Source organism: Flavivirga amylovorans (genome assembly GCF_030540875.1).
GTDB lineage: Bacteria > Bacteroidota > Bacteroidia > Flavobacteriales > Flavobacteriaceae > Flavivirga > Flavivirga amylovorans.
In genome coordinates, this window is record NZ_JAUOEM010000008.1 from 1 (window position 1) to 57,671 (window position 57,671).

Here is a 57,671-nt window from a genome sequence, read left to right on the forward strand (position 1 = left end):
ATAAGATACAAAAAACACATGTGAAAACCTAAGTAAAAAACTAAAAACCAGTCGGTTAATCCTAGTGAGTTTAGAAATATAAAAACAAAAAGGTCGGAAGATTTTTTCTTCCGACCACTACTATCCTTTCAGACAGCCTTCTCAACTTTAACTTTAACCTTGATTAATAATATTTAAAACCTTACTATGCCTTAACAGGCTTATTTATTTTTGGAAATAGCATTTTAATATTTTGGACTTTTCTTACTCGATTAAGATAAAGTCTAATATCACTGGTACGTGCAATAGATTCTCTTAATTCTTTAGCATCAATTAATACAGTCTCATTTTCTTTTACAGTTTTAACTGCATTATCTTTAACCGTAGTTACTTCCTCTCCATTTACAGATACCGATATTACTTTGTTTTCTTCTATCTTATTAACATCGCTTTGAGCTATCCCGAAAGAGAAAGAAAGTAATAAAGTTAATAGTATGTATGTATTTGTTTTCATTCTGTTTATCATCGTTTGCATATTCCAAATATATGCTCATACCAAATCTCGAACACAAAAAATTAGTCATAAACCAACGTATATTCGATTAGTAGTGGAGCTACAAATTTTTATCGATAAACAGACTAACAGTCTATTTAGCAAGACGAAATACATGAAAAATGCATTTCATCGATTTATTTTTTTCTTTCAAAGGAAAAACAAGCTTTTATTTTTGTCAAATTTTGAATCAATCGACAAAAAGTTTAGGCTACTTCATAATTGATATAATGACTTTTTCGTTCTATTTTTTAAATGATACCTATTATATTTGCTCAAAATTTAAATATCAATGACAGAATTACAACAAATCATAGAAAAGGCTTGGGAGAATAGAGATCTTTTAAAAGAAGAAACAACAACTTCTGCTATAAGAAAGGTTATAGATTTATTAGATAAAGGTGAATTGAGAGTAGCGGAACCAATCGAAGGTGGTTGGCAAGTTAACGAGTGGGTAAAGAAAGGAGTTGTTTTATATTTTCCAATTCAGAAAATGGAAACGATTGAGGCTGGCCCCTTAGAATTTCATGATAAAATTCCATTAAAACGTGGTTACGCAGAAAAAGGAATTCGTGTGGTTCCTCATGCAGTCGCAAGACATGGTGCTTATATTTCTAGTGGTACTATATTAATGCCCAGTTATGTAAACATTGGTGCTTATGTAGATGAAGGTACTATGGTTGATACTTGGGCTACAGTTGGTAGCTGTGCTCAAATAGGTAAAAATGTACATTTATCTGGTGGTGTTGGTATTGGTGGTGTTTTAGAACCTTTACAAGCTGCTCCTGTAATTATAGAGGATAATGCTTTTATTGGGTCTAGGTGTATCGTAGTTGAAGGTGTGCGTGTTGAAACCGAGGCTGTTTTAGGTGCTGGTGTGGTTTTAACAATGAGTACAAAAATTATTGATGTTACTGGAGATGAACCTATTGAATATAAAGGTAGAGTCCCTGCGCGTTCTGTAGTTATACCTGGAAGTTATGCTAAAGAATTCCCTTCTGGTAGTTATAATGTACCTTGTGCTTTAATTATTGGTAAACGTAAAGAGAGTACTAATAAAAAAACGTCGCTAAACGATGCTTTAAGAGAGCATGATGTAGCTGTTTAAATAAGTCGCAGTGTGCAGTAGCAGTATACAGTGCTTACTCATATGCAAAAAAAATCGAAGTTGTAAATTTTGAAAATCTTAATCATACAACAAAAAATGATAGGCGATGTGCTTACAAGCAGTATTCTGTTTGAAGCACTTCGCTTAAAATATCCAAAAGCTCAATTGGATTATTTAATAAATGAGCATACTGTAGCGGTTGTAGAAAACAATCCTAATGTAAATAACTTCCTTTTATTTACTAAAGAGGCTGAACTTAGTAAAGCGAAACTTCTAAAATTTGCTAAATCTGTCGGACATAAAAAATACGATATTGTTATTGATGTCTATTCTAAATTATCCAGTAATTTAATCAGTCTTTTCTCTGGGGCAAAAACTAAAATTTCATACCATAAATTTTATACGACCCTTTTTTACCATTACAATATAAAAAGAGAGAAGACTCATGATGGTAAAGCTGGGTTAGCCATTGTTAATAGAATGCAATTACTAGCTCCTTTAGATATTGAAACATCTTTTATAAAGCCAAAAATATATTTAACTGAAAAAGAACTTTCTAACAGTAAGGCGTTTCTGAAAAATCACCAGATAGATTTTGACAGACCTTTATATATGATAGGTGTATTGGGAAGTGGTGGTAAGAAAACCTATCCTTTTAATTATATGGCAGAAGTTATTGATACTTTAGTTGAAGAAACTTCTGGACAAATATTATTTAATTACATACCAAAACAAGAAACAGAAGCTAGAACTATATTCGATTTATGTAAACCAGACACTCAAAAAAATATTTACTTTGACGTATTTGGAAAGAGTTTAAGAGCGTTTTTAGCCATAACATCCCATTGCGATGCATTAATTGGAAATGAAGGCGGTGCTATTAATATGGCCAAAGCGTTAAACATTAAAACCTTTGCTATATATTCTCCTTGGATAGATAAAGCCACTTGGAATCTTTTTGAAAATGATAATAACGTTAGTGTTCACTTAAAGGATTTTAAGCCAGAGTTATATACCAAAGCCGAAAAGCACTATAAAAAGGAAACTGCTGAGTTATATAAAAAATTCGAACCACAGTTTTTTACAAGTAAGTTAAAGGCATTCTTAAATTAAGTTAATTCAACATAACTTCTTCAAAAAAACAAATCTAAAACTATAATTATCAGCTATTTGTCATTTCGACAGAGTGAGGTATGAACGACGAGAAATCTTATAAAAATGAGATTCCTCTCATTCTTCATTCGGAATGACACCATTCTTCTTTTATAGATTATAACTATTTTGATTACGATATTAATTACGTCAAACTCACGTTATTTACCGTTTCTAAAGCTTTCTTAACGGCCGTTTCTACAAATTGTCCTTTCATTACCTTCTCCTGAACGTTTAAAACATTGTTTTTCATTGTTTTATATGCTTCTTCAGTTAAATTTTCTAGAACAGTATTCAAATCTTTTAAGTTAGAAATGCTTATTCCTAAATTATTTTCAACAATAAAGGAGGCTATAGCTGCTTGATCCCAAACGATTACAGGAAGTCCACACAAAAGATACAAGGATGTTTTATGAGGATTATTATATTTTAAATACGCTCCCAAATCCCCACTACAAGACTTCGTTGAAATACCATCCCATACTAAACCAAAATCAGCTTCAATTTTATAAGCTATTTGATCTGATGGAAAGGCTCCTTGATAAAAAATAACAGATGCTTCTTCGCTTACTTTTCGTTTATTAGGATCGAAACCCATACCATATAACTTTAAATTGTATTTGCTATGCTCCAATATATCAAAATCAAAGATGTATGAATTTTTACCTTCAGCAAAACCTCCAGCATACGCAATGCTGTAAGCATCATTTTTATTAATATCTTTATTTTGAAGTGGTTTTTCTTTAGAAACATAGTCAAATATCCCTAATACTACGATAGGTATCGTCGTATGCTGTTCTAAAAACCATGCTTTCATAGCATCGTTATGTACAATAATAACATCAGAGCATACAATTTTTGATAATTCAGCTTCTATATCCTTAACCCTTCCCTTCAAACATCGTACATCGTGAACTATCGTTATAATTTTACAACGTTTTAATTTCGCGAAAAATAATATCAACTTTCTAAACTTATTATTAGGATATTGTGTACATATTGTAGACTTAAATGGCAATCTTAATAAGGCCATAGAAATACCAAAAAAGTTCTTAATGGTTCCTATAGCAGAGCTAGGTATAGACGATTGTTTAAATCCAAGATTTTTAAACCCTAATGCTTCTAACGAGAATTCACAATCCGTTTTTGCTTTTCCCGCAGCATTGAATAACGATTTATAGTTTCTGGAAATGTAATACATTATATTGAAAAGTTTTTTTGTAGATAATTTATATCCTAGTTTTGCTAAAAATTTATAAAAGTATACAAATGTATGATTATTTAATTGTTGGTGCTGGATTATTTGGATCTGTATTTGCCCATGAGGCAACTAAAAAAGGAAAAAAATGTTTAGTTATAGATAAAAGGGATCATGTAGGTGGTAATGTATACTGTGAAAATGTTGATGGTATTAATGTGCACAAATATGGTGCGCATATATTTCATACCAACGATAAGGATATTTGGGACTATGTAAATCAATTTGCTGAGTTTAATAACTATGTAAACTCACCAGTTTCTATATCTAAAGGTAAGCTCTACAATTTACCTTTTAATATGAATACTTTTTATCAGCTTTGGGGAACGAAGACACCAGAAGAGGCTAAAACAATTATAGAAAGTCAAATTAAGGAATTTGGCTATAAAAACCCTAAGAATTTAGAAGAACAGGCACTATCCTTAATTGGAAAGGATGTTTATGAAACACTTATAAAAGAATATACCGAAAAACAATGGGGTAAAAAAGCTACTGAGCTACCTGCTTTTATCATTAAACGTTTACCTGTACGTTATACATTTAATAATAATTATTTTAATGATGCTTACCAGGGTATTCCTATTGGTGGTTACAATAAAATAATTGATGGTTTATTAAAAGGGATAGATATAAAAACCAACGTCGACTTTTTTAAAGAAAAAGATACATTGAGCAGCTTGGCTAAAAAAATAGTGTTTACTGGGAAAATAGATGAATTCTATAATTATGAATATGGGAACTTAGAATATCGTTCCTTACGATTTGAAAACACAAAATTAGAGACAGAGAACTATCAAGGAAATGCCGTTGTAAATTACAATGATTCTAATGTTCCTTATACACGAATTATAGAGCACAAACATTTTGAATTTGGCAAGCAAAAGCATACCGTGATCACCAAAGAATTCTCTGAACAATGGACTACTGAAAAAGAAGCCTACTACCCTATTAATAATGATGAGAATCAAAAAAAATATCAGGAGTACAAAGCACTTTCATTACAAGAATCTGATGTTATATTTGGAGGTAGGCTTGCAGAATACAAATATTATGACATGCATCAAATAATTGCTTCTGCCTTACAAAAAACTAAAAAAGAGTTTAACGAATCTGTTTAAAAATTATTTATAGCGTATCAAATGATTAAATTATCTGGAGTCATAATTACTTATAATGAAGAAGAGCATTTAGAAAAATGTTTAAAATCGTTAGTGGGGGTTGTAGATGAGATTGTTGTTGTAGATTCTTTTTCTACCGATAAAACCCCTGAAATATGTGCTGCATACCATGTGAATTTTATTCAAAATAAATTTGAAGGGTATATTGAACAAAAAAACTATGCGCTTTCTCATGCAAAATATGATTATATTTTATCCTTAGATGGTGATGAAGCACTATCAGATACGCTTAAAGAATCTATTTTAAAAGCAAAAGAAAACTGGAGCTATGATGGTTATTATAGTAACCGATTAAATAATTATTGTGGCCAATGGATTAAACACTCAGATTGGTATCCAGATAAAAAATTACGATTGTTTAAAAAAGAAAGCGGTGAGTGGAAAGGTATTAACCCGCACGATAGATATACATTAAAAAAAGGTTTAAAAGCAGGGAAACTTAAAGGAGATTTATTGCACTGGATTTATAGGGATTATAGCGAACACAATCTTAAGGTTGAAAACTTTTCAAGTATTGCTGCTCAAGCTTATTTCGACTTGGGAAAAAAATCGTCTCTTTGGAAAATAGTATTCAACCCTAGTTGGGCTTTTTTTAAAGCTTATTTTTTAAGATTAGGGGTTTTAGATGGTTTAAATGGTTTTGTTATTTGTGTACAAACTTTTAACGTTACTTTTTTAAAGTATCTTAAACTTTATAGACTTCATAAAGCGAAACATTAATACTTTATTAATTTTAGATAAACTACCTTTTTCAGATAGTCTATCCAAAATTAATTTAAATACTATTTTAATATCTAAAACTATTATTCCACGTTTTAGAGCTTCTATGTATTTTATGAGTGATCGTACCGCTAGTTTGTATTGACCAATAAGGAGGTCCTCCAATTATACCATAAGAATCAGGTTTTTTTAGCAAAAAAATTTATCACCTATTCTGAAAAACCTCCATATCCAATAGATGACTCTACTATAAATAACTCATGCACAAATTTCAATATAGTATTACTACCGAGGTTATATACATGGAAATCGCATCTTGAAACTTCATTAAAATAATTGTATTTGCTTTGAACTTGTAACTTTTACTTCGCCTTTTTTTTCAATAACCAAGACATGCTTATCGCCAATGAAGCATATGCAGCTCCAATTCTTAATTCTCTTTTATAAGGCGCTGCTTTAGCTTTCATACGTGTCGGTGATTTAGACTCCCAAACAATATTTTCTGGATTTGCTATTTCATATAATTGAAGTGCGACTTCTATTTTAGCTGGTTGTGAAGCCCCCACATTATACCCAGGATACACCCACAATGTTTGAATGTGTAAATTGTATTTCGCACTAGGATTATTTCTTGAAATTGCAATTTTTCTTTTTTTAGGTATTGCATGGTTAAAGTATTCAATAAATAATGGCTCGTATACTGCTTCTCTATCCGCAAACCAAGAACTCTTAAATTTTTCCCCCAATCCAGGCTTACGCTCTTCTCGTATTCGTACCTTATCTTTTATAAAATCTGCCTCTGAGGGATAGCCCTGTACATTCATATTATCATACCCAAAAGTGACCGACAGTCCTTTTTCACCAGCTAGCACAGAAATATCTCCAGAAGCTGTTTTTATTGTCTGACCTAAAACAGGCATCATACAAAAAATAATTAGAATGCTACTAAGTGAGTTTCTCATGTTCTTATATCCAAATTAAGCTAAATAATTAACAAAAAGTTAATGTTTTTTCCAAAATTTCAATTTCTTTTTAAGGCGTCTTTTTCGGTGATACTTATTTTGAAAAGCTTCGGTTTCTTTCCACATTAAATCGAATATCTTGTTATAGTCTTCACCTGTACATTTTGCATATTCGTCACTCATAACTTCTATCATAGATTTATGAATCGTTAATTTGGAAAAATTCTTAACTCTCGTTTCAAAATCAAGTGACTTGAATTCCATGCGGTTTAAATCAACTAAATAGAAATTGTAACCATGATTCGTTTTCTTTATCAAAGTATTACCTGGGGAATGGTCTAAGAAGTGAATTCCTTTTTCATGTAAATCAAAAGTGAATCGAGTAAACGCTCTGAGTATGTTATCGTAATCGGGATAATTAAAATTAGTAGTTAGCTCTCTATACGTTAAATCATCATGTATTTGTTCGCTTATATAATAGCTTTTCTTAAATAAAAATGGCGTTTCAAATTCGTAATAAGCTATAGGTTGTGGCGTTCCAATCTTTAATTCTGTTAGCTTATTTCCATACTCAAAAGAACGTTGTGCTTTACTTTTTCTAAAGAATTTATACGCTATTTGGTTAACAATATTGGGAACTCGAAACGATTTAACATTAACCGTTTTATTACCTAATTCAAATAGTTTTAATGAGTTTCTATCTTGGTTACCGAAATCTTTCCCTTGCGTGTCAAAATTTTTGATAATACTATCAATTTCTGCGCTCAAGTTTTTGAAACTGCTATGAACGTCGCTTTTAATTTGCTTCATTAAAAGATATTTTTTGTTGTTTCCTTATAGAATGAGACAATGGTGCTCCTAAAGAAACTAGGACTAAAAACATTTTTAAATGCTTAAAATTAAATAACCCTTTTATTAAAAATTTTATCATTAAATAGTATCTAATAATCAGGTATTTAAAAAACCCAAAACTCTTCCTCAGCACATAAAGATAAGAAGCCATCTTTTCTATTTTCTTGGTATATCCCAATGAGGTACTTTCTCCTTCATAGTGCACAAAGCTGACTTTTGGATAATGAAATGTTTTGTAACCATTTTTTAACAGCCGTTTACAAATATCCATTTCTTCATAATAAAGAAAAATATTAGTATCAAAACCACCTACTTTAGCAAAAGCTTCACTCCTAAAAAACATAAAACTTCCCTGTACGAAATCAACCTGAATAGGTTGTTCATAATCTGTTCTTCGCTTTGCAGCCTTCGAAGAAAACAATTCAATAAACCATTTCCCAAAAACCTGCTTTCTTATCCCATGAAAATGATCAAAAGACTTTTTCCATTTTAAATCTTTTGATAATTGTTTAGGACCACAAACACCTATTTCTTTATTATTTTCCATGAAATTTAACATTTCAGAAAAACAATCATCTATTAATAGCGTGTCACTATTTAAAAAAGCAATATAGTTTCCTTTTGCAAACTGCACACCAAACATATTTCCACCAGAAAAACCGCTATTAATAACACTTCTAACTAGCTTAACATCAGGGTACTGTTTTAAAGATTCTTTTAAAGCATTATAATCCTCTATTTGAGAACAATTATCAACTACAATTATTTCGTAATTTAAACTAGTCGACGTTTTCTCTTTTACCGATTTTATACAGTCAACAGTTAACTTGCAGGTGTTAAAATTTATTATTACTATTGATATTGCAATCATACAAGAATGAATTCATTAAAAAAAATCAACTTCATTTTACCCTTTCCAACTAAGCGTCCAAATGGAGGTCCAAAAATAATGTATATTTATGCTAACCTGTTGGCAGAAAAAGGATATAATGTACAAATATATCATTCTTTAAATACTTCATATACAAAATATAAAAAACCTTATTTTTTAAGAGCTTTTTTGCATAAAATAAGAAAGACGCATTCTCCAAAATGGTTTAAATTACACCCAGATATTAAATCTTTTAATGTAAAATATATATCGGACGAATATATCCCTGATGCTGATTTTATAATTTCTACTTGGTGGGCTACAGCTCTAGAAGTAGACAAACTAAATCCCTCAAAAGGAAAAAAAATAAACCTAATTCAAGATTATGAAAACTGGAAAGGTCATGAAGATTTATTATTAAAATCATACGCCTTGCCCAATACAACGAACATCGTTATTGCGACCTATTTGTATGATATTGTTTCTCCTAAATCGGTAAAAAAGACATACCTTTTGTATAATGCTATAGACACTAATATTTTTTATAAGGAAAACGAAATAGAACCACGTAAACCGTCAGTTTTGATGATGTATTCCACAGAACCAAGAAAAGGGACTAAACATGGCATTGATGCTTTAATTAAAATTAAAGAAAAGTATCCAGACGTTAGAATTTCTTTTTTCGGGACAGGGAAACGACCAAAAGTACTTCCTCAAAATATAAATTATTATGAGAACCCAAAAAACCTACCAGAACTATACAATTCGTATTCCATATTTTTAACAACTAGTATTCAGGAAGGATTTGCGCTTCCTCCTTTTGAAGCCTTATTTTGTGGTTCTGCCTTAATAGCAACAGATATAGGCGGTCATCAAGGTTATTTAATTAATAACGAAACGGGTCTTGCTATTAAACCTAAAGATACAGATGATACCTTTGCAAAAATTGAGCACTTATTAAATAACGATACTTTAAGAATTAGTTTAGTAGAAAAAGGACATAAACATGTTACTGAAAACTTTTCTTGGGAAAAAAACATACGGGATCTAGAACAGATTTTTTCTGAGATTTAAAATAGGCTCTTAAAAATATCTTTGAAAATCAAAATTACTACATAATAAATTTCATGCAAGTAGAAATAAACAAAGCTATACAGGTTTTAAAACAAGGCGGGATTATACTCTACCCTACAGATACAGTATGGGGCATTGGCTGCGATGCAACTAATGAAGAGGCTGTTAAAAAAATTTATGAACTGAAACAACGTGAAGACAGTAAAGCATTAATATGTTTGGTAGCAGATGATAGAATGCTAACAAAGTTTGTAAATAAAGTACCTGAAGCAGCTATAAATATTATTGACATTTCCGATAAGCCAACCACGATTATCTATGATGATGCTAAAAATTTAGCTACCAATTTAGTTGCCGATGACGGCACGATCGCCATTAGAATTCCAGATGATGAATTTTGCTATCAACTTTCGAGAAAACTCAATACAGCTATCGTTTCTACTTCTGCTAATATAAGTGGGCAACCGACTCCAAAATCGTTTAAAGAAATAGCTCCAGAGGTTTTAAAAGGTGTAGACTATGTTGTAAATTTGCATCGCGAAAAAACTTGCAATAAACCATCTTCAATTATTAAATTGAGTAACAGTGGTATTGTTAAGATAATCCGTGAGTAAAATTAGCCACTAATACACGAATATTTATGTCTAAAGTTATTTTAGAAATGAATTACAAAAAGGCATTACAACATAATATCTTTAAAATTATATCTCAATCTGCTAAAGAATTAAATTTAGACAGTTATGTTATTGGTGGTTTTGTGCGTGATTTTATATTAAAAAGAGGTAGCGCCAAGGATATAGATGTAGTTGCTGTGGGTAGTGGTATTGAGCTAGCAAAACAAGTTGCTAATAACCTACCAACAAAACCCAAAGTACAGGTTTTTAAAACCTATGGTACTGCTATGCTGAGATACGATGATATTGAAATTGAGTTTGTAGGAGCTCGTAAAGAATCTTATAGTGAAGATAGCAGAAATCCTACTGTAGAAAATGGCACATTGGAAGATGACCAAAACCGTCGTGATTTTACAATAAATGCATTGGCTTTAAATTTGAATACCTCTAATTTTGGTGATTTACTAGATCCTTTTAATGGCATTAATGATTTAGAGAAACAAATTATACGTACACCTTTAGCTCCAGATATTACTTATAGTGATGATCCGTTGCGAATGATGCGTGCTATACGTTTTGCTGCTCAACTGAATTTCATGATAGAAAACGAATCTCTACATGCTATTATAAAAAACAGCCATCGCATTGAGATTATAACCAAAGAGCGTATTGTTACAGAATTGAATAAGGTTCTTGAAAGTAAAAAACCGTCTATCGGATTTCTTTTACTGGAAAAAACGGGGTTATTAGATTATATAATGCCAGAGCTTACGGCTTTAAAAGGTATAGATGAAGTTGAAGGACAACGCCATAAAGACAACTTTTATCATACTTTAGAAGTTGTTGACAATATTGCAGAACATACTGACAATCTTTGGTTACGCTGGGCTGCTTTATTACACGATATCGGTAAAGCACCAACAAAAAAGTTTAGTAAAAAAGTAGGCTGGACATTTCATGGGCATGAATTTGAAGGTTCTAAAATGGTCTATCATTTATTTAAAAGGTTAAAAATGCCATTGAATGACAAAATGAAGTTTGTACAGAAAATGGTTTTTATGAGTTCGCGCCCTATTGTATTAGCTCAAGATATTGTAACAGATTCTGCCGTACGTCGCTTAGTTTTTGATGCTGGAGATTATGTTGAGGATTTAATGACACTTTGCGAAGCGGATATTACAACTAAAAACCCTAAAAAGTTTCATAAATATCATAATAACTTTAAAATAGTTCGAGAGAAAATTGTTGAAGTTGAAGCACGTGATCACATTAGAAACTTTCAACCACCAATTTCTGGAGAAGAAATTATGACGGCTTTTAATCTGAAACCATCTCGTGAAATAGGCTTAATAAAAGAGGTTATTAAAGAAGCCATTCTAGAGGGAAATATTCCAAATGAATATGATGCTGCTTATAAATTAATGATAAAGGAAGGTAAACGCTTAGGGCTAAAAATCACTTCTTAAAATGATTAAACTAGTTAAAACCGATTCTGATAATAGCGACTTTGTTTTTTTAGTAAAATTATTAAATGACTATTTAAAAATAACAGATGGAGATGATCATGACTTTTATAATCAATATAACAATATTGATGTATTAAAACATATCATTGTGGCATACGTAGATAACAAACCTGTTGGCTGTGGTGCTTTTAAAAAATATTCCGAAAGTGACGTTGAGATTAAACGCATGTTTACACGTCCAGAAATCAGAGGACAAGGTATTGCTTCTAAAATCTTAAAAGAATTAGAAAACTGGTCTAAAGAATTGAATTTTGAAGCCTGTATATTAGAAACAGGAAAGAGACAAATAGAAGCCGTCCAGTTTTATAAAAAAAATGGTTACATAATAACATCAAATTATGGACAGTATAAAAATGTGACCGATAGTATTTGTTTTAAGAAAGATATAAATTAAACATTATAATAACCCCGAGCCTTTCGTCTTTACTAAAGACAGATTAAAGTAGAGGTTTCGACTACAGTCGGCCAGACAAAAGATGGAAAAAAATAATAAAAAAGTAATTTATTGGCTACTTACAGGATGCTTGTTAATCTTTATTATGGTAGTTGTTGGAGGTATTACAAGGCTAACACATTCAGGTTTATCAATATCTAATTATAAACTCATTTCTGGAACGATTCCACCAATGAACGACACTGAATGGCAAGAAGCTTTTAATCTTTATAAGCAATACCCAGAATATCAAAAATTAAACAATCAATTCACTCTTCAAGATTTTAAAGATATTTATTTCTGGGAATGGTTGCATCGTGTTATTGGCAGATTTATTGGGCTTGTATTTTTTATTCCTTTCATGTACTTTTTAATAAAAAAACAGCTATCAAAATCTACAGTAAAAAAATCTATTATCTTGCTCTGTCTTGGTGCATTTCAAGGTTTCTTAGGTTGGTATATGGTTAAAAGCGGCCTAGTAGATAACCCCGATGTGAGTCATTATCGCTTAGCCGCACATTTAACTACAGCTTTTATAACATTCGCGTATACTTTTTGGGTAGCACTGGATTTAATATTTCCACATAAAAAAGACGTCAACAAAGCATTTAGAAACCTCATCCGATTAAGTCTAACAATTTTACTGCTTCAAATTATATACGGTGCTTTTGTAGCTGGCTTAGATGCTGGTTTTATACATAATCATTGGCCAATGATGAGTGAAGGCAAGTTTATGCATCAAACCGTTTATATAGAACAAAGTCCACTATATAAAAACTTCATTGAAGGAAAAAGTGGAGTTCAATTTGTTCATAGAATCTTAGCTTACATTGTAGTCGTGCTCATTTTATTGATTTGGAAAAAATCAAAAAAATTAAACCTAACTACGTATCAATCAAAAGGAATAAATAGTTTATTAATAATAGTATGCATTCAGTTTTTATTAGGGGTATTTACCATATTATTACAAGTACCCGTTTGGTTAGGCGTAGCGCATCAAATAGGCGCTTTCTTTTTATTAAGTGCCATGACTTTTACTATGCATCGTTTTTCCAAATAATTTAAAAAAAACATACCTTTGCAGCATGATTTATAGATTTAGAGTCATTTTAGATAATGATACCGAAGATGATATTTTTCGCGATTTAGAAATTCGTGAAACTGATACTCTTGAAGATTTGCATAATATCATTACGCAATCCTTTGGATTTGATGGTACAGAAATGGCATCCTTTTATTTAAGTGATGATCAATGGAACCAAGGAGAAGAAATCTCATTGTTCGATTTAAGTGAAGATAACTCAGCACGTTTAATGAACGAAACTGAAATTAGCGGTGTTGTGCATGAAGTACAACCAAAACTAATTTATGTCTATGATTTTTTAAGCATGTGGACTTTTTATGTTGAATTAGCAGAAATTGTTGAAGAAGCTAAAGGAACAGACTATCCTAATTTAATGTTTGTTCAAGGTCAAGTACCGGACGAAGCTCCCGATAAAATATTTGAAGCAGACAAAGATGATGACTTTGATGAATTTGAAGATGGTATTGACGTTGACGATTATGATAATCTAGATTTTGATGAGAACTGGAATTAATTAATCGTCATCAAACGATCTTAAATTCTCCAGTTTTATATTTTCATAATTACGGGTTAAAAACTCTAACGCATATTTAAGTATTTCGCCCATATTTTTACTCCGTTTAAAATTAACATCATGCGTGTAATCAAAAATTGTAGACTTTAATTGGTCAATATTTTCTTCTTTAGAAATAACATCATTCACCATACAATCCAATAACTTTTCTATTCTTACAGAGAAACTTTTTAATCGTTTTACTAAAATAGAACGCTCTTCTGTTTTGTATTGATCTATAGACAATTTCTGGATACTCTCAGAGACTAATTCTACCATTTTTAAATTTTCTTTGAAAAACTGAGGTCTGTAAATATTAAATTTCCCTTCGTAACACTGCTGATCAAAATCTATCGCTCTAATCTTATATACCACATGGTCAAAATCATGAGTAGGAACAATAACATAGTTATACGATCGCATATCACCTAACAACCTAATCATACAACGTTCGTTAAACTTTACAAACTCCTTTGCTATTTGTGCCTTTTCAGATTTACTGCATTTAGGTAGCATGTTTTTTATAAACTCATCGCCCGGTATCCCAGATATATGCTCTTCAATAAGCGTGTTTTTATAAACTAGAAAATTAAGATTATAAGGTGACAACATATGTTCCAATTCCAAGCCATAGATACGGGACGCATCAGTCGTTTTTATATAAAAATAAGTGAAGTTATCGTTTAAAATATTTCTTATTTTTACTCTAAAAGGTTTAGAATTTCCAAATGTGCAGAAATCAATAGCATCGACATTTAAAAAAGGAAGTATGTTTTCGTTACCATCGGAATGCAAAATAGTATATACCTTTTTTAATGAAGAATCAATTTCCTCTCTTTCAAACTCATTATAATAAACTCGAATCCAAAGCGTATCATTATCATCCTTATCATAGACCACAATAGAGCCTTGAAAACGTAACAAATCGTCATAAAAAATGGGGATTTTTGTATTCCTATCATATCTGGTTAGATAATCATGTAATTTAGTAGTTACAGGATACGACGGTTTTCTTTTAGATATCTTTAAATCTTGCATAAATATATAATTATTCAAATTTAAAACTTTTATGTAACAAAATAACCTGAGTATCGTCATACTTTAAGAAATAACCAATGCCTTTTATATATGGCAATAAAAATCTAATAACTTGGAATCCATACTAACAATTAACAACCTCACTAAAAAATTCGGGTATTTAACAGCAGTAAAAGATTTATCGTTTACCATAAACAAAGGCAATGTTTATGGTATTTTAGGGCCAAATGGAAGTGGAAAATCTACAACTTTGGGGATCGTTTTAAATGTTGTAAATAAAACTCAAGGAGGTTTTCATTGGTTCGATGGCAATATATCTACTCATAATGCCCTTAAAAAAGTTGGAGCCATCATTGAGCGTCCAAATTTTTATCCTTATATGACCGCCACTCAAAACTTAAGGCTGGTTTGTAAAATTAAAGGTGTTGCCTATAGCAAAGTAGAAGAAAAACTAGACATTGTGGGGCTTTTAGATCGAAAAGACAGTAAGTTCAGAACCTACTCATTAGGTATGAAACAACGTTTGGCCATAGCATCTGCCCTTTTAAACGATCCAGAAATTCTTATTCTAGATGAGCCAACAAATGGTTTAGACCCACAAGGAATCCATCAAATTAGAGAAATTATAAAACAAATTGCAGCAAAAGGAACGACCATTCTTTTAGCATCACATTTATTGGATGAAGTCGAAAAAGTTTGCTCTCATGTGGTCGTACTGCGTAAAGGTGTTAAACTATATTCTGGCCGGGTAGATGAAATGATTTCCAGTCATGGTTTTTTTGAATTAAAAACAAATAAACAAGACGAGTTAGTAACCTTATTAGAAAATAATGATTCGTTTAAAAACATTAAAGTTGAAGATGATTTAGTAACTGCCTTTTTAAACACGCCTATGGAATCTGAAGATTTTAATAAACACCTATTCGAAAAAGGTATTATTCTCACACATCTTGTACAACGTAAAGAAAGTTTAGAAGAGCAATTTTTACAATTAACAGACAACAACTAAACAACCAAAATAGTGCGCATGTTACGACTTTTAAATTTAGAATTACAAAAACTACTCCTTAACAGAACTAGTAAAATACTCATATTTGTTTCGTTTATTTTACCCTTTTTTGTTATCCTATTATCCTCTTTAAAAATTAATGTATTTGGCTTTTTCACCTTAGAACTAGGTGAATTAGGTATTTTTAATTTTCCTATAATTTGGCATCTAACCACTTTTTTTGCGTCCCAGTTTAAATTCTTTTTTGCTATCGTGGTAGTAAGCATGATTGGTAACGAGTACAGCAATAAGACCATAAAGCAAAACCTTATTGACGGTTTAAGTAAGAAGGAATTTATTCTTTCAAAGTTTTATACTATTATTTTCTTTTCTTTGGTTTCTACTGTACTAATAAGTCTAATCTCTCTTTGCATAGGCCTTTATTATTCAAGTTATACTGAAGCTTCTATAATCTTTAGGGAAGTTGAATTCCTATTAGCTTATTTCGTGAAATTAATCGGTTTTTTTAGTCTTTGTTTATTTTTTGGAATGCTTGTAAAACGCTCTGCTTTTGCTTTAGCTTTTCTTTTTATACTTTACATCTTAGAGTGGATATTATTTGGGGTAATGGCCTGGAAATTAGACACCAGTTTAGCCGAAAAAATACAAAATTTCTTTCCTTTAAAATCGATGTATAAACTGATTGACCAACCCTTTCAAAGAATTGCCATGACAAAATTTCCTGATAAAGTCGATTTATCATACGATTACGGAACACACTGGTATGAAATTGCCATTGTTTTGGGTTGGACAGCACTATTTATCTTTTTATCGTATAGATTATTAAAAAAGCGCGATTTATAATATCTTTGGAAGGACTACTTCCTAAAGATGAGAAAAATTGTATTATTAATAATCGCTGGTTGTTTGGCCTGCGCAAACATTTTTGCCCAGAAACAAGCTGCTAATTGGTATTTTGGTGAAAATGCAGGTCTAATATTCGATTTAGATACTAATTCCATAACCACAGTAAGCGATGGACAGCTAAACACCAGAGAAGGCTGTGCTTCTATTTCTGATAGTTTTGGGAGTTTATTGTTTTATACAGATGGTGTTACCGTATGGAATAAAAACCATGCTATTATGGCTAATGGAAATAATCTATATGGAGATTCATCTAGTACGCAATCTGCTATAATTATCCCAAAACCAGGGGATCCTACAATTTATTATGTTTTTACAGTAGATAATAATTTAGATGGAGAAAATTTCGGATTAAATTATTCAATAGTAGATATATCTTTAAATGGAGGTCTAGGCGAAGTTGTAAGTAAGAATACTAGTCTCTTAACACAATGCTCAGAAAAAATTACAGCCGTTTTAAAAAATTGTAATTCAGAAGATTTATGGGTGCTTACATTAGCTTCCGATACTAGCTCCACAGTTTCTGGGGGTTTTAATACATACCACGCTTTTGAAGTAACTGCTTTAGGTGTAAATCCTGTATCAATAAAATCGACGTTTGATATAAATATATCTGACGCTAGAGGCTATTTAAAATTATCTCCAGATGGAACAAAGGTAGCATCTGCTAATGTACAAGATGGTTTATTCTTATATGATTTTGATTCTGAATTAGGAATCGTTTCAAATCAAATCCAAATTAATATTCGCTCAGCAAGTAGGTTCCCTTACGGTGTGGAATTTTCACCTAATAGTAAATTATTATATGTACATTCTTCTAATGACTATTTTGACGCTGCAGGTGGAAATGACCCAACACAACATACATCTGCATTAAATCAATTTGATCTAACTTCTGCAGATATCAGGCGTTCAATAGTCACATTAGATGATAGACAACTTTATAGAGGTGGCTTGCAATTAGGTCCTAATGGTAAAATATATAGAGCTTTAAGTTCAACATATAATCAAGGGCAGGAGTTTTTAGGCGTTATTGAGAATCCAAATAGAGTCGGTGTTGCTTGTGATTACAAACACTTCGCAGTAGATCTTAGAGGTGTTAGTTCCCAAGGGCTCCCTCCTTTCATCACATCCTTTTTTAATACAGAAATAGATATTATTAGAAATGGATTAAGTACCGTTAACCTTTTACTTTGTGATGGTAAATCTTATGAATTAGAAGCTGACGAAATAGCTGGTGCCACTTACATCTGGACAAAAGATGGTGTTAACTTAACCGAAAGTAGTTTTAACCTTGAAGTAACAGAAACTGGGCATTATGAAGTTTATATAGACCCTAACAATGGAGAATGTGCTCTAGTAGGTCAAGCGTTTGTAAATTATACAACAAACCCAATAGCTAATGATGCAACATTAATTCAATGTGATGAGGATGACTTAGTTGATGGTTTAACTAGCTTTAACTTAAATGAAGCAAATGATTTGTTAACTGGAGGAGACCCTGACTTGTCCACACGCTTCTACTTAAATGCGGCTGATGCATTTTCAAATGATGTAACAAATGCTATTGATGGCAGCAATTTTAGTAATACTGTTAATCAACAAATTATTTATGTTGCTGTAATTAACGATGAAACCAGCTGTTATAGTAATTCTGAATTAACTCTTGATGTAAGTACAACAAATTCTGGAGATACACAGCTTACTGTTTGTGATGATGATGGAACTGAAGATGGTTTCTTTGAGTTTAATTTAAACAATGCTGATAGTGATATTGTTACAGGGCTTCCTTCTGGATTAAATATTTCTTATTTTGAATCCTATACCGATGCCCTTTTAGAGCAAAATAATTTAGACGCTACTTTTACCAACTCAATACCCTATTCGCAAACTATTTATGCCCGTGTTGAAAATGCTAATGACTGCTACGGTATTAGTGAAATTCTACTTACCGTTAATCAATTACCACAAATTGATACAGAAGAATTAACCTATTATTGCCTAAATACATTTCCTCAAACCATTTCTATAAATGCAGATGCTATAAGCGATCCTTCCACCAATTATACATATAATTGGTCCACTGGAGATACCGTATACGAAATACAAGTTAATGAAGCAGGAACCTATAATGTCACTGTGACTAATGATAATGGTTGTTTAAAAAATCGAACCATTATTGTAGAACCATCTAACATTGCTACAATTAATACGATTGAAGTGATTGATATCTCGCAAAACAATATCGTTACAATACTAGTTAGTGGAGAAGGATTGTACGAATACGCGCTTCTAAATCAAGATGGGATACAGACGGCATTTCAAACTAATAATATTTTTGAAAATGTATATCCAGGCATCTATACAGTTATTATTCGTGATTATGAAAATGACTGTGGAGCAATAGAAGATCAAATATCTGTTATTGGATTTCCTAAATTTTTCACTCCTAATAACGATGGCATACATGATACATGGCAAATTCTAGGTATTTCCAATATGTTTCAAGCCAATTCAAAAATTTTAATATATAATCGTTATGGTAAATTAATAAAAGAACTAAACCCTTTAGGTCAAGGCTGGGATGGACTCTTTAATGGAGAAAAACTACCCACAGATGATTATTGGTTTGCAGTTACCCTACAAGATGGAAGAGTCTTTAAAAATCATTTTACACTCAAGCGTTAAGATCATTGAATAACTTTTATTATTCAGTAAATGCTGGCAAAATATAATCTTCCATTATTTCATAAGGAATCGTCATATCTGAATTAAAATTCCCTCCGGTAAAAACAGCCACTAATCCTAGTTCTTTGATAACAAAAATATATTGTCCTCCAAAACCAGCAGCGTAAAAACAATTGTATGTGTTAGCCCCAGAATTAAAATCCCTTAACCACCACTGGTAGCCGTAAGAGCTATTTGAAGACACATCAAACTTTACTGTAGTAGATTTATCAATCCAATCTTTAGAGATAACTTGAGTGTTCTTCCATTTTCCATCATTTAAATATACTTGCCCCAACTTTAACATATCTCTAGGTGTATTTCTAAAATCTAAAGGCTCTCCGATTCCTGGTAATTCACTACTTTCAACTAAATCTGAATAATAGTCTTTAGCAAATACAGCAAAAGTTGTATTAATTGAATTCATCATAATTCTGTTTAACACAAATGATGCTCCTGTGTTATATTCAAAAGTAGTTCCCGGGGTACTCTCTAAGGGTTTGGCAAGAACATACGTGTGTGCCGTTTCAAATGGCGTACCGTAAAATCCTGCTAAATCTGTTCCTTCATTCCATTCTAAACCAGAAGACATTGTTAAAAAATGCTCTAAAAGTATATTCTCTTTTCCTCCTTGGGATAAATAACTTAATTCAGGGAAAAAATCTTTCAATGGTACCTGATCACTGGGAATAAACCCATTATCAATAGCAATTCCAATCATGGCTCCTCTAAAAGATTTATTAACAGATTGTAATTCATGAGCTATGCCTCTATTGTAATCTATTAATTCACCAAAGGAGTTTGTACCAGAGAAGTATTCTTCAAGAATTAAATTGTTATTTACAGATAATAATACCGAATGTATCTCTCTGTAGCCCTTACTCCTAATTTCATCTATCCCTTCATATATTTTATCTACATTTGGTAAAAGCACACTAACATCTGAGGTATTCCAACCATCACTAACATTCTCAGGAATAGCATATTTATACTTAGCAATTGCAGTAACAGAAACAGATGAAGACTGATCGGAACCAGTAAATATTTTTAATACATTACTATAATTCATACCAAGTTTCCAAGATATATTGGCGAGACCTTCTTCATTCGTTGTTATAGAAGCAGTATTGTTTACTTCTCCACTTTCTGAAATAACCTCAACACCTATACCGACTCCAGAAATACCTTCTCCCAATTCATTTTCAATTTTAACTACTATATCTTCTAATAGCGTTGTATTTTGAAGCCCTGTCTGATTATTTCCAGATATCAATGTTATTTTATAATCTGAAATTTCTTCAAATCCTAAATCCCTATTACACCCAACGAAGAAGAGCAATACTAAGCATAAGTTGAATTTTAAACAGAATAATAAAAATCTCCATTTAAAAACATATTTAATATCAGATATATACATAGGCATTTCTTTGCTTAAATTTAACCAAATAATTATTATATAACCAGAATTTTTACATAAACTACACCTAATGACATATATTAAGACTAATTATTTGACATAATTAAATCATCATAGGTAAGTAAAAGTTCGTATTAATTGATGATAACATGTATATCAAATTAGTATGAAAATGTCAGCATTTTTTATGGATGAAACTGACTATTTATCTTTTTATCGTATAGATTATTAAAAAAGCGCGATTTATAATACCTTTGGTAGTCTTGCTACTCTATGATGAAAAAAATTATCACATTCACAATACTTTGTTTTAGTCTACACTCTTATGCTCAAAATGAAGCTTCAAACTGGTATTTTGGCTCTAATGCCGGTATCCGTTTTAACCCCAACGGTACCATTACAGAATTAACAGATGGCCAATTAAATACAGATGAAGGTTGTACTACAATTTCTGATGTTGATGGTAATTTATTGTTTTATACAGATGGGATAACAGTTTGGGACAGGCTACACAGACCTATGCCAAATGCAAACGGTATTGCTGGAAATGGTCTATATGGAGATCCGTCCAGTACACAATCTGCTATCGTAATCCCTAAACCTAAAGACCCTAACATATATTATATTTTCACGGCAGACACTTCTTTAAATGGTGATCCAGATCTCGGATTTCACTATTCTGAAGTTGATATGAGATTAAATGGAACATTTGGAGATGTCATATCAAAAAATATTAATTTACTACTTAATAGTACCGAAAAAATTAGTGCTGTTGTAAAAGATTGTAATACCCAAGCCCTTTGGGTCATTACCCTTTCTTCTTTAAATGGAAATCCTGCTGATACCGTTTTTAACACATTTCATGCCTATGAAGTAACAGATACTGGTATACAAACAACACCGGTTTCTTCCACTTTTAATGATCTCGCTGTAATTGATCAAAGAGGGTACTTAAAATTATCACCAGATGGCACAAAATTGGCATGTGCAAATTCTGTAGATGGTTTATTTCTTTATGATTTTGATGTAGATACCGGTATTGTAAGTAATCAAGAAAAAATAAATATTAATTTTTCCCGTCCAGGAAAAAGACAATCCCCCTATGGTATTGAGTTTTCTCAAAATAATAATATTTTATACGTAACAACTTACTACAATCCTGAAACAAATGAGGAATTAAGGAGCCCAGCTGAACAATATGGTGCTTTGTTACAATACGATTTAACTGCCACGAATATAAACACAACAGAAGTTGTTATAGATAACAGACAAACCTACAGAGGTAGCTTACAATTAGGTCCAGATGGTAGAATTTACAGGGCAATGAGTATTACATATCCTCAAGGCTCTCCATTTTTATCTGTTATAAATAACCCAAATGTTTTGGGTACCGCTTGTAATTATGAACATAATGCCATTCGTTTAAGTCGTAACTCAAGACAAGGCTTACCACCATTTATAACATCTTTCTTTGCACAAAAAATAGATATTATAGGCAATAATTCTACATCTACAAGATTACAATTATGCGAGGGAGACACGTATACATTAAAAGCTGATGATATTGCAGGAGCTACTTATTTATGGACTTTAGATGGTGTTCCTTTATCTGAAACGAATTATTTTTTAGAGGTCAATGCATCAGACCTTTTAGCATCTGGGTCTGGCTTATATAAAGTGTTTATTGATTTAAATACTGGTAAGTGTGATGATACTTATGAAGGTATAGCAACTGTTGGCGTCAATGCGAACCCTATTGCCTATGATGCCGTACTCACACAATGTGATGAAGATGGAATATTAGGAGGCTTTACAAGATTTGACCTGACCCAAGCCTATGATGAACTAACTGGCGGATTACCTGAACTATCCACAAGATTTTTTACAGATAGCAGTATGAGTAATGACGTTCCAAATAGTAACGATTATATCTATGATGCAGACAATCCGAGTCCCGTATATGTAGAGGTTTACAATACAAATACAAACTGTTCAAATACGTCCATATTAACTTTGAATTTAAGTCATGTTAATATTCCTTCTTATGAGCATCCAGTTTGTGATGAGTTAGAATCTGAAGACGGCATTAATACATTCAATTTAGATGATATTACAACAGATATACAAACCACTAATAGTTTTACTTTTCCGATAATTTATTATGAAACCTATGAGTATGCGCTTTTAGAAGAAAACAATATAAAAGATGTGTCTTATACTAATAAGAGTCCATACAATCAAACAATTTATGCGCGTATAGAAAACAACAATGCATGTTTTGGTATTGTGGAGGTAACACTTATTGTCAATAAACTACCAGATATAGATACAGAGGATTTAACTTATTTTTATTGCCTAAACGAATCACCCCAAACCATTCCAATTAACGCACTTATACCAAGTAACGTACAAAATGATTACACGTATAGCTGGTCTACAGGTGAAAATTCTTATGAAATTCAAATAAATGAACCTAAAAACTATGTAGTAACTGCTACAAATACTATTACCGGGTGTTCTAAAAAAAGAACTGTTATCGTGCTTCCTTCTAACGTAGCAATCATTCAAGAGATTAATGTTGTTGACGTCTCTCAAAACAACACGATTACTGTTATGGCATCTGGAGAAGGTGAATATGAATATAGACTACTCGACGAAAATAATACGGTTGTATTTCCATACCAGGAAAGCAATATCTTTGAAAATGTTTCTCCTGGTATTTATACAGTAACGGTCAATGATGTAAAAAATGATTGCGGACCACCTGTTAACGAGAAATTTTCTGTTATAGGATTCCCTAAATTCTTTACTCCTAATAATGATGGCAGACATGACACCTGGCAAGTATATGGAGTTTCAAGCATGTTTCAACCCAACACCAAAATTCGTATTTTTAATAGATATGGTAAGTTAATAAAACAACTAACGCCTCTTGGTGAAGGTTGGGACGGAACTAGTAATGGTGAAAAGCTTCCCGTTGATGATTATTGGTTTGATATTGTACTACAAGATGGAAGGGTTTTTAAGAATCATTTTACTTTGAAATACTAAAAAACACCTTAAAACTAATTAAAATGCATTTCATTGTGTTTTTTTGTCTTTAACTTTAAAAACATCTACTTTCCGCCCAAAATCAGTCCCGATTTAAATAAATATTTTTGCTAGTAAAAACGAAAAAAGAAAGCCTACAAGCTATGAGGTTTATTTACTTTATATTGCTTATTCTTATTTGCGGTAACAGCCTTGTGTTTTCGCAACAAATATCTGTAGACAGTAGTATTGGTTTACAACAACTTATAGAAAACAATCTAGTAGATGGTTGTGTAGATATTTCTAATATAAACTCTCCTGTTAATGGTAATACACATGGTTTACCAAGTTATGGTTATTTTGAACGTGCAAGCTCTAATTTCCCCTTTGAAAATGGTATTATACTTTCAACTGGTAGTGCGGCATCTGCTGGAAATGGTTTAATTACGCCACCACTTAGTGAGAGTTCTACAACTTGGGGGACAGATCCGGATTTAGAAACCGCTTTAGGCATTACCAATACGCTTAATGCAACGTCTATAGAATTTGATATCGTATCCATATCCAATCAAATTCAATTTAACTATTTATTTGCTTCTGAGGATTACGATGGTATCAATCCATGTTTACCAATTTCTGATAGCTTTGTTTTTCTTATTAGAGAATCCACAAGTACTGGTCCTTATCAAAATATTGCCTTAGTACCTGGTACTTCAGACCCTATTAATACAAACAACATACGTCCAAATTTATTGCCAGCTTGTTCACCTCAAAACGAACAATATTTTGAGGGATACAATATAGGCGATACAAATTATATTGGGCGTAGCAATGTGCTTACAGCTTCTACAACAATTACTCCTAATGTTCAATATCATGTTAAAATCATTATAGCTGACCAAAACGATGGTACTTTTGACTCTGCTGTTTTTATTGAAGGCGATAGTTTTACAATTTTAGACTTAGGTGACGATATAGAAACGTGTGCCAGTGCTACACTTTTAGATGCAGATATAGCAAATCCATTAGCTACTTACGCTTGGTATTTAGATAATAATCTAATAAGTGGAGCTAACAACCCTACATATAATGCCATAGTAAGCGGTACTTACAGAGTTGTAGTCACTGTAGACTTAAATGGTACGAGTTGTCCTGAAGAAGATGAAATAAATGTCATATTAAATTCAGAAGAACCTATTACCCCTATTAGTGATTATGAATTATGCGATGATGCAAGTGGTGATGGTACTGAAATATTTGATCTTTCGACAAGAGCCTCTGATTTAGCAGCTAATATTTCTTCTATTTTTTCCAATTACACCTTTTCCTATCATTATTCTGAGGCAGAAGCAAGAGGTAATATCAATGAAATTACTGCCCCCATCTCAAATACAATCAGTCCACAACCGATTTATGTTAGAATTGATGATACAGATAGTAATTGTTTTGCTTACACCTCTTTTAACCTCGTAGTAAATGAACTTCCAAATATAAATACACCTTCTGATGTAGATGTTTGTGATACCGATGATTCTCCAGATGGTATTACGATCATAGAAGTTAGCGATTTAACCCAAAGAGATGATGAAATAACCAATAGTCAAAGTAATCTTATAGTGTCTTATCATCGTAGCTCTGCAGATGCAGATACAGGTGATAACCCCATAACATCACCAATTGCGAATACAAATGCTACAGAAGTTATTTATGTTAGAGTTATGAATTCATTAACAGGGTGTGTTAGTACGACTACATTATCGGTTAATATTACAATAAGTCCAATAATAAATAGAGATACACAATATATAGATGCTTGTGACAGAGACATGGACGGCACTGCTAATTTTAACTTAGAAAGTGTTCTTAGTGATATAATAGGCGGATTAGGAGGCGTAACCCCTACATTTCATGAGAGTCTTGATGATGCAAATGCTGGTGTCAATCCTATTGCAAATACAACAAATTATCAAAATATAAACCTTGAACAACAAACTATTTATGTAAGGATACAAGATGACACAACTGGTTGTGCCTCCATTGTTCCTCTAGAAATTCATACAAATTTACTTTTAACTGGTACAGATTTAGGGGATTTTGCTTTATGTGATACAAATGATATAGAAGGAGATACTCTTGAGTTTAATTTAACTACCCTAGAATCTTTTATCTCTAACGATTTACCAAACCCCGTAACGGTTACCTTTTACGAAACTGAGCCAGATAGAGATAGTAATCTAAACCCTATTACAAAAGGTGTACCATATGAAGCTACAAGCCCTAGAATATTATATCTTACTTTGAATGATGGTAATTGTACAGAAATAGGCGATATAACCCTTCTAGTAAACCCCATATTACAATTTAATCCAGCAAATCCAATCCCGTATTGTGATACAGACGATGATGGTATCGTTACCATAGATCTACATTCATTAGATAATCTTGTAACTAATGATAATACAAATTTTTCAGTTACTTATTTTCCTAGTTTTGCTGATGCAGATGCTAATAACACAACCAATCAATTACCCGATTTTTACACCAATACAAATCCGATAGAAGACATTTACGCTAGAATTGCAAATAATGATAGTGGATGTGCCACAACTAATTTTTTTCAGATTCAGGTTTTTTCAGCACCACCAGCGAATACCCCTTTACCAATTGTTATGTGTGATATTACAGACGGTAATCCAGATGGTATAGTCACTATAAACTTAAATGATATTATAAACAATGTCGTTACAGATCCAACTAATCTTGAAATAGATTTCTTTACGACGTTTGCAGATGCTGACTCTACAACACCAACAAATGCACTTTCTAGCTCAGAAAGAACATCATATGATGCAAGTACAGGTACTCAAATTATTTACGTAAGAGTAGAAAACACTCTAACATCAACAAATTGCTACAACATAGTAGAACAAGAAATTATTGTAAATACAGAGCCCGTTATACCAACGATTACTCCTTTTCAAATTTGTCAAACAGGAGGCGGTAATACAGCTGATTTCTTGTTAGCTGATAAAGATGCTGAAATTTTAGATGGACAGACAGGTAAAGCCGTTTTTTATTTTGAAGATGCAGCTTTTACGATACCAATTGATGAAGACAATATATACCAAAACATAACCAGTCCTCAAACAATTCATGTTCGCGTAGAAAATATAACAGATCCAACCTGTTTTGATACATCTTCTTTTATAATACAAGTCTCTCCAGACCCTGTTTATAATGTTCCTACACCATTTTTAACTTGTGATGATACTAGTAATGACGGTATAGAAGTTTTTGATTTAAATGAAAAAATCATAGAAATTCAAGGGCCTAATCCTCCCGAAGTTTTAAATATCACCTTTCATTTAACCTTTCTAGAAGCCGATAATGGCACCAATCCACTACCATCTACTTATACAAACACTATAAGAAACCAACAAACTTTATTTGTCAGAATCGAGAGTGATGATTCATTATGCCATGTTGTTGAAACTATTAACATAAATATTACTGCAGCTCCAAATATCATTCCTCCTACTACAGCTTTAATACGTTGTGATGAAGATTATGATGGTAGTACAACTTTCGATTTAGAAACATCAGATTTAGAAATTTTAGATCAAAGAGAATTAAACTTAGGGATTTTAAGCATTAATTATTTTGAAAATTTTGAAGACATAAATCAAGATGATGGCTTAGATAATACAAATGAAATCTCCAATCCATCAAGTTTTAACTCAAGCGCTAAAACCGTCTACATCAAAATAGCAAATACTTTAACCGAATGTTTTAGCATTGCTCCACTAGAACTAAGAGTAAACCTCCCACCCCCTATTAATACTATAACAACGATTCCTATATGCGATAATGACACAAATACTTTCGATTTATCTACTGTAGATACTGTGATAGTAGATGATCCAAGTTTGGTCAATATTTCATATCACAACACACAAAATGATGCTGATAATAATATAGCTCCTCTTAGCAATATATTTAATTATACGGCTAGTAATCATACCATATTCATTAGAGTTTCAGATATAACGACAGGCTGCTATATCGCACCATCATTTAATTTACAAATAAATCCAAACCCTATAGCCAACCCAACACCAGATTTAATTACTTGTGATGATGACTTTGACGGTTTTTTTGAATTTGATTTACTCTCTTTAACTGAAAATACTATTTTGGGCGCACAAAATGCTTCAGACTTTAGCATTACGTACTACAATAGTTTAGCTAATGCAGAAGAAGGTATTGATAGTATAGACAATAACTACCTCGCATTTGACGGTGAAACAATATATGCCCGTATTGAGAATAATAACACGGGGTGCTTCGATACCACGGAATTTAATACTCGAATAAAACCTTTACCTGTCATCCCAATAGATGACATTGTTCCTCTATGCATAGATAATTTGCCTTTAGTAATTAGTGCCGATACTGGTAACCCAGATGACACGTATTTATGGTCTACAGGAGCAACAACATCAGAAATATTGTTAGATGATATTGGTGATGTTGGAAATTATTCAGTAACAGTTACCAGAGCTTATATAACTGGAGATTGTGCATACACGCACCCTTTTTCTGTTATAGAATCTGAAGCCGCAACTATAAACTTTACCACAACAGTTGACTTTGCAGACCCAAACAGTATTACAGTAGACATTAATAAAAGTAATATCGGTAATTATGTTTTTATACTAGACGATGGTGAACCACAAACATCTAATATCTTCGAAAATGTCACATTTGGAATGCACACTGTTACAGTGAGAGATTTAAATGGATGTATGGATATTACACAAAATGTTATGGTTTTTGATGTTCCTAAATTTATTACGCCTAATAGCGATGGCTATTACGACACCTGGCATATTATAGGCATCGAGTTATTACCAGGCACCATTGTTCATATTTATAATAGACATGGAAAACTCCTTAAAACTCTACCACATACATCAATAGGTTGGGACGGAACTTATAACGGGGAAAATATGCCTTCTGATGATTATTGGTTTTCTGCCGATGTCATTCAAAATGGTAATACTTTTAATGTAAGTGGCCATTTTGCTTTAAAACGTTAATATTGAACTCATTTAGACTTTTGGATTTAAGCGAAAATTAGAAGTTTTTGCCTATGTTGAAGACTTTTTTGAGTTGCATAGCAGGGCTACGGAAGAAAAAAAAGACAAAAACAGAGCTGAAAACAGCCATTTTTTAGCAAATTGAAAAAGTCTAAATGAGTTCTTTATTAAACAGTCCCTTTTGTTATTAAAGTAGGATAATTTTAACAATTATTTTATGGAATAACCGTTATTTTAATCTTTTCGTCTAAAAAAATTAAACCTTCTTAATTTTACAAAGTCTAAATGAACTAAATACTATATTTTAGTATTTAGTTCATTTTAAACTCCTTATTATTAACAATAAGTTTATGCCGTTATGTACTTTTTATAAAAGATTATTGTTAATACTTATAATAACCATGACCTCTCATGCTTATTCTCAATTAAGCAAAACACATTATATACCACCGTTAACAAGTGCTGAATTCGGAAATGCCAATCCAGAAGATCAATATATCTATTTATCAACCCCCAGTGTTATTGATATTCCTTTTACTATCAAACCAGTAGGTCAACCAGTATCCAGCCACATAACTGGTAATGTATCAAACGCAAACCCCCAACAAATCTCATTAGGTACTGGAAATGGGCAATTATTTATTCCTTCACCACAAACCAGTGTTGTTGTTAATGACAGAGGCTATATTATTGAAGCAGAAAGCACCATTTATGTATCCGTTAGAATGAATGCAGGAGGAGGTGCACAAGCTGGAGCTTTAGTTAGTAAAGGACTTTCTGCTTTAGGGACTACTTTTAGAGTGGGCAGTTATACCAACGAAAATCCTCAAGACAATTATTTAAATTTTGCATCAGTTATGGCAACTGAAGATAATACCCAAGTTACTTTTAGCAATCTTCCCGCTGGTCTTGTTATAAAAAATTATAGTGGGACAACGCCTATAAATACCACTTTAAATAAAGGAGAGAGTTATACAATCGCCACAAATAGTAGCTCCTCAGTTACTAACCGTGATGGATTAATAGGAAGTTTAATAAGTTCTGACAAACCTATCGTAGTAAATTGTGGCTCTACAAATGGTAGTTTTGGTAGCGGCGGCGGAAGAGATTATGGTATTGATCAAATTGTTGATGTTTCAAAAGTAGGCACCGAATATATTTTTGTTAGAGGGGATGGTAGTAATGATTGGGAAAATGTTTTAATTGTAGCACATACAGATAATACAAGTATTAGTGTTAATGGAAATGCACCAATTGCAACTATAAATGCTGGCAGTTACTATGTTATTGAAGGTAATCAATATAATACAAATGGGAATATGTATGTTGAAACTTCCCAACCAGCCTTTGCCTATCAAGGCGTAGGAGGATTAGGAAATAATGGAACATCTAGTGAAGCCAACCAAGGGATGTTTTTTGTCCCTCCCTTAAGTTGCGAAGCTCGGGGAAACTTAGAGAATATTGCTAATATTCAAAATATTGGAAATACTATTTATGCTGGAGGTATTACCATTGTTACAAAAGTCGGAGCAACTGTCACCATTAATAACGCACCCATTTCTGTAGCCTCAAATACAGTTCCTGGAAAACCCGATTATGTTACTTATAAAATAAAAGGCCTTTCTGGAAATATATCCGTACAAAGTTCAGACGAATTATACTGTGCTTATTTTAATTATAATGGTGCAGCAACATCCGGAAGTTTTTATTCCGGGTTTCCTTCAGCACCAGAAATTAATTTTGACACCCAATTCACAACACTAGGAAACTGCATTCCTAATATCACTTTAGAAGCCGCTAATACTCAAAATTTTGACAGTTTTGAATGGTGGTTTGATGATGGTACTGGGTTTCAAAATTTACTTATTAGTACACCTGTATTAACACCAACAGTACCTGGAAAATACAAATTAATTGGAATTATCACCTGTACTTTAGAAAGATTGGAATCAGCAGAAGTTCCTGTAAGTATCTGTCCTGACGATATTGATAATGACGGTATTATTGATAATATTGATATCGATAATGACAATGATGGTATCCTTAATTGCACAGAATCGAGAGGAGATGTCACTATAGACCTATCGACAATTAGCTCATCAGGTTCTAATATTCATCCAATAACTTTTCAAGATAATTCAACTAATACAACAATAGTCACATCAACATTTAATCAAAACAATAGCTCTGGAAGTTCAACAAATACTATGGTAGGCTCCAATATTGGTAGTTTCACGAGTATGGTACAACCAGCAGCTAATGCAGAAAGCACATACACAATAAGCTTTACAGAATCTGTAAATGTAAAATTACAAGAAGATACGGCAATCACACATGTAATAACATCTGGTGAATCTTTTATTGCAAAAATATTACCCGTAAATAAAAATATCACACTTATTGATCCTGATAACCGTTTACTAATCGATTCTAATTTTGATGGTGTTTTTGAAACTGGTGTTACTCAAATTTCAGGATCTGAAATTCACTATAAAATAAATCCTTCACCTACAGGTAATACCCCTTACCAGTTTTTTTCCAATCAAGTTGATGGCTTTTCTTTTATTCATAAATTGTCAAATACAACGACTGCTTCTACGTACAGCGGTACAATATCGCTTACCTGTTTTAAAAAAGATACAGATTTGGATGGTGTAAAAGACGAACTTGACTTAGATAGCGATAATGATGGGCTTCCAGATATTATTGAAAATAGTGGGACACTGGTAACATTATCAAATATAGATACAGATACTAATGGATTAGATGATGTTTTTAATATCAATGCCATTCCTTTAGATTCTGATTCTGATACTATTTTCGATTTTTACGATTTAGACAGTGATAACGATGGCATATACGATTTAATAGAATCTGGACAATTAGGCACACTATCAGATACCAATTTAGACGGTATAGAAGATGGTCCTACTTATGGCATAAATGGATGGGCAGATGCTGCAGAAACAGCTCCTGACAGTAATATTATAGGCTATACCCCTAATGATTTAGATAATGATTCCCTATTTTCTTATATTGATTTAGATAGTGATGATGATACGTGTAGTGATGTTATTGAAGCTGGTTTTTCTGACGCAAATGGAGATGATTTATTGGGCAATAATCTAGTCACAACAAATGCTTTTGGTTTAGTTACAAACGCCAGTGATGGGTATACCATTCCGAACAGTGATTATTTAGACGCTGCACCTATAACTATTTCAATACAACCTAGTAATACTGAAGTTTGCGAATCTTCAAATACAACCATATCGATAGCAACATCGACTATTGATACAATTCAGTGGGAAATTAGCACAGACGGTATCAATTGGAATACCATTATTGATAATACTCTATATAGTGGATCTCAAACTACAACTTTAAATATTACATCAGCTCCCCTATCAATAAATACATATCAGTATCGAGCTTTCTTAAACGTAACTGGTAATAGTTGCGGATTGTATTCAAATAACATTGAATTAACTGTTCGCCCACTACCTATTGTAAACTCTCCAGTAGTATTAGTGCAATGTGATGATGAAGATCCAACAACTCTTGGCTTTAGCCCTTTTAATTTAACTGAAGCAAACAATGAAATTTCCACAAATGCTTCTAATGAAACCTTTACATACTTTTTAACACAGACTGCTGCTATTTCTGGAGACATTACAAGTCCTGATTATATTAATGATCCTACAACATTTATTAATAGGTTCATTAGCTCGGATGCTATTTGGGCACGTATAGAATCATCATTTGGCTGTATACAAACTTCCGAGATTCAACTAAACGTATCAACAACAGTCATTCCCTCAACATTTCTGGTAACCTTTAATCAATGTGATGATTTTCTAGATACCAATGGTATGGATACTATAAATAATGATGATAGAGATGGTATTGCAACATTCGATTTTAGCAGTGTATCTACAATCATTACCAATTCTATACCGCCAGGGCAAAACCCTTTACCTCCTCGCTATTACAGAAATGAAACTGACGCATTAGCAGAGGTTAATGAAATAACAAATATTGCTAATTATAGAAATATAGGGTATCCAGGGTCACAATTTATATATGTGAGAGTCGATAGCGATATAGCTAATGATTGTTTAGCTCTAGGAGCTCATGTATTACTAACTGTAGAAACTTTACCAACTGCTAATAATATACCTCCATTTATAGAATGTGATAATGATACAGATTCCAATAATGGCTTTCTTTTTAACACGACCAATTTGGAAACAGATTTACTAAATGGACAAAGTTTAACAGATGTTTCGGTTTCTTACTTTGATTCATTAGGAAATCAGTTAACAGATTTTAATGGAAATTTAATATCTAGCCCATTTCCAAATACATTTCTATCAACCTCGCAAACCATTACTGCTCTGCTTACCAATAATAATACAGCTGCTCCAGATGGGCCTTGTGATGACGAAACAACCATTGAGTTTAAAATTGACATTCAACCCATAGCAAATCCAATACCTCCACAAATAGTATGTGACGGTGATTTAAATGATATTGATGATGATGGAGTTTACCCCTTTGACACGTCAACATTTAGTAGTACCATTTTAGGAACCCAAACTGGCATGGAAATCTACTTCGATTACATTGATGAAAACGGTAATTTAGTAACAGATAGCACGTCTTTACCAAATCCTTTAATTTCAGAAAATCAAACCATAGTAGTTGAAGTTATTAACCCTCTCAACAGAACTTGTATTGCAACCACAACTTTTGATCTCATAGTAAATCCTTTACCAGAATTCACTATGAACCCAGAAGAAATTGTTTGTACTTCTGATCCGACATTTTCCGTATTATTAGATCCTTTCGAAGCTAGTATTACTGAATCGTTTACCTATGAATGGATTTACGAAGATGGCACCATACTTTCTAACGATCCAACATTATCAGTTTCAACACCAGGAACTTACTCAATTACTTTAACTAAAACAGATGGTACCTTTTGTTCAAAAACTCTAAATGTTGATGTGAAAGCTTCTGAAAAAGCAACCATTACTCAAGACGATGTTACTATTATAGACCTATCTGAAAACAATTCGGTCACTATAGATCCGACCAACCTTGGGCTAGGTAATTATGAATATGCTTTAAGAGAAGAAGGTTCTTCTTTTATAATGTATCAAGAAGAACCTATGTTCAATAATATAAGAGCAGGATTTTATACCATATATGTTCGAGATGCCATTTGTGGGGTTTCTACACTACCTATTTCAGTGATTGGGCATCCAAAATATTTCACGCCTAATGGTGATAATATTAATGATTATTGGAAAATTAAAGGCATAAGTTCTACAGTGCAACCCAATAGTGCTATTTTAATTTATGATAGATATGGAAAACTGTTAAAACAGTTAACTGTTCAATCTAATGGTTGGGACGGCACTTTTAATGGTACGTTATTACCAACTGATGATTACTGGTTTAAAGTTTTTCTACAAGATGGAAGAGAATTTTCAGGGCATTTTACTTTAAAGCGATAGCATTCATATTTTGCTTAATTTTGTAAAATGCAGTTTAAAATTGAATCCGAATTTAGTCCCACAGGCGACCAGCCCCAAGCCATAAAACAACTTGTTGATGGTATTACTTCCAACGAAAAATACCAAACATTACTTGGTGTAACAGGTTCTGGAAAAACCTTTACAATTGCAAATGTTATTGAGGAAGTACAGCGTCCAACTTTAGTTTTAGCACATAACAAAACGTTAGCAGCCCAATTATATTCAGAGTTTAAGCAGTTTTTCCCAAATAATGCTGTCGAGTATTTTGTATCATACTATGATTACTATCAACCAGAAGCCTACATTCCAGTTTCTGGTGTATACATAGAAAAAGACTTATCAATTAACGAAGAAATTGAGAAAATGCGTTTAAGCGCTACATCCGCCCTTCTTTCTGGTCGTCGCGATGTGCTCGTAATTGCATCGGTTTCATGTATTTATGGTATAGGAAACCCTGTTGAATTTCAAAAAAACGTAGTCGCATTAAAACGTGATCAAGTTATTTCCAGAACGAAATTACTACATCAATTAGTACAAAGTTTATATTCCAGAACAGAAGCCGATTTCAAACATGGAAATTTCAGAATAAAAGGCGATACGGTAGATATCTTCCCTAGTTATGCTGATGATGCTTTTAGAATTCACTTTTTTGGAGATGAAATTGAGGATATCGAATCTTTTAATGTTCAAACCAATGAAGTTATTGAGAAATACGATCAGTTAACTATCTACCCAGCGAATATGTTTGTAACTTCTCCTGATGTCTTACAAAATGCCATTAAAGACATTCAAAATGATTTGGTAAAACAACATGATTACTATAAAGAAATTGGTAAGCACTTAGAAGCGAAACGACTAAAAGAACGTACCGAATTTGATTTAGAAATGATCCGTGAATTAGGCTATTGCTCAGGTATTGAAAACTATTCGCGTTATCTTGATGGCAGATTACCAGGCACCAGACCATTCTGTTTATTGGATTATTTTCCAGATGATTATTTAATGGTTGTAGATGAAAGTCATGTAACGATCTCTCAGGTACATGCTATGTACGGTGGTGACAGAAGCAGAAAAGAAAATCTGGTTGAATATGGTTTCAGACTTCCTGCAGCTATGGATAACCGCCCTCTAAAATTTGAAGAATTTGAAGCCATACAAAACCAAGTCATATATGTAAGTGCCACACCTGCAGATTATGAATTACAGAAAACTGATGGTATTTATGTTGAACAAGTTATACGTCCAACAGGTTTATTAGATCCTATTATTGAAGTACGTCCCAGTTTAAATCAAATAGACGATTTAATAGAAGAAATACAACAAAGGATTGAAAAAGATGAACGTATATTGGTAACAACACTTACCAAAAGAATGGCTGAAGAGTTAACTAAATACTTAGATAGAATACAAATACGCTGCCGGTACATCCATAGCGATGTTGATACTTTAGAACGTGTTGAAATTATGCAAGATTTACGTAAAGGATTGTTCGATGTTTTAGTTGGTGTCAACCTTTTAAGAGAAGGTTTAGATTTACCAGAAGTATCTCTTGTTGCCATTTTAGATGCCGATAAAGAAGGTTTTTTACGTTCTACCCGTTCTTTAACACAAACGGTAGGTAGGGCTGCAAGAAATTTAAATGGTAAAGCCATTATGTATGCGGACAAAATAACCAATAGTATGCAAAAAACTATTGATGAAACAAATTACAGACGCGAAAAACAAATTGCATACAATACAAAAAACAATCTTAAACCCAAAGCACTTAACAAAAGCTTGGATAATGCGTTATCTAAAAACTCTGTAAGTACATATAGTTATGAGTTAGAAGCTTTAAAAGCAGCAGAACCTGAAAGTGACTATTTAACAAAACCAGAACTAGAAAAGAAAATCCGTGAAAAACGTAAATTAATGGAAGAAGCTGCAAAAGCTTTAGATTTTATTATTGCAGCAAAATTACGTGACGAAATTAAAAGCTACCAAGATAAACTAGAAAAGCTAAAAGTATAACTTTTAGCTTTTCTATAACCTCTTAATGAGGTCTTCAAATAAAAACACATTATTAATAAGAACTTAGCAGATTATTATTAATTGTATTGTGTTTTAAAAATATCAATCAACACATCTGGTGGTACGATTTTATTTGGAAAACTTTCCATTAAATATAGTACCTTAGTAATGGACTCATGGCTTAGTCCCATACGTAACCCAAAATTATATAATTTAATAGCGCCTACTGAATTATTATTATTATCTTCCTGTTCAATATTCATTAATAATACCAATCTATGAAACTGTACAATACGTTCACTATGAGATTTTAAATGCGTGTATGTAACAGGATGCTCTATTAAATAATCAAAATCTTCTCTTGTTATATCAAGCTGTTTTGCAACACCTAATAAAAAATTATATTCTATTTCTTTTATATCCTTATCATATTTAGCAAATGCTATCATTTCTGATAAAAGACTCAATTTTTCTACTCTATTAACCATTTTTTAGGGGATTAATTATTATACTATAAAGGTACACAGAAGAGTAATTTAATAATCGTCTATATAATGTAACTTATCGAAAACCTATAGGCATTTGGTCGTAACTTTTATTTATTTCATCAATAATTGTATTTTATTCATCTAATAAAATTGCATTTCATCATTTACATAAATTTATTTCCAACTAAAAAATCCGAAATAAAAGCCTAATATACAGGCAGTTAAACACATTAAACTTATCTTTAATACACTCCATTAAAAATTAATATTTAAGGTATCTTTGTAAATGCTAAGAAAACGCGAGAAAGGTATATTCTGACGAATTAATTTAACAATTTAAGTATTAAATAAAGTAGAAATCAATCTTATGACAAATAATGATATTTTAAAAAAATTACGTGTTGCTTTAAAACTTCGCGATGATGATATTGTAAAAATTTTAAGCCTGGTGGATTTCAGAATATCTAAAAGTGAACTAGGCGCTTTTTTTAGAAAAGAAGATCATCCCAAATACATGGAATGTGGTGATCAAATTTTGCGTAATTTTTTAAATGGACTTGTTATCCATTTGCGAGGCCCGATGCCAAAAAAAGATTCAAGTCCAAAAACTACTAAAATACCAAACTTAAAAAGTAAACCTTTAGAAAATAAATCTAAACCACAAAAAAAGAGGAACAATTAATTGTTCCTCTTTTCATTTATATAAAGAAAAGCACTAAGCTAAAACCTGCTGTACTTTATCTGCTGCTTCTTGGAATTCTGTAGCACTCATAACGTCTAAACCAGAATTATCTATTAATTCTTTAGCGATATCTGCGTTAGTACCTTGTAAACGTACTATAATAGGCACATTTATAGTTCCTATGTTTTTATAAGCATCAATCACACCTTGTGCTACACGATCGCAACGTACTATCCCACCAAATATATTTATTAAGATCGCTTTTACCGCTGGATCTTTCAATATGATTTTAAAAGCTGCTTCCACACGAGCTGCATCTGCAGTACCTCCAACATCTAAAAAGTTTGCTGGTTCTCCTCCTGCTTGTTTTATAAGATCCATAGTAGCCATAGCTAATCCTGCCCCATTGACCATACAACCAACATTTCCTTCTAAATCCACATAGTTAAGCCCAAGTTCTCCAGCTTCTACTTCTATAGCACTTTCTTCACGCACATCGCGTAAATCAATATAATTCTTATGTCTGTAAAGTGCATTGTCATCAATAGTCACTTTAGCATCTACAGCCATTATTTTATTATCACTTGTTTTTAAAACAGGATTAATTTCAAATAAAGAAGAATCAGATTTTACATAAGCCGTATATAAAGCAGTAACAAATTTTGTCATTTCTTTAAATGCCAATCCAGATAATCCAAGATTAAAAGCAACACGTCTTGCTTGAAATGGTAACAAACCAACCGCAGGATCTATCTCTTCTGTAAAAATTAATTCTGGAGTTTCTTCCGCAACCGTTTCTATATCCATACCACCTTCTGTAGAATACATGATCATGTTACGTCCAGTAGCTCTATTTAATAATACAGACACATAAAACTCATCCGTTTCACTTTCTCCAGGATAATAAACATCTTCAGCAACTAAAACTTGGTGTACTTTTTTACCCTCAGCAGATGTTTGAGGCGTAATCAAGTTCATTCCAATTATTTGCCCAGCTATATCTTCAACCTCTTGCAAATTTTTAGCTAGCTTAACACCGCCACCTTTTCCACGTCCTCCTGCATGAACCTGAGCTTTAATAACATGCCAACTAGTTCCTGTCTCGTTTGTTAACTGTTTTGCAGCTGCTACTGCTTCATTAGCATTTTGAGCTACTATACCACGTTGTATACGTACTCCAAAACTATTTAATATTTCTTTACCTTGATATTCGTGTAAATTCATAATTCGCGTAATCGTTTAAGAAAGGCAAATGTAAATAATAGCAATTACTTACCCTAATATTTAATTATGAAAACTTACCAACATTAAATATGGTAAAATCCAAATGTTAAATAATTAACATTTTGTTTAATTTGTATAATATTTTAATTAATTATTTTTTATTTATTTGAATAAAATATCTTTGAAAAAAAATTAGAATAATTATGTTAGAAAGTCAATTGCTGAAAATTGCACAAGATTTTGGAAGTCCAGTTTATGTATATGATGCAGAAAAAATTGAAAATCAGTACAAAAGGCTAACTGGTGCCTTTAAAAATGTAAAAAAACTTAAGATTAACTATGCAGTTAAAGCACTATCTAATATATCTATATTAAAACTTTTAAACACATTAGGATCTGGTATAGATACCGTATCTATCCAAGAGGTTCAACTTGGGCTAGCTGCTGGTTTTTTACCAGAACAGATTATTTTCACGCCCAATGGTGTGTCCTTAAACGAAATTGAAGAAGCTGCCAAACTTGGTGTTAAAATTAATATTGACAACCTCTCTATATTAGAACAATTTGGAACGAAGCATCCAAAAACACCCGTGTGCATTCGTATAAATCCACATGTTATGGCTGGTGGTAATAGTAATATTTCAGTTGGACATATCGATTCTAAATTTGGAATTTCTATTCATCAAATACCACACATATTACGTATTGTAGAAAATACACAAATGACTATCAATGGAATTCATATGCATACGGGCAGTGATATCTTAGATATTGAAGTCTTTTTATATGCAAGTGAGATATTATTTGAAACCGCGAAACAATTCAAAAATTTAGATTTTATCGATTTTGGTTCTGGATTTAAAGTCCCTTACAAACAAGGAGATATTGAAACTAACATTGAAGAATTAGGAAAAAAACTATCGGCAAGATTCAACGAATTTTGTAAAAACTATGGTAAAGATTTAACCCTAGCCTTTGAGCCTGGTAAATTTTTAGTGAGTGAATCTGGACATTTTTTAACTAAAGTAAATGCTGTAAAACAAACAACATCAACCGTATTTGCACAAGTAGATTCTGGATTTAATCATCTTATTAGACCAATGCTTTATGGATCTCATCACGATATTGTAAACATTTCGAATCCAAAAGGACGTGAGCGTTTTTATACCGTTGTAGGTTATATTTGTGAAACAGACACCTTTGGCAATAACAGACGTATCAATGAAATTAATGAAGGAGATATGTTATGTTTTAAAAATGCAGGAGCCTATTGTTTCTCCATGGCAAGTAATTACAACTCTAGATACCGTCCTGCAGAAGTTTTATGGTATAAAGGCAAAGCACATCTAATTAGAAAAAGAGAAACTTTTGAGGATATTACTAAAAATCAAGTTGAAGTAGACTTTACTTCAAAAAAGGAAAAAGTTTTAGTTAAATAAAACCTTATCCTTAATAATTCATCATGAACTCATTTAGACTTTTTGGATTTAAGCGAAAATTAGAAGTTTTTGACTATGTTGAAGACTTTTTTGAGTTGCATAGCAGAGCTACGCAAGGAAAAAAAGACAAAACAGAGCTGAAAACAGCCATTTTTTAGCAAATTGAAAAAGTCTAAATGAGTTCTATAATAGCCAACATGTATTGTTGGCTATTTTTTATATGTAATAAATTTTAACATGGATATGTCTTCGATTTATTTTATCTTTCCTACTTACAGCGATAAAAAACAAAAGATTGGCTCAAATAAAAACGACCCGTATTGAATCCATAGACATCTTAAGAGGTGTTGTAATGGTTATCATGGCATTAGATCATGTTAGAGACTTTTTCCATATTGGTGCTTTTACTAGTGATCCTACAAACTTAGACACAACAACTCCTTTTTTATTTTTCACTAGGTTTATAACACATTACTGCGCGCCTGTTTTTGTGTTTTTAGCTGGTACTTCTGCGTTTCTATATAGTACAAAAAAAACGAAACCCGAAGTGTTTAAATTTTTGTTGACCAGAGGTATATGGCTTATTCTCTTAGAAATAGTATTAAATAATTTATTATGGTGGTTTGATTTAACATATAGTTTTATGGTACTACAGGTCATCTGGGCTATTGGTTTGAGTATGATTTTTCTATCGTTTTTAATTTATCTCCCCATAAGAGTTATACTAATCATTGGTATCTTATTAGTAGCTGGTCACAATACTTTAGATGGGATCACTGTACAAGGAACAAGTTTTGATTCTATAGTATGGTATATATTGCATCAACAACAGTTCCTACCTATCAACTCTTCTCGTGTTCTTGTTTTTGCTTATCCCATTATTCCATGGATTGGAGTCATGGCTTTAGGCTTTTGTTTTGGTTCTTTTTATAAGAAAGGTTTTAAGGCTGCTGTTCGTAAAAAATGGCTGGCAATTTTGGGAATTAGTTCTATAGTTTTGTTCTTTGTCTTAAGAGGACTCAACATGTATGGTGATTTAGTGCCTTGGTCTACTCAAGATACTACAACAAAAACTATATTATCTTTTTTTAATGTAACTAAATATCCACCATCCTTAGCTTATGTATTAATAACTATTGGACCTTCTTTATTATTCTTATATGGTGTAGAAACTGTTAAAAATAAAATCTCAGACTTCTTTTTAGTATTTGGACGCGTCCCTCTATTTTACTATTTCCTTCATGTATTTACTATTCATATTTTAGCTATTGCCGGTCTTGTAATTTTCGGAGGGAACTGGAGAGACTTAATATTATCCTCTAATGCTTTTAGTAACCCTAACCTTGCTAATTATGGCTATTCATTATTTGTTGTCTACCTCGTATGGATTGGTGTCATAGCACTCCTTTATTTTCCATCCAAAAAATACATGATATATAAAGCTAACAATAAAGATACATGGTGGTTAAGCTACTTATAGTATGAATAAAAAAGAAGAAGGTTTAAAAAGGAGCGTTGGCGTTTTAGGCTTATCTGCCAATATTATCAATATCATTATAGGCGCTGGTATTTTTGCACTACCCGCTGTTATTGCTGCTAAAATGGGAGCATCTAGTATTCTCTCTTACATGTTTTGCGGTATTTTAATAGCGCTTGTTATGTTATGTTTTGCTGAAGCTGGTAGTAAAGTAACTAATACTGGTGGTCCTTATACTTATATTGAAACAGCTTTTGGGAATTATGCTGGTTTTTTAGGAGGTATTTTTGCTATTATTGGTACTTTGTTCGCAGATGCAGCTGTATCGAATGCTTTAGTAAATATATTAGCTTCTGGATATCCCATTTTTGAAAATGACTGGGTTCGCTTATCATTCCTATTTATAATTTTCTTCGGATTAGCTTATATCAACATTATTGGATTAAAGCAAGGTATAGGCCTTGTTAAATTTAACACGCTTGCCAAATTAATTCCTTTACTTTTACTAATACTCATAGGCTGGAAAGAAGTATCTTTTAGCAATTTGTATATTGATACCATGCCTAGTATAAAAAAACTAGGAGAAACGTCACTTATTTTATTTTTTGCCTTTCAAGGTGCTGAAACGGGTCTCGTTGTAGGTGGTGAAGTTATTAACCCAAAACGTACGGTTCCTAAAGCTATCTTTATTAGTATTTTAACTGTTGTTGGTGTCTATATTTTAATACAAACAGTGTCCCAAGGTGTTTTAGGGAGTGATTTACCTAGTTTTAAAGCTGCGCCTTTAGCAGAAACAGCAAAAGTAGTTTTTGGTCCTTTTGGATACACCTTATTATTTATTGGAGCCGTTGTTTCTATGTTTGGTTTCTTAAGTGGTTCTATACTTAATAACCCAAGAGTTATATACGCCCTATCTAGAGATCAGGTTATCCCATTAAAAGCATTTTCTAAAATTCATAAGTCATTTAAAACACCGTATATCGCAATTATCGTGTATGCTGTTATTGGCTTTACCCTATCCGCTACTGGTAGTTTTGAAAAATTAGCCATTATTGCAAGTAGCGCTATGTTAATTATTTATTTAGGAGTGGCACTATCAGTTATAAAATTGCGTAAATCTCAACAATTCAATGAAGGTGAATTCAAAATCCCAGGAGGTTTTATAATTCCCATATTTTCAATAGGTATTATTTTATACTTTTTGTCTAATTTATCAACAGATGAAATGTTAGCAACAGGTATTTTAATAGTTATTTTAACTATTATTTATGGTATATTTAGAAAACTAACTATTAAGGATTAAAGCCGTCTTTTAAAAGTGACACGGATTTCTATTTTAAACTAAAAAATTAAAACAATTAAGTCGAATTGTGCTAATCATCATATAACAATTTTCAAGTATAATTATTAAAACTACATCTTAATGAATACATCAATCAAAATCAAATCAATTCTATTCTTAACCTTTGCTATGACATTATTTTCATCAATAAAAAGTCATGCTCAGGGCACACGTTTATTATCTCAACCAGCTATAAGCGATTCTCATATTGCTTTTATTTATGCTGAAGATTTATGGGTAGCCAATAAGGATGGTACAAATCCCAAACGACTAACTATTGATAAAGGTATCGAGTCTAACCCTATATTTTCGCCAGATGGCACTCAAATTGCATTTAATGCGCAATATGATGGAAATATAGATGTTTTTATAGTCTCTGTTTCTGGAGGCATCCCGAAAAGATTGACTTGGCACCCATATACCGATCTTGTCCGTGATTTCTCTGCAGACGGCTCTAATGTTATTTTTGCATCTCAACGCCATTCATTTACTAATAGACATTTTAAATTATTTAAAACATCTACTAATGGAGGTACTGTAACTCAATTAGAAATTCCTAATGCATTTTGGGCATCCTATTCGGATGACGAAAAACAACTTGCTTATACCCCTATTTATGATGCTTTTAATCAATGGAAACATTATCGAGGCGGTACAATCTCACGTATTTGGATTTATAATAATAAGTCTCATAAAGTAGAAGAGATTTCAAAACCGACTGGTGGTTGTAATGATAGTAAACCGCAATGGTCTGGAGATCATATTTATTTTAAAAGTGATAGAAATGGTGAATTTAACCTCTACAGCTATCATGTGAAAACAAAATCAATTAGTCAGCTAACTCAATTTAAAAAGTTTCCAGTTATTAATTTATCTGCCAATAAGAATACGATCATATTTGAACAAGCAGGTTACTTGCATGTGTATAATATAGCCTCAGGCTCACAGACCAAACTTAATATTAATATTACTACTGATTTATTAGAATTAAGGCCACGCTACGTTTCTGGCAATAACTACATAAGAAGTGGTCGTATTTCTCCATCAGGTGCCCGTGTAGTAACAGACTTTAGAGGAGACATTATCACTATTCCTGCAAAAAAAGGAGATCCTAAAAATATTACTAATACACAAGGTGTTCATGAAAAATACCCGTCTTGGTCGCCTAATGGAAAACACATTGCTTATTATTCTGATGAATCTGGAGAATATGCATTACACATTCAAAATGTTAGTGATGGACATATTAAAAAGATAGCATTAACTGGTAATGGTTTTTATGCAGATATGCATTGGTCGCCAGACAATAATAAAATAGCGTTTGTAGACAATGGCAGATCCTTATATCTACTTGACATAGCAACTAGTAAAATAAATAAAATAGCTTCTGATTTACTATATACTCCTGGAGTATTTAGAGAATTATTTGGCGATTGGTCTACAGATTCTAATTGGATTGCCTATACCACCATTACAGAAACTAATTTTGAGCAAGCGCATCTTTACTCGCTTTCAGAAAATAAATCTTACACACTATCTGATGGGTTATCTAATGTAACTAGTCCAGTTTTTGATCCTAGCGGAAAATATCTTTATATGATTGCTTCCACCGATGCTGGTCCTGTAGTAAACTGGTTCGATCAATCCAATCAAGATATGGAACTAAGTAATTCTATTTATTTAGTAACACTTCAAAAAGAAACAATATCCCCTTTTGCAAAAGAAAATGATGATGAAGAGATTAAAGAGGATACATCTGAAGCAGACAACGATAAGAAAGATGACGATAAAGAAGACAAGAAGACAGATTTAAAAATTGATTGGGATGGTATACAAAACAGAATTGTACATATTCCTATCACTTCGGGGATATATAGAAACTTGGGCATTGCAAAAGAAGGAGAACTATACTATTTATCAAGAGCACGACACGAACACAAAACTACATTACACAAATATGATTTAAAAGAAAGAAAAGATGAAACCATTATGCCTGCTAATTATTTTGAAATTGCAGCGAAAGGTGACAAAATGTTTTATACTATAGATCGTAAAATAGGCGTTACAGATACTGGCAAAAAACCTAAAGATGGGCTAATAAAAACATCAGATGTGCAGGTTAAAATTGATCCTGTTGCAGAATGGAAAAACATTTTTCATGAAGCCTGGAGAGTTAACAGGGACTACTTCTACGATCCTGGAATGCATGGCGTAGACTGGAATGCTATGAAAGCCAAATATGACGTTTTTCTACCACATATTGCTTGTAGAAGTGACCTATATAGAATGATGAGTTGGATGTTTAGTGAACTAGGTGTAGGACACCACCGCTTCTCTAGTACGGGAGATCGTTTGAACAGCCCAAAAAGGATAAATGGAGGTCTACTAGGTGCTGATTATGAAGTAAAGAATAACCGCTATCGTATTAAAAAAATATATGGTGGTTTAAATTGGAATCCTAACTTACGCTCCCCTTTAACAGAGCCAGGTGTGAATATAAATTCTGGTGATTATATTATTGCAGTAAATGGTAAAAATGTAACATCTAACGATAATCTCTATAGTTTCTTTGAAAACACGGCCAATAAAATTGTAATACTTAAAGTCAGTTCTAATTCAAATGGATCTAATGCTCGTAACGTAAAAGTAACTCCTGTAGATAATGAACGGTCATTGCGAAATAGAGAATGGATTGAAAATAATATTAAAAAAGTTGACAAAGCTACCAATGGACAAGTAGCTTATGTATATGTCCCAAATACGGCAGGAACTGGACATGAATACTTTAAGCGCTACTTCTTCCCCCAAGCCAATAAAAAAGCAATTATTATTGATGAACGTTTTAACGGCGGTGGACAATTAGCAGATTATTACATAGATATTTTAAAGAAGCCTGAACAAGCTTATTGGAACTTCCGTTATGGTAAAGATTTAAAATCGCCAAGTGCTTCTATACAAGGCCCTAAAGTTATGATAACCGATGAAACCGCAGGTTCTGGCGGTGATTATTTACCCTGGATGTTTAGAAAATTTAAATTGGGAACCATAGTTGGCAAACGTACTTGGGGAGGCTTAGTAGGTGTTTTAGGCTATCCGGAATTTATTGATGGCGGTAGTGTTACTGCTCCAAACGTGGCATTTTATACAAAAGACGGATTTAGAGTTGAAAATGAGGGCGTAGCTCCAGATATTGAGATTGAACAATGGCCAGAACAAGTTATAAATGGTAAAGATCCACAACTTGAAAAAGCGATTGAAATTGCTTTAAAAGAACTTAAAGAGAACCCTCCTAAAACTATGGAACGACCAGATTATCCCATAAAAACAAAACATTAGAGGGAATTATAAATTAAAAACAAATAATTTATAAAAAAAGAGGATGTTTAAAAGTCTTTATAATTCTATTTGTCAGGTTGAGCTTGTCGAAACCGATATTGATTATCAGTAATTTACTGGTATTTCGACAAGCTCAATATGACATCAAACTTACTTTTAAACATCCTCTTTTTTTATAATCCTGTCCAATCCAAAATAAGTTGCCAATTAAACAACTACATGTCAGTCCAAGCTTTGTCGAGGTCAATTACCCTTACCGGCTATTTGGATGTTTATAGTCAGTATAATTTTTAGAAAATTCAACTAAGTCTTTCCAATTCTCATTAATTAAGGCTTCTTTTTTTCGTTGCGATCAACCTTTAATTTGTTTTTCAACTTTAATAGCTTCTAATGGATTGTTACATTGTAAATACCATTTAAGTTCAATGGGACGTCTTGAATATGTGTAGCTATTTTTTCTATAGCCTGATTTATGCTGATTAACTCTTCTTTCTAAATCGTTAGTCATTCCTGTATAATAGGTTTTGTCTGAGCAAAGTAATATGTACACGTAATAAAATTTCATTTTAATTTGCGCTTCGACAAGCTCAGCGTGACTAATAAGCTCTAATTTGTCTTTTTATTTAATACAAAATTTATAAGTGCTTTTTGATTTTTTTCACAAAACAATTATTCATTTACCTTCCCAGTAAAAACACTCACCTTAGAATTAAAAGGATTTCCTGAAGCACGACGAAGCATAACGACTTGGCCACAATGCCATAAAGCATCTGCTATAGGACCATTAATGATGTTCCAGAAAGGAAACCTGTCATTGTCGAATTGTGACACGTCATCCATAGCTCTTAATATATCTGAAGCCTCTTTGAAATTCAATAAGGTTTGTTTTCTTTTTTCTTCAAAAGAACGTTTTTCGTCTTGTTTGGTTCTTTTTCCTTCTTTAGAAACTGAGCTTAAAATAAAGTTAGATAATCCTAATATATGATCAATCGTTTCGGCACTGGTACGCCCAGATTCACTAGCCTTATGGACAAGGTCTTCACTCCGTAAGCCTTCTGTAGCCCAATAATAGCGAAACCCTAATCCATCTGCCATTCTGGCAGCCACAGTTCCTGCGGTATAGTTTTCTGGGTGATTTGGTATTTCATAATAAGGTAATTTTTCATCTTCGGATTGTGCCATTACAAATATTGATAATAGTAAGGCAAACATCATAGTAAGTTTTTTCATTTTTATTTTGGTTCTAGTGACATGACATAATCGTAGCTTTCGTCTAAATAACGTGCTACATTATCTAAATCTTCTAACATGCTTTCTGGAATCAATACGTAGCCTTTCATAACCGCTCCGTAAGATTTATATATAGATGAATTGAATTCTTTTATGTATTTTTCTTGGACTTCTTTTGAAAATCTAATTCCTATTTCACAATCTTTATTAAAAAGAGAAAACATATAACCATTAGCAGAAGTATACGGCATTGTTTTTCCTTTGCGATCAAATCTCGAACACTTCTCAACGAGTTGATCATAAACTTTTAGTTTCTCGTCCCACATCATTTATATATTATTTTTTTATTTGTGTCTCATTTACAATAGGGTTAACGCCATATTTATCAAATAAATAAACCAATGCTGTCATCGTTGCAGCTCCCAACTCTAATTCACGCTTATTTACAGCATCAAATGTATCATTGCTAGCATGGTGGTGATCAAAATAACGTTGTGAATCTGGTCTTAACCCTGCTAATACATTGGTCTCAGTTTTAAGAGGTCCAACGTCTGCACCACTACCTCCTTTCTCAAAATAATGGATTAAATACGGTTTAAATAACGGTTGCCAACTTAAAACCTGATTAAAACTAGCATCATTACAATCAAAAGAGAATCCTCGTGGTGTAAAACCACCTGCATCACTCTCTAGAGCAAACACATGGTTTTCTCCTTTTTTCTTAGCTTCTTCCGCATATTTTTTTCCACCTCTTAGCCCATTCTCCTCATTCATGAATAGGACAACTCTTATACTTCTTTTTGGTGTTATTTCCGATTCTTTTAATAAGCGCAGTACATCCATAGATTGTACAACACCAGCACCATCATCATGAGAACCATCACCTAAATCCCAAGAATCTAAATGTCCACCAACAATCATATACTCATTTGGAAATTCACTTCCTGTTATTTGTCCAATAACATTATAAGACAAGACATCTTTTAATTGTTTACAGCTTTGCTTAAAATAAAACTTTATTGATTTGTCAAGTTTTAACATCGTACTTAGCAACTCAGCATCATTAGTACTAATGGCTGCAGATGGAATACGATCTTTAACAGGTAAATCACCATAAGTCATACTACCCGTATGAGGAAAATCATCTAACCTTAAATTCATAGATCTAACAATAACACCAGCAGCTCCATATTTTACAGCTTCTACAGCTCCTTTATAGCGTTGGTTAACACAGCCTCCATAAGCTTCAAACGTATTAATTAAATCAACCTGCATAGGTCGGTTATAAAACACTATTTTACCTTCTATATTATTTTTTCCAAGGGTCTCTAAGTCTTCAAAATTTTTAACCTCTACAACATTTGCTTTTAAGCCAAGTGCCGCAGTCGCAACGGAACCTCCTAATGCACAAATATTAACGGTTGTTTTTTTTCCTTTTTCGGATTCAATAAATGCATGTTCTTTAAAACCACGTATCCATTTAGGAACCATTACTGGTTGCAACCAAACTTTATCTAAACCTAATTTATCGAGTTCTTCTTTCGTATAATTAACAGCTTTTTCAGCGTTTAAAGAGCCTGACAAGCGTCCTCCTATTTGATTTGATAAATGGTTCAACCAATCGTAACTTTTACCATTAGTTAAAGAAGTCTTGTAGATTTTTTTCAGGATTTCAGCATCACTTTGGGTATATACATCCAATGAAAATATGATACTCAAAAGACAGACCAGTAATCTAAATTTATTCATATAACAATTTTTAAAGTTTAAAGATACTACTTATTAAAAGCCCAAAATCTAAAAAAAATCATAAAACAATTGTTATCTCAAGCAATAAATTTACTCGTTGTTTAATTCTTTTCTATACATTTTAAGATTAGCCTTAATATCATCATCAAGTTCAGGCTTTTGTATATCTTTATATGTACTTAAAACATCATACATTATTTTTGCTACCATATAACGTGCAGTTGGTTTATCATCAGCTGGAATAGTATACCAAGGCGCATGAGGCTTAGAGGTTCTATTTATAGCATCTTCATAGCATTCTTGGTATTTTCCCCAAAGTTTGCGTTCTTTTAAATCGCCAGGAGAAAACTTCCAATTTTTCTCTTGCTTATCTAAACGACGTAACAGTCTATTTTTCTGTTCTTCTTTGGAAAGGTTTAAGAAAAATTTAAAGATAATAGTTCCGCTTTCAGCGATATGCTTCTCAAAATTATTAATTTGCTCAAAACGCTTATCCCAAAAGGCATCATCAATATCGTCAACAGCATGTATTGTTGGAATATTTTCGCCTAAAATATAACCGGGATGTACCCTTGTCACTAATACGTTTTCATAATGGGTTCTATTAAAAACACCAAATTTACCACGGGCAGGTAAGGCTATATAATGCCTCCAAATATAATCATGCTTAAGTTCTAATTCTGTTGGTACTTTAAAACTATGAACGACTACCCCTCGCGCATTAAAATCTTTAAAAACTTCTCGTATTAAACTGTCTTTACCAGAAGTATCCATGCCTTGTAAACAAACTAAAACTGAATATTTACCATGCGCATAGATGGTATCTTGAAGTTTACCCAATTTTTTTCTAACACTTTGTAATGCTTTCTCTGCATTATCAATTACAGCTTTAGTTTCAGAATTTTTTAACGATATGGTTGTAGTTACTTTGTAATTGTCCATTTTTAAAATTTTATATGGATTAAATATATAAAATGCAATTGATTATATCATATTAACTATTAATTGTTTCTATTGGAAAGTGTTTAATAAGCTACTTTTAAATTGTTATTTTGATTGATATATTTTTAACAATTATGAAAAAAAGTGTCATAATACAAGCAAGCTCCAGAAGTGAAGGAGACACCAATAAAATAGTAAATTACATAGCAACAAACAATACTATGGATGTTATTGATTTACGAACAAAAAATATTGGTCATTATGACTATGATTATAAAAATGAAGGTGATGATTTTTTAGAGTTAATTACTCATATTATTGAAACCTACGATACTATAATTTTTGCTACGCCTGTTTATTGGTATAGCATGAGTGGGATTTTAAAAGTGTTTTTTGATAGAATTTCAGATTTAATAAGAATACATAAAGATACTGGAAGAAAATTACGTGGTAAAAACATGGCTATAGTTAGTAGTAGCAATTCTGATGACTTAAATGAAGGGTTTACTACGCCATTTGTAGAATCTGCAAACTACTTGGGCATGAATTATTTAGGTGATACTCACGTCTATATTGAAAATGATTCTATCAATAATGAAGTAAAACATAGAATTGATACGTTTGTAAAAACTATAAATAATACGATTTAACTAGGAATCCTATAAAATTCAATTTTTGAAATATTAATCTTACAAAAAAACTCGACAAACAGCAATTAAACACATAAAACGCACATAATATCGATAAAATACATTGTTTTTTATAATGTTTTTAATACATTGCAGCTCCTATTTATCGTATAAAACCAAATGTTATGAAAAATTATTACTTTATATTATTCCTAATCACATCGTTATCTGTTAGCGGACAAGGTAATTGTGACTATGCGAATTCTTATCTAGTAAGTGCCTATTCCCATGTAAAAGATTCTTATGATTCTAATAATATAAATCACTTACAGTATTATGCTAACAGGTCTTTAGAATCCTTTAAACTTGCAAAAAAAGAATTTACTGATTGTAATTGTCAAGCGGCATTAGATCTTACGGATAAATGTATCGAGTTATTGGCAAAGGTAGATACTGCCGAAACTTTTGAAAATGGTCGATTTTTTGTAAAACGTGCTAGAGATTATGGTAAGAACAGTGTTATAGAAATTGATAAATGTTCTGCTGCTGCTCCTACAAATGAGGTTAGTGAAGATCTCACTGTGGCTCAGGGTCAAGACGATGACCTTACTGATTTACAAAACGAGCAATTAAGACTAAAGCAACAACAAGAAGCTTTAAAACTTAAAGAACAGCAAATCAAAATGAAATTAGCTGAACAAAAAGAAAAAGAATTAGAAATAAAGAAGAAAAAAATAATTCTTACTTATGAAAGTGCTATTACATCAAATATTAACATTTACAATGAAACTTTAAACATTTGTGGATGTATTAATTACAAACCTTTTAGAGATAATAAGTCACTGGAAGATATGTCAGAAAAAAGTATAGATGATGTAAAAACACATTACATGACTCGTATTAAATCTATGGCTTCTGAATACGTATCATTAATAAATGATTGCGAGGAATAGACTTTAATAAAAATCAAGCTCAAAAAAAGGGTATCTAAATTTTTAGATACCCTTTTTTTATAAATAATAATTCTATTTACTTAGAAGCAAATAACTTTACATCTTCCTCGCTTACCTCACTACTTCCAAGTATGATTAAGCGTTCTATAACATTGCGCAATTCTCTAATATTTCCTGTCCAATCATAATCCTGAAGTAATTTAATTGCTTTATCCGAAAACGATTTTTTCGCAGTTCCCTGTTCGCTAGCAATCTTTTTTGTAAAGTGATTTATTAATAAAGGAATATCATCTCGCCTATCATTTAAAGCTGGAACTTTAATTAATATAACGGCAAGTCTATGATATAAATCTTCACGGAATCTTCCTTCTGCAATTTCTTTTTTCAAGTCTTTATTAGTCGCAGCAACTACACGAACATTTACTTTTATATCCTTATCACTTCCTACTCGTTGAATACGACTTTCTTGTAAAGCTCTAAGTACTTTTGCTTGCGCAGGCAAACTCATATCTCCAATTTCATCTAAGAAAATAGTTCCCCCATTTGCTGCTTCAAATTTACCTGCTCTGTCTTTAACAGCACTTGTAAAAGCTCCTTTAACGTGACCAAACAACTCACTTTCTATAAGCTCACTAGGTATTGCTGCACAGTTAACCTCTATCATAGAACCTTTAGATCTGTCACTCTTTTGGTGTAACCAGTGTGCGACTAATTCTTTTCCTGTTCCGTTTGGTCCAGTAATCAGGACACGGGCATCTGTTTGTGCTACTTTTTCAATAATACTTTTTATATGAGAAATGGCTTCACTCTCACCAATCATTTCAAAGTTCTTACTGACTTTCTTTTTAAGTAGTTTGTTTTCAACTACTAATTCTTTTTTATCTAAAGCATTACGAACCGTATTTAGTAATCTATTTAAATCTGGTGGTTTCGATATATAATCAAAAGCCCCTAAACGCATCGTATTTACAGCTGTATCTAAATCACCATGCCCAGAAATCATTACAATAGGTGTTTCAGGTTTAATCTTTTTTACAGCTTCTAGAACTTCAACACCATCCATTTTTGGCATTTTAATATCGCAAAGCACTAAATCGAAATCATCATTTTTTATTTTTTCAATTCCTAATAAACCATCTTCAGCTTCTTCTACCTGATACGTATCGTTTTCTTCTGAAAGAATTTTAACTAGCACACGTCTAATCGCTGCTTCATCTTCTATTACTAATATTTTTGGCATTTTCTTTTAGATTAATGGATACAGATGGTCATATTTTCCATCTATATTCAAATTATATTTTAAATCTTTTTCTATGTCTCTTTGTTTTGAGAAATAACATGTACATCTCTTTGCGGAAATGGGATACTTATATTATTCTCTCTGAATATTTTATCGATTGAAAACCTTAAATCACTTTTTGGAATAACAGCCTGAAAGCTATCGTTAATAGTTACTATCAATTTAAAATTGAGTGAACTATCTGCAAAATCTGTAAAAAGAACTAAAGGTTCTGGATACTTAAAAACATCTTTATTCTCTGAAGCTACTTGTAAAAGTAATTTTTTTACAAGCTCCACATCACTACCATAAGCTACGCCAACTTCTACACTTTCTCTTGTAATAGTTCCATTTTGTGTCCAATTATACAAACTATTGGTTAAGTATAAATGGTTAGGAATCACTAATACTTTATTATCAATAGTCACTGCTCTTGTAGTTCGAAGTTTAATTTCTTCAACGCGACCTACTTTACCTTCTAGTTCAATAATATCGCCTACGTGTACAGATTGATCTATCAGTATAAAAATACCTGAAATAATATCCTGAAACAAGGTTTGCAATGCTAGCCCAACACCAATTAACAAACCTGCTGAAGCTGCTAAAATAGCATTCACATTTATGCCAGCTGTACTAAAAGCGATTAATAATACTATCAAATAAATAAACCAACGTGAAAACGAGAATACAGTGGTAAACTTGGCTTTATCTTCTTTCGGTAATTTGCGTGTGATTAATCTTTTAATTAAAGAAAGAACAACATTCGTTAATACAAAAAAGACACAGACCAAAAGTAAAAACCCAACCGTTATTTTAATAGTCTCCGCTTCGTTTGTATAAAGACTAATTCCGGTAAAATCAATAAAATTCTCCCAAATGGAACTTTTTGTTATAGTTTCTTCTATATCTTCCATATTTTGATTCATCTTAATACTTAATCCATTTAATCAATTCCTTATAACTAGGCTTTTTACCATACATTAAAATGCCCACGCGATAAATTTTTGCTGCAAACCAGACTGTAAATATAAATGTGCCTACCAATATCAATAATGATACCAATTGTTGCCACAAAGGCACTCCAAAGGGAATACGCATAAGCATGACCACTGGAGATGTGAATGGTATAAATGAAAATACCGTAGACACGGTTCCGTGTGGATCTTCAATGACTGTAAATATACCAATATAAACTGCCAAAATTAAAGGCATCATTATAGGTAATAAAAACTGTTGCGTATCTGTTTCGTTATCTACTGCCGCACCAATGGCAGCATAAAGCGAACTATATAATAAATAACCACTAATAAAAAACAATATAAACGCTATGATAAGATTCATTAATGGCAAATTTTGTAGAGCCGTTTTAAAGGATTCAAAATAAAAGTTAAAACCACCCTCTTCCGTAGCTAGTTGCATTAATTCTTGCTGTGGCGTCGTTGAATCAAATAGATTGATTCCAATTACTAATGAAACGACAGTCATTAAAAGACCTCCAAAAATCATCCATATAACAAACTGTGTAATTCCTGCCAACGAAGTGCCAATAATTTTACCAAGCATTAACTGCATAGGTTTTACAGATGAAATAATAACTTCTATAATTCTACTTGTTTTTTCCTCAATCACACTACGCATAATCATATTACCGTAAATAATAATAAACATGAATAACAAATATCCGGCAGCAATACCAAAACCAAGTCTTGCAAAACTATCTAGTTTAGATGTTTTCTCACCTTCAAAACTTTCTTGAGCTATATCTATTCTTATTTTAGAAGCATTAATCAAATCAATGTCTATACCTTGCCGCTGTAATTTAATATTTGTTAACGTCTTCTCTAATTTACTTTCTAAACTCGAAATTAATGTAAGCGATGGTGTTTCTTCTGAATAAAATTTAATATGCTTCGAGGTAGATTCCACAGCATCAAGCTTATCCACATGTAACAATCCATAAGAACCCGTTTCTTTTGATATACTTTTAGCATCTTCTAAAGACATGTTCTCTAAAATATGATAGGTTGTTTTTTCTGAATTTTTAAAAATATCCTGTACAAGTCCAGACTCGTCTAAAACAGAAATAGTACGTACTTTATCATTATTTAACTGTGATAAATAAGCAACAATTGCAACAAGTGCTATCATTATTATAGGACTTAAAATAGTCATCACTATAAATGACTTATTTTTAACCTTCGTTAAATACTCACGCTTTATTATAAGAGGTAAATGGTTCATACAAATTAATTATTCTTTACTGTTTGAATAAAAATATCGTTTACACTTGGTATTAATTCAACAAAATGAGATATCTCCCCTTTTGAGGTTAAATAACTTAATAAATCATTGGGTCTATTCGTTTCAGAAAGTTTTATATTTAATTTCAATTCATCTTCTAAGGTTTTAAAATTAGCTTCAGAAACATCAAACTTACTTGCTAATTCCTGCTCTAGAATTTCTTTATTATTTGTCCGAATACCAACTTCGTAAGTATTTATTTTATAGTCTCGCTTTATATCAATTAATTTTCCTTCAAGAATTTTATTCGATTTATGAATTAATGCGATATCATCACAAAGTTCTTCTACAGATTCCATCCTGTGAGTTGAAAAAATAACAGTGGCTCCTTCTTCTCGTAGACGCAAAATTTCATCTTTAATTAAATTGGCATTTATAGGATCGAAGCCTGAAAATGGTTCATCAAAAATCAAAAGCTTAGGTTGATGCAACACAGTAACCACAAACTGTATTTTTTGAGCCATCCCTTTAGATAGTTCCTGGATTTTCTTATTCCACCAATCTCCTATTTCTAAACGGTCAAACCAGTATTTTAGTCGTGTTTTGGCTTCTGCTTTACTCAACCCTTTTAACTGCGCTAAATATAAAGCCTGCTCCCCTACTTTCATAGATTTATAAAGCCCCCGCTCTTCGGGCAAATAACCAATATCTTTAATATGAATGGGATTAAGTAATTCACCATCTAAGCGCACTTTTCCATGATCTGGTATAGTTATTTGATTAATAACTCGAATAAGTGTTGTTTTACCTGCTCCATTTGGTCCTAATAAACCAAATATACTACCTTTTGGAACTATAATCGACACTTTATTAAGTGCTTTAAAGTCTCCGAAATTTTTAGAAACTTCGTTAACTTCTAGTAAGTTGTTCATGCTTATTTTTTAATTAACTTGACTGATGTAAATATATTAAATGTTAAAGACTAACATATCGAATAATACTATAAAAAGACTTTAAATAAAAGGGTTGATTTTATAAAAACAAAACCCACCCTTAAATAGTTTAAGGATGGGAAAAAAATTGCTATGAAAAAGAAAAATTACCACTAAAATAAATTAGTGATAATTCAAATATAGTTATTTTTTACATACTAATAACAAAACTATAAGAGAACTTTCTTTTATAGTTTAAAAAATTTGTGTACATAAACCTGGTCCTTATTACTGAAAAATATCTGTTTTTATTAAGAAAACATATCTTTCACTTTCTCAAAAAATGACTTATCAGAACTTTCTGGTTTTGGATCGAAATGCTCGTCATTTCTCATAGATTCAAAAAATTCTTTTTGGTGTTTATTTAACGTTTTTGGAGTCCATACATTTACGTGAACTAGTAAATCTCCTTTACCATATCCGTTTATACTTGGTATCCCTTTTCCTCGTAAACGTAAAATTTTACCAGACTGTACGCCAGCCTCAACTTTAATACGCACTTTACCAGTTACGGTATCAATTTCTTTAGAGGTTCCTAAAACGGCATCTGGATAACTTACATACAAATCGTAGTGCAAATTATCACCTTCTCGTTGTAATTTATCATGATTTTCTTCTTCAATAACAACTATAAGATCTCCTGAAACGCCATTTCCTGGTGCTTCATTACCTTTACTCGATACTTTAAGCTGCATACCATCTACAACACCAGCTGGTATTTTTATAGAAACTGTTTCTTCGGCTACTTTTAATCCTTGTGAATCTGCATCACTCGGTTTTTTATCGATAGTTTGCCCTGCTCCTCCACATACATTACACGGTGCAGATGTTTGCATTCTACCTAGAATAGTATTAGCAATACGCGTTACTTGACCACTACCATTACATGTTGAACATGTTTTATAGGTTGTTCCTGGTGCTTGAACTTTACGTTTTACTTTTATTTTTTTCTCTACGCCATTAGCAATTTCTTCT

General features: G+C 32.1%; 44 protein-coding genes (1 of these 44 running past the window's edge). 25 read left to right on the forward strand and 19 right to left on the reverse strand.

All coding sequences use genetic code 11. The annotated features are described in order from the left end of the window. Window positions 1-184: 184 nt before the first annotated feature. Window positions 185-493, reverse strand: a complete 309-nt coding sequence (locus tag Q4Q39_RS18460) for a hypothetical protein (protein WP_303284053.1) — start codon at window positions 491-493, stop codon at window positions 185-187. Window positions 494-824: 331 nt separating this feature from the next. Here Q4Q39_RS18460 and Q4Q39_RS18465 point away from each other — a divergent pair, with 331 nt between their 5' ends. Together Q4Q39_RS18465 and Q4Q39_RS18470 are read left to right on the forward strand one after the other, a co-directional pair. Further along, window positions 825-1,640, forward strand: coding sequence for a 2,3,4,5-tetrahydropyridine-2,6-dicarboxylate N-succinyltransferase (locus Q4Q39_RS18465; RefSeq protein WP_135876730.1), 816 nt, complete (start codon window positions 825-827; stop codon window positions 1,638-1,640). Between the two features lie 69 nt (window positions 1,641-1,709). Continuing rightward, the gene (locus Q4Q39_RS18470; protein WP_303284054.1) at window positions 1,710-2,753 is read left to right on the forward strand and encodes a glycosyltransferase family 9 protein; all 1,044 of its coding nucleotides are present in this window, start codon (window positions 1,710-1,712) and stop codon (window positions 2,751-2,753) included. Window positions 2,754-2,937: 184 nt separating this feature from the next. Here the strand turns inward: Q4Q39_RS18470 and Q4Q39_RS18475 are convergent, their stop codons facing one another. Beyond that, the gene (locus Q4Q39_RS18475) at window positions 2,938-3,993 is read right to left on the reverse strand and encodes a glycosyltransferase (RefSeq protein ID WP_303284055.1); all 1,056 of its coding nucleotides are present in this window, start codon (window positions 3,991-3,993) and stop codon (window positions 2,938-2,940) included. Window positions 3,994-4,061: 68 nt separating this feature from the next. On the opposite strand from Q4Q39_RS18475, the gene glf reads away from it, so the two are divergent. After that, window positions 4,062-5,168, forward strand: a complete 1,107-nt coding sequence (glf, locus tag Q4Q39_RS18480) for a UDP-galactopyranose mutase (protein ID WP_303284056.1) — start codon at window positions 4,062-4,064, stop codon at window positions 5,166-5,168. A gap of 21 nt (window positions 5,169-5,189) precedes the next feature. Continuing rightward, on the forward strand, window positions 5,190-5,948 hold the full coding sequence (locus tag Q4Q39_RS18485) for a glycosyltransferase family 2 protein (RefSeq protein ID WP_303284057.1): 759 nt from the start codon (window positions 5,190-5,192) through the stop codon (window positions 5,946-5,948). Between the two features lie 362 nt (window positions 5,949-6,310). On the opposite strand, the gene Q4Q39_RS18490 is transcribed toward Q4Q39_RS18485, so the two are convergent. The 3 genes from Q4Q39_RS18490 to Q4Q39_RS18500 form a co-directional block, all read right to left on the reverse strand. After that, a complete protein-coding gene (locus Q4Q39_RS18490) occupies window positions 6,311-6,871 on the reverse strand; it encodes a hypothetical protein (protein ID WP_303284058.1) in 561 nt (186 codons plus the stop codon). Window positions 6,872-6,949: 78 nt separating this feature from the next. Further along, window positions 6,950-7,720 carry a lipopolysaccharide kinase InaA family protein gene (locus Q4Q39_RS18495; RefSeq protein WP_303284059.1) on the reverse strand — a complete coding sequence of 257 codons (771 nt, stop codon included), beginning with the start codon at window positions 7,718-7,720 and terminating at the stop codon, window positions 6,950-6,952. Continuing rightward, window positions 7,707-8,633, reverse strand: coding sequence for a glycosyltransferase family 2 protein (locus Q4Q39_RS18500; protein ID WP_303284060.1), 927 nt, complete (start codon window positions 8,631-8,633; stop codon window positions 7,707-7,709). The genes Q4Q39_RS18495 and Q4Q39_RS18500 overlap by 14 nt, the downstream gene beginning before the upstream one ends. A gap of 6 nt (window positions 8,634-8,639) precedes the next feature. Between Q4Q39_RS18500 and Q4Q39_RS18505 the strand changes: the two genes are divergently transcribed. The 6 genes from Q4Q39_RS18505 to Q4Q39_RS18530 all read left to right on the forward strand — a co-directional run bounded on the left by Q4Q39_RS18505 (window position 8,640) and on the right by Q4Q39_RS18530 (window position 13,878). Continuing rightward, window positions 8,640-9,707, forward strand: coding sequence for a glycosyltransferase family 4 protein (locus Q4Q39_RS18505; protein WP_303284061.1), 1,068 nt, complete (start codon window positions 8,640-8,642; stop codon window positions 9,705-9,707). Between the two features lie 53 nt (window positions 9,708-9,760). Further along, window positions 9,761-10,321, forward strand: a complete 561-nt coding sequence (locus Q4Q39_RS18510; RefSeq protein ID WP_303284062.1) for an L-threonylcarbamoyladenylate synthase — start codon at window positions 9,761-9,763, stop codon at window positions 10,319-10,321. A gap of 47 nt (window positions 10,322-10,368) precedes the next feature. Continuing rightward, a complete protein-coding gene (locus tag Q4Q39_RS18515; protein WP_303284184.1) occupies window positions 10,369-11,787 on the forward strand; it encodes a CCA tRNA nucleotidyltransferase in 1,419 nt (472 codons plus the stop codon). A gap of 1 nt (window position 11,788) precedes the next feature. Further along, window positions 11,789-12,241 carry a GNAT family N-acetyltransferase gene (locus tag Q4Q39_RS18520; RefSeq protein WP_303284063.1) on the forward strand — a complete coding sequence of 151 codons (453 nt, stop codon included), beginning with the start codon at window positions 11,789-11,791 and terminating at the stop codon, window positions 12,239-12,241. Window positions 12,242-12,323: 82 nt separating this feature from the next. Continuing rightward, window positions 12,324-13,340: a COX15/CtaA family protein gene (locus Q4Q39_RS18525; protein WP_303284064.1), complete on the forward strand. Its 1,017-nt coding sequence runs from the start codon at window positions 12,324-12,326 to the stop codon at window positions 13,338-13,340. A gap of 25 nt (window positions 13,341-13,365) precedes the next feature. Further along, on the forward strand, window positions 13,366-13,878 hold the full coding sequence (locus tag Q4Q39_RS18530; RefSeq protein ID WP_303284065.1) for an IS1096 element passenger TnpR family protein: 513 nt from the start codon (window positions 13,366-13,368) through the stop codon (window positions 13,876-13,878). Here the strand turns inward: Q4Q39_RS18530 and Q4Q39_RS18535 are convergent, their stop codons facing one another. Next, the gene (locus Q4Q39_RS18535) at window positions 13,879-14,955 is read right to left on the reverse strand and encodes a hypothetical protein (protein ID WP_303284066.1); all 1,077 of its coding nucleotides are present in this window, start codon (window positions 14,953-14,955) and stop codon (window positions 13,879-13,881) included. Window positions 14,956-15,067: 112 nt separating this feature from the next. Between Q4Q39_RS18535 and Q4Q39_RS18540 the strand changes: the two genes are divergently transcribed. Genes Q4Q39_RS18540 through Q4Q39_RS18550 form a run of 3 tightly spaced genes read left to right on the forward strand, consistent with a single transcriptional unit; the run spans window position 15,068 to window position 19,555 of the window. Then, complete coding sequence (locus Q4Q39_RS18540) at window positions 15,068-15,964, forward strand: ABC transporter ATP-binding protein (RefSeq protein WP_303284067.1); 897 nt, start codon at window positions 15,068-15,070, stop codon at window positions 15,962-15,964. Window positions 15,965-15,982: 18 nt separating this feature from the next. Next, window positions 15,983-16,807 carry an ABC transporter permease gene (locus Q4Q39_RS18545; protein ID WP_303284068.1) on the forward strand — a complete coding sequence of 275 codons (825 nt, stop codon included), beginning with the start codon at window positions 15,983-15,985 and terminating at the stop codon, window positions 16,805-16,807. Window positions 16,808-16,834: 27 nt separating this feature from the next. Beyond that, on the forward strand, window positions 16,835-19,555 hold the full coding sequence (locus Q4Q39_RS18550; protein WP_303284069.1) for an FIDD domain-containing protein: 2,721 nt from the start codon (window positions 16,835-16,837) through the stop codon (window positions 19,553-19,555). Window positions 19,556-19,574: 19 nt separating this feature from the next. Here the strand turns inward: Q4Q39_RS18550 and Q4Q39_RS18555 are convergent, their stop codons facing one another. Then, complete coding sequence (locus tag Q4Q39_RS18555) at window positions 19,575-21,017, reverse strand: serine hydrolase domain-containing protein (RefSeq protein ID WP_303284070.1); 1,443 nt, start codon at window positions 21,015-21,017, stop codon at window positions 19,575-19,577. Between the two features lie 267 nt (window positions 21,018-21,284). On the opposite strand from Q4Q39_RS18555, the gene Q4Q39_RS18560 reads away from it, so the two are divergent. The 4 genes from Q4Q39_RS18560 (at window position 21,285) to uvrB (ending at window position 36,693) form a co-directional block, all read left to right on the forward strand. Then, window positions 21,285-24,062, forward strand: coding sequence for a T9SS type B sorting domain-containing protein (locus Q4Q39_RS18560; protein WP_303284071.1), 2,778 nt, complete (start codon window positions 21,285-21,287; stop codon window positions 24,060-24,062). 143 nt (window positions 24,063-24,205) lie between these two features. Further along, entirely contained in the window at window positions 24,206-29,140 is a 4,935-nt protein-coding gene (locus Q4Q39_RS18565) for a T9SS type B sorting domain-containing protein (RefSeq protein ID WP_303284072.1), read from the forward strand. Window positions 29,141-29,541: 401 nt separating this feature from the next. Next, window positions 29,542-34,662, forward strand: a complete 5,121-nt coding sequence (locus tag Q4Q39_RS18570) for an FIDD domain-containing protein (protein WP_303284073.1) — start codon at window positions 29,542-29,544, stop codon at window positions 34,660-34,662. A 27-nt stretch (window positions 34,663-34,689) separates the two neighbouring features. After that, entirely contained in the window at window positions 34,690-36,693 is a 2,004-nt protein-coding gene (gene uvrB, locus Q4Q39_RS18575) for an excinuclease ABC subunit UvrB (protein WP_303284074.1), read from the forward strand. A gap of 77 nt (window positions 36,694-36,770) precedes the next feature. Here the strand turns inward: uvrB and Q4Q39_RS18580 are convergent, their stop codons facing one another. After that, complete coding sequence (locus tag Q4Q39_RS18580) at window positions 36,771-37,181, reverse strand: TerB family tellurite resistance protein (protein WP_303284075.1); 411 nt, start codon at window positions 37,179-37,181, stop codon at window positions 36,771-36,773. A 367-nt stretch (window positions 37,182-37,548) separates the two neighbouring features. Here Q4Q39_RS18580 and Q4Q39_RS18585 point away from each other — a divergent pair, with 367 nt between their 5' ends. Then, window positions 37,549-37,863 (forward strand): DUF1456 family protein, encoded by a 315-nt coding sequence (locus tag Q4Q39_RS18585; protein WP_303284076.1) that lies wholly within the window; start codon window positions 37,549-37,551, stop codon window positions 37,861-37,863. Window positions 37,864-37,896: 33 nt separating this feature from the next. Here Q4Q39_RS18585 and sucC read toward each other — a convergent pair whose 3' ends face one another. Then, a complete protein-coding gene (gene sucC, locus Q4Q39_RS18590) occupies window positions 37,897-39,087 on the reverse strand; it encodes an ADP-forming succinate--CoA ligase subunit beta (protein WP_303284077.1) in 1,191 nt (396 codons plus the stop codon). A gap of 203 nt (window positions 39,088-39,290) precedes the next feature. On the opposite strand from sucC, the gene lysA reads away from it, so the two are divergent. From lysA to Q4Q39_RS18615, 5 genes are all read left to right on the forward strand, one after another. Next, complete coding sequence (gene lysA / locus Q4Q39_RS18595) at window positions 39,291-40,526, forward strand: diaminopimelate decarboxylase (protein ID WP_303284078.1); 1,236 nt, start codon at window positions 39,291-39,293, stop codon at window positions 40,524-40,526. Window positions 40,527-40,549: 23 nt separating this feature from the next. After that, complete coding sequence (locus Q4Q39_RS18600) at window positions 40,550-40,684, forward strand: hypothetical protein (RefSeq protein ID WP_303284079.1); 135 nt, start codon at window positions 40,550-40,552, stop codon at window positions 40,682-40,684. 137 nt (window positions 40,685-40,821) lie between these two features. Then, window positions 40,822-42,006 carry an acetyltransferase domain-containing protein gene (locus tag Q4Q39_RS18605; RefSeq protein ID WP_303284080.1) on the forward strand — a complete coding sequence of 395 codons (1,185 nt, stop codon included), beginning with the start codon at window positions 40,822-40,824 and terminating at the stop codon, window positions 42,004-42,006. Between the two features lies 1 nt (window position 42,007). Beyond that, complete coding sequence (locus tag Q4Q39_RS18610; RefSeq protein WP_303284081.1) at window positions 42,008-43,306, forward strand: APC family permease; 1,299 nt, start codon at window positions 42,008-42,010, stop codon at window positions 43,304-43,306. Window positions 43,307-43,426: 120 nt separating this feature from the next. After that, complete coding sequence (locus Q4Q39_RS18615; protein ID WP_303284082.1) at window positions 43,427-46,681, forward strand: S41 family peptidase; 3,255 nt, start codon at window positions 43,427-43,429, stop codon at window positions 46,679-46,681. Window positions 46,682-47,033: 352 nt separating this feature from the next. On the opposite strand, the gene Q4Q39_RS18620 is transcribed toward Q4Q39_RS18615, so the two are convergent. From Q4Q39_RS18620 to Q4Q39_RS18640, 5 genes are all read right to left on the reverse strand, one after another. After that, a complete protein-coding gene (locus tag Q4Q39_RS18620; RefSeq protein WP_345075363.1) occupies window positions 47,034-47,246 on the reverse strand; it encodes a GIY-YIG nuclease family protein in 213 nt (70 codons plus the stop codon). A 104-nt stretch (window positions 47,247-47,350) separates the two neighbouring features. Continuing rightward, window positions 47,351-47,911, reverse strand: a complete 561-nt coding sequence (locus tag Q4Q39_RS18625; RefSeq protein WP_303284083.1) for a hypothetical protein — start codon at window positions 47,909-47,911, stop codon at window positions 47,351-47,353. Window positions 47,912-47,913: 2 nt separating this feature from the next. Beyond that, entirely contained in the window at window positions 47,914-48,162 is a 249-nt protein-coding gene (locus tag Q4Q39_RS18630) for a hypothetical protein (RefSeq protein ID WP_303284084.1), read from the reverse strand. An 85-nt stretch (window positions 48,163-48,247) separates the two neighbouring features. Further along, window positions 48,248-49,660 (reverse strand): M20/M25/M40 family metallo-hydrolase, encoded by a 1,413-nt coding sequence (locus Q4Q39_RS18635; protein WP_303284085.1) that lies wholly within the window; start codon window positions 49,658-49,660, stop codon window positions 48,248-48,250. 90 nt (window positions 49,661-49,750) lie between these two features. Beyond that, entirely contained in the window at window positions 49,751-50,602 is an 852-nt protein-coding gene (locus Q4Q39_RS18640; protein WP_303284086.1) for a PPK2 family polyphosphate kinase, read from the reverse strand. Between the two features lie 134 nt (window positions 50,603-50,736). Between Q4Q39_RS18640 and Q4Q39_RS18645 the strand changes: the two genes are divergently transcribed. Both Q4Q39_RS18645 and Q4Q39_RS18650 read left to right on the forward strand, forming a co-directional pair. Then, complete coding sequence (locus Q4Q39_RS18645; RefSeq protein WP_303284087.1) at window positions 50,737-51,252, forward strand: flavodoxin family protein; 516 nt, start codon at window positions 50,737-50,739, stop codon at window positions 51,250-51,252. Between the two features lie 164 nt (window positions 51,253-51,416). After that, complete coding sequence (locus tag Q4Q39_RS18650) at window positions 51,417-52,184, forward strand: hypothetical protein (protein ID WP_303284088.1); 768 nt, start codon at window positions 51,417-51,419, stop codon at window positions 52,182-52,184. A gap of 76 nt (window positions 52,185-52,260) precedes the next feature. Here Q4Q39_RS18650 and Q4Q39_RS18655 read toward each other — a convergent pair whose 3' ends face one another. The 5 genes from Q4Q39_RS18655 to dnaJ form a co-directional block, all read right to left on the reverse strand. After that, window positions 52,261-53,424 carry a sigma-54-dependent transcriptional regulator gene (locus Q4Q39_RS18655; RefSeq protein WP_303284089.1) on the reverse strand — a complete coding sequence of 388 codons (1,164 nt, stop codon included), beginning with the start codon at window positions 53,422-53,424 and terminating at the stop codon, window positions 52,261-52,263. 71 nt (window positions 53,425-53,495) lie between these two features. Further along, window positions 53,496-54,377, reverse strand: a complete 882-nt coding sequence (locus Q4Q39_RS18660) for a mechanosensitive ion channel family protein (RefSeq protein WP_303284090.1) — start codon at window positions 54,375-54,377, stop codon at window positions 53,496-53,498. A 13-nt stretch (window positions 54,378-54,390) separates the two neighbouring features. After that, window positions 54,391-55,704 carry an ABC transporter permease gene (locus Q4Q39_RS18665; RefSeq protein ID WP_303284091.1) on the reverse strand — a complete coding sequence of 438 codons (1,314 nt, stop codon included), beginning with the start codon at window positions 55,702-55,704 and terminating at the stop codon, window positions 54,391-54,393. Window positions 55,705-55,709: 5 nt separating this feature from the next. Continuing rightward, window positions 55,710-56,636 carry an ABC transporter ATP-binding protein gene (locus tag Q4Q39_RS18670; RefSeq protein WP_303284092.1) on the reverse strand — a complete coding sequence of 309 codons (927 nt, stop codon included), beginning with the start codon at window positions 56,634-56,636 and terminating at the stop codon, window positions 55,710-55,712. A 311-nt stretch (window positions 56,637-56,947) separates the two neighbouring features. Then, window positions 56,948-57,671, reverse strand: the 3' portion of a protein-coding gene (dnaJ, locus tag Q4Q39_RS18675; protein WP_303284093.1) for a molecular chaperone DnaJ. The gene runs 395 nt beyond the window's last position; only the last 724 of its 1,119 coding nucleotides appear in the window; the start codon falls outside the window, past its right edge — the gene reads right to left on this strand; it ends in the stop codon at window positions 56,948-56,950.

Excerpts from the sequence above, each read along its gene's own strand:
- Q4Q39_RS18565 (WP_303284072.1), top strand. The coding sequence starts at position 24,206 with ATGAGGTTTATTTACTTTATATTGCTTATTCTTATTTGCGGTAACAGC.
- Q4Q39_RS18570 (WP_303284073.1), top strand. The coding sequence starts at position 29,542 with ATGACCTCTCATGCTTATTCTCAATTAAGCAAAACACATTATATACCA.
- Q4Q39_RS18525 (WP_303284064.1), top strand. The coding sequence starts at position 12,324 with ATGGAAAAAAATAATAAAAAAGTAATTTATTGGCTACTTACAGGATGC.
- Q4Q39_RS18465 (WP_135876730.1), top strand. The coding sequence starts at position 825 with ATGACAGAATTACAACAAATCATAGAAAAGGCTTGGGAGAATAGAGAT.
- Q4Q39_RS18505 (WP_303284061.1), top strand. The coding sequence starts at position 8,640 with ATGAATTCATTAAAAAAAATCAACTTCATTTTACCCTTTCCAACTAAG.
- Q4Q39_RS18535 (WP_303284066.1), bottom strand. The coding sequence starts at position 14,955 with ATGCAAGATTTAAAGATATCTAAAAGAAAACCGTCGTATCCTGTAACT.
- Q4Q39_RS18600 (WP_303284079.1), top strand. The coding sequence starts at position 40,550 with ATGAACTCATTTAGACTTTTTGGATTTAAGCGAAAATTAGAAGTTTTT.
- Q4Q39_RS18520 (WP_303284063.1), top strand. The coding sequence starts at position 11,789 with ATGATTAAACTAGTTAAAACCGATTCTGATAATAGCGACTTTGTTTTT.
- Q4Q39_RS18635 (WP_303284085.1), bottom strand. The coding sequence starts at position 49,660 with ATGAATAAATTTAGATTACTGGTCTGTCTTTTGAGTATCATATTTTCA.
- Q4Q39_RS18610 (WP_303284081.1), top strand. The coding sequence starts at position 42,008 with ATGAATAAAAAAGAAGAAGGTTTAAAAAGGAGCGTTGGCGTTTTAGGC.
- Q4Q39_RS18625 (WP_303284083.1), bottom strand. The coding sequence starts at position 47,911 with ATGAAAAAACTTACTATGATGTTTGCCTTACTATTATCAATATTTGTA.
- Q4Q39_RS18665 (WP_303284091.1), bottom strand. The coding sequence starts at position 55,704 with ATGAACCATTTACCTCTTATAATAAAGCGTGAGTATTTAACGAAGGTT.
- Q4Q39_RS18630 (WP_303284084.1), bottom strand. The coding sequence starts at position 48,162 with ATGCCGTATACTTCTGCTAATGGTTATATGTTTTCTCTTTTTAATAAA.
- Q4Q39_RS18585 (WP_303284076.1), top strand. The coding sequence starts at position 37,549 with ATGACAAATAATGATATTTTAAAAAAATTACGTGTTGCTTTAAAACTT.
- Q4Q39_RS18495 (WP_303284059.1), bottom strand. The coding sequence starts at position 7,720 with ATGAAGCAAATTAAAAGCGACGTTCATAGCAGTTTCAAAAACTTGAGC.
- Q4Q39_RS18645 (WP_303284087.1), top strand. The coding sequence starts at position 50,737 with ATGAAAAAAAGTGTCATAATACAAGCAAGCTCCAGAAGTGAAGGAGAC.
- Q4Q39_RS18560 (WP_303284071.1), top strand. The coding sequence starts at position 21,285 with ATGATGAAAAAAATTATCACATTCACAATACTTTGTTTTAGTCTACAC.
- Q4Q39_RS18660 (WP_303284090.1), bottom strand. The coding sequence starts at position 54,377 with ATGGAAGATATAGAAGAAACTATAACAAAAAGTTCCATTTGGGAGAAT.
- Q4Q39_RS18490 (WP_303284058.1), bottom strand. The coding sequence starts at position 6,871 with ATGATGCCTGTTTTAGGTCAGACAATAAAAACAGCTTCTGGAGATATT.
- Q4Q39_RS18530 (WP_303284065.1), top strand. The coding sequence starts at position 13,366 with ATGATTTATAGATTTAGAGTCATTTTAGATAATGATACCGAAGATGAT.
- Q4Q39_RS18545 (WP_303284068.1), top strand. The coding sequence starts at position 15,983 with ATGTTACGACTTTTAAATTTAGAATTACAAAAACTACTCCTTAACAGA.
- Q4Q39_RS18485 (WP_303284057.1), top strand. The coding sequence starts at position 5,190 with ATGATTAAATTATCTGGAGTCATAATTACTTATAATGAAGAAGAGCAT.
- Q4Q39_RS18475 (WP_303284055.1), bottom strand. The coding sequence starts at position 3,993 with ATGTATTACATTTCCAGAAACTATAAATCGTTATTCAATGCTGCGGGA.
- Q4Q39_RS18580 (WP_303284075.1), bottom strand. The coding sequence starts at position 37,181 with ATGGTTAATAGAGTAGAAAAATTGAGTCTTTTATCAGAAATGATAGCA.
- Q4Q39_RS18510 (WP_303284062.1), top strand. The coding sequence starts at position 9,761 with ATGCAAGTAGAAATAAACAAAGCTATACAGGTTTTAAAACAAGGCGGG.
- Q4Q39_RS18460 (WP_303284053.1), bottom strand. The coding sequence starts at position 493 with ATGAAAACAAATACATACATACTATTAACTTTATTACTTTCTTTCTCT.
- uvrB (WP_303284074.1), top strand. The coding sequence starts at position 34,690 with ATGCAGTTTAAAATTGAATCCGAATTTAGTCCCACAGGCGACCAGCCC.
- Q4Q39_RS18515 (WP_303284184.1), top strand. The coding sequence starts at position 10,369 with ATGAATTACAAAAAGGCATTACAACATAATATCTTTAAAATTATATCT.
- lysA (WP_303284078.1), top strand. The coding sequence starts at position 39,291 with ATGTTAGAAAGTCAATTGCTGAAAATTGCACAAGATTTTGGAAGTCCA.
- Q4Q39_RS18550 (WP_303284069.1), top strand. The coding sequence starts at position 16,835 with ATGAGAAAAATTGTATTATTAATAATCGCTGGTTGTTTGGCCTGCGCA.
- sucC (WP_303284077.1), bottom strand. The coding sequence starts at position 39,087 with ATGAATTTACACGAATATCAAGGTAAAGAAATATTAAATAGTTTTGGA.
- Q4Q39_RS18670 (WP_303284092.1), bottom strand. The coding sequence starts at position 56,636 with ATGAACAACTTACTAGAAGTTAACGAAGTTTCTAAAAATTTCGGAGAC.
- Q4Q39_RS18655 (WP_303284089.1), bottom strand. The coding sequence starts at position 53,424 with ATGCCAAAAATATTAGTAATAGAAGATGAAGCAGCGATTAGACGTGTG.
- Q4Q39_RS18620 (WP_345075363.1), bottom strand. The coding sequence starts at position 47,246 with ATGAAATTTTATTACGTGTACATATTACTTTGCTCAGACAAAACCTAT.
- Q4Q39_RS18555 (WP_303284070.1), bottom strand. The coding sequence starts at position 21,017 with ATGCCTATGTATATATCTGATATTAAATATGTTTTTAAATGGAGATTT.
- Q4Q39_RS18640 (WP_303284086.1), bottom strand. The coding sequence starts at position 50,602 with ATGGACAATTACAAAGTAACTACAACCATATCGTTAAAAAATTCTGAA.
- glf (WP_303284056.1), top strand. The coding sequence starts at position 4,062 with ATGTATGATTATTTAATTGTTGGTGCTGGATTATTTGGATCTGTATTT.
- Q4Q39_RS18500 (WP_303284060.1), bottom strand. The coding sequence starts at position 8,633 with ATGATTGCAATATCAATAGTAATAATAAATTTTAACACCTGCAAGTTA.
- Q4Q39_RS18650 (WP_303284088.1), top strand. The coding sequence starts at position 51,417 with ATGAAAAATTATTACTTTATATTATTCCTAATCACATCGTTATCTGTT.
- Q4Q39_RS18615 (WP_303284082.1), top strand. The coding sequence starts at position 43,427 with ATGAATACATCAATCAAAATCAAATCAATTCTATTCTTAACCTTTGCT.